Here is a 55,155-nt window from a genome sequence, read left to right on the forward strand (position 1 = left end):
TCGAGAAGACTCGAACTTCCACGGGTTGCCCCACAGCGACCTCAACGCTGCGCGTCTACCAATTCCGCCACGACCGCACTGTGTGGTAGAAACCGAATTGCTTCGGTGAAGGCGATGTAGCAAATCACTATTAGGGTGACAAGCCGCTTTATTCGTTTCGCTGCATTTTTTTAAAAGTAATTCACAGAAGGGTATTATTTCCTTGATAATCTGCGATTTTACAATGCCATCAATGAGATGAAGCTGTCGACTGGACATGCTCATAACTGAGGTGCTGCATAATAATGCTGTCATAAAAAGACAACATGTTGCAGTCTTTCGATGTTTTCCAGTTGTTTACGTGTTTCCTGATAGCCGATATCTATGGTTTCTGCTGCTCTGTGAAACTCAGTCAGGCCGATATGGCCGATGCTTGGCATCAGGGCAATATCCGGCGGATCACCGGCCATGCGGGCGCGTGAGATTCTGTCTTGTATAATATTAAAAGCGTCCATCATAACGCCGGTAATACCAAGACGTGATTCATGCGCGATAACTCCCGCATGGACGGGGCTGATTTCATCTTCATGACCTGCGCGGGCAGGGCTGGTATATTTAACCACGGCCGCACGGCCGAATTGGTCATAGTTCAGGTTCACCGCAAGCACGAGCGGTTGCTCATAGGCACGACATACCGAAACCGGTACAGGATTGACCAGTGCACCGTCGACCAGCAGGCGGTGATCATAGCGGATCGGCTCGAAAACACCCGGCAGTGCATAAGAGGCGCGCATCGCCATTATAAGGGAGCCGGTGGAAAGCCATATCTCATGACCTGTGCGTAACTCAGTAGCAACGGCAACATAGGGGCAGGGCAGGTCATCGATATTTAAGCCGTCCAGATGCTGATGAAGTTTTCGATCCAGCTTCATCCCACCGAACAAACCGCTGCCACGAAAAGTAATATCCATGAGGCTGAACATGCGCCGGCGTGTGAGGGAGCGTGCAAATTCCTCCAGCTCATCAAGCTTTCCGGCCAGATAACACCCGCCGACCAAAGCGCCGATAGAGGTGCCTGCAATCATCGAGATTTTGATATTGGCCTCAGTGAGGGCGCGAAGCACACCGATATGTGCCCAGCCCCGTGCCGAACCGCCGCCAAGGGCAAGTGCAATTGGTTGCGGAGTCTTTGAAATAGCTGGCGAGGCAATCTCAACAGGTATCGATGCTGCATTATTAAGCGGTGTTTTGCGGCGTGTTACCCATGGCAGCATGCAATATCTCCTGAATATACTCGTAAAAATGAATAATATGCAGTTTTTTTGATATATTCAGACTATGACTTTCATAGGTTTTTTTGCAAGTAAATTTGCCGTAATTATCGACGAGATTTCAAAATATTTCATATAAAACAGTTAATTAGTGGATTTCATACGTTTTGATAAAGTTAAGGACACCTTTTATAATTGTTTCGGCGTTTGTATTTCTTGGTTTTCTGTAATTTACATATTAGTAACCATAAATGTTTCCTCCATATCGTGTTGCAATATTGTTACAGCATTTTTGACTGGGTGGTGTAAAACAAGATCAACGAGTTTCTTTCTAAAAGGTCTGATAGACATGTTTAACAAAATTGCTCTCGCCGCTTCTGCAGCAGTTCTTTTCTCCGGCACAGCAATGGCTGCTGATGCTATCGTTTACAACGAACCAGCACCGGTTGCAGTTGCAAACACATTCAGCTGGGAAGGCGCTTATGCTGGTGTGAACGCTGGCTACGGCTTCGGTAAGATGAAAGAAGACGGCGTAAGCGTTAAGCCACGCGGCTTCGTTGGTGGTGTGCAGGCTGGTTACAACTGGCAGTTCGACCAGATCGTTGCTGGTATCGAAGCTGACTTCCAGGGTACTTCCATGAAGAAGTCCGTAACTTTCTACGATGAAACCGGCGCATACGAAGGTGACGTAAAAGCTAAGATTCAGTGGTTCGGCACTGTTCGTGGTCGTCTGGGTGCAGACATTGCTGAGCGTACAATGCTCTACGGTACAGCTGGTCTTGCTTACGGTAAAGTTAAAATTGAAGGCAATGATGTTGACTTCGGTCGTGATAGCGCATCCAAGACCCGCGCTGGCTGGACTGCCGGTGCTGGTATTGAGCATGCCTTCACAGACAACGTTACTCTGAAGACAGAATATCTCTATACAGACCTCGGCAAAGTTAAATTCCGTGACGAAGCTGATGTTTCTAAAGTTAAAACTAACTTCCACACTGTACGCGTTGGTGTGAACTACAAGTTCTAATCATCTGCTGAGAGGTGAAGGACGCCTCTTATGAAATAAGTTCTTCCGCCTTCAGTGAGGGCGAAAGAGCGGTCCTCCAGACAAAAAGCCCTGCGTAATTTTATATTACGCAGGGCTTTTCTGGTTTGTGCATTAAAAAATTAAATTAAGCTCTTAGTGTATTGTTTTATTTATGTAAAATAACATGATTGCCGTCGACGTTGACGACGCGGTAGAAGCAGGAATGACGGTCGGTATGGCAAGTTGGGCCATTGCCAGCAACTTTGACTTTAAGCCAAAGTGCATCCTGATCACAGTCAGTACGCATCTCAATAACAGTTTGCAGATTGCCGGACGTTTCGCCTTTTTTCCAAAGCGATTTGCGTGAACGAGACCAGTAATGGGCGATGCCGGTTTCCAGTGTCAGGCGCAGCGCTTCCGCATTCATATGCGCGACCATCAGCAGTTCATTATCATCCGCATTGCACACGACAGCTGTGATCAGGCCTGCATCGTCAAAGCGTGGTGCAAACACAGAACCTTCTTCGGTGCTGTGCTTGTCTGTCTGCGCTGGAAATTCTGGCGGCAGATGTGTCATGAACCACTCCGTAGCATTGTCATGAACCGTACCTGATTGGCGATATCTGTTTCAAAAGCATCGGTAAAGGTTGTGGTCAGTGTCGTTGAACCCTGTTTGCGAATACCACGCATAGCCATGCACATATGTTCCGCTTCAATTAGAACAGCGACACCAAGCGGCTTGAGAATATTCTGGATGCTGTGCGCGATCTGAGCCGTCATGCTTTCCTGCGTTTGCAGGCGATGTGCAAACATATCAACAACACGGGCAATCTTGGACAGGCCGACAACAGAACCATTTGGCAGATAGCCGACATGCGCCTTGCCGATAATCGGCACCATATGATGCTCACAATGGGAGAAGAAGCTGATATCTTTGATCAGCACCATATCCTTATAACCGGCAACCTCTTCAAAAACGGTGCCAAGTTCTTCTTCCGGCGACTGCTGGTAGCCTGAAAACAGTTCTTTATAGGCTTTGGCAACGCGTTTCGGCGTTTCAATCAGGCCTTCTCGGGATGTATCTTCACCCAGCCAGAGCAGGAGTGTTTTAACCGCAGCTTCGGCTTCAGCCTGCGTCGGACGGATCACATCATTGTTTTTTGTGTCGGCAATGTGCTTGTTCATATCGAGCTCCCGTAGTCTCCCTCAGTGGAGAGACGAGTTAAACGGACACTGTTACGAAGCTTGCTCAGGCAGTAAAATAATCTGTACCGCTGAAGGCTTGGCAGTTATGTCAGGGTAATTATCGGCATTTGCAGATTACAGCGCAAAAGCCGGATCTGCCTGTCTCCATCAGCCGCTCCGGACGAGCCGATAGCAGAAATGCCCATTCTATATAGAGTAAGCAGAAGATATTAAAAGGGCAAAGAGTGCCGATTTATGTCGTATTCAGGTTGTGCTATGGGCAATAGCAGCTTGAAATGAAATATTTATATCGCCATTTATAGAGCGTATTCAAAATAAGTGTTTTGAGTGTCAAAAAGGAGAATCCGGATGATCAATGATATGTATAATGCCCGGATTCTGGAATTCGCCGGTAATATCCCGCATATTGGCCGCCTTGAGGCGCCGGATGCTTCGGCAAAGGCGCATTCTAAGCTTTGCGGCTCGACTGTGCTGGTCGATTTGAAAGTGCAAGACGGCGTGGTGACGGATTTTGCTCATGAGGTAAAGGCTTGCGCTTTGGGGCAGGCTACATCTTCAGTGATGGCACGCCATATTATCGGCTCCACAGAAGCGGAATTACGCGCTTTACAGGCGCAAATGACCGCTATGCTGAAAGAAAACGGCACGCCGCCGGAAGGGCGCTTTGAGGATTTACGGTTTTTCGAGCCGGTACGGGACTATAAAGCTCGTCATGCTTCAACTTTACTGACCTTTGATGCGGTTGTTGACTGCCTTGACCAGATTGCAGCCAAAGCTGTAGCGCAATAATATGTGCCCGCAGCCTGAAACCCAGCCCCGTAAAAAATATAGCCGTAACTATCAGGGTGCATGGCGTAAAACACCGGATCGCTTGCTGGGCATCGGGCTTGTACGGCTTTATCAGCTGACTTTATCAGGCTTTATCGGTAATTCCTGCCGGCATATGCCGACGTGTTCTGAATATGCCTATGAGGCTATTGCCCGCTATGGTTTGTGGGCAGGCGGCTGGATGGGGCTGTTTCGGGTTATGCGCTGCGGGCCTTTCGGCACCTGCGGTATAGATCGCGTACCGGAAGTGCTGGAGCCGCGCTTTAAATGGTATTCTCCGTGGCGTTATTGGCACATTTCCGCAGCAAAACCCGATAATGACTAAGCTTTTCTTCTCCTAAGGTTTATTTCCCTTTTTAGATTGATTATAGAGAGATTGCCGGTCACATCTGCACTTCGTTTTGCAGGAGCCGGTCATTTTAAGTTTACTCTAAACACCCACCCGCAATCGTTGGCGGGACTGGATGAGGATGACAATGTCTGATCTTATTACTCTCGAATTTCCTGACGGCTCACAGCGCGAATATGATCCGGCCATGACTGGTCTGGCGCTTGCCGAATCCATCTCCAAATCACTGGCTAAAAAGTCTGTCGCCTATGCGGTTGACGGCACCGTACGTGATTTGTCCGAGCCGCTTGGCGCATCAGGCAAAGTCGAGATTCTCACCCGTGAAGATCCGCGTGCGCTGGAGCTGATCCGTCATGACTGCGCCCACGTTCTGGCTGAAGCTGTGCAGGAGCTTTTCCCTGGCACGCAGGTCACAATCGGACCGGTTATTGAAAACGGTTTCTATTATGACTTTGCCCGCAATGAGCCTTTCACACCCGATGACCTGCCGGTTATCGAAAAGAAAATGCGTGAAATCATTGCCCGCAACAAGTCGTTCACACGCGAAGTCTGGACACGCGAAAAAGCCAAACAGGTTTTCTCCGATAAGGGTGAATCCTATAAGGTTGAACTGATTGACGCGATCCCTGAAGGTCAGGATCTGAAGATCTACTATCAGGGCGACTGGTTCGATCTTTGCCGTGGTCCGCATATGGCCTCCACAGGTCAGATCGGCAATGCGTTCAAGCTGATGAAAGTTGCCGGTGCTTATTGGCGCGGCGACAGCAACAATCCGATGCTGACACGTATTTACGGTACAGCTTTCGCGAATGATGCTGATCTGCAGCAATATCTGACAATGCTGGAAGAAGCCGAAAAGCGCGACCATCGCCGTCTTGGCCGTGAAATGGACCTGTTCCATTTTCAGGAAGAAGGCCCGGGCGTTGTGTTCTGGCATTCCAAGGGCTGGCGCATGTTCCAGAGCCTTGTCAGCTATATGCGTCGTCGTCTCGACGATCATGGCTATCAGGAAGTCAACGCACCGCAGGTGCTGGATAAATCCCTTTGGGAAACATCCGGTCACTGGGGCTGGTATAAAGACAACATGTTCAAGGTCACCACCGCCGGTGATGACACTGAAGATGACCGCGTTTTCGCGCTGAAGCCGATGAACTGCCCGGGTCACGTGCAGATTTTCAAACATGGTTTGAAATCCTACCGCGATCTGCCGATCAAAATGGCAGAATTCGGTAACGTGCATCGTTATGAGCCATCCGGTGCGTTGCATGGTCTGATGCGCGTTCGCGGCTTTACGCAGGATGATGCGCATATCTTCTGTACTGACGAGCAGATGGCAGATGAATGCCTGCGCATTAACGACCTGATCCTCTCGACTTATGCCGATTTCGGCTTCGATCAGATTACTGTCAAACTCTCCACACGCCCTGAAAAGCGCGTAGGTGATGATGCTTTGTGGGATCGTGCGGAAAGCGTCATGGGCGAGGTACTCAAGACAATTGAAGCCAATTCCGGCGGCCGTATCAAAACCGGCATTCTGCCAGGTGAGGGTGCGTTCTACGGACCTAAGTTTGAATATACGCTGAAAGACGCGATCGGTCGTGAATGGCAGTGCGGTACAACGCAGGTTGACTTCAACCTGCCGGAACGCTTCGGTGCATTCTATATCGACAATAACTCCGAAAAGCAGCAGCCGGTTATGATCCACCGCGCTATCTGTGGTTCGATGGAGCGTTTCCTCGGCATTCTGATTGAGAACTTTGCCGGTCATATGCCGCTGTGGTTCGCTCCAATTCAGGTTGTTGTGGCAACGATCACTTCGGAAGCGGATGAATATGGTCAGGAAGTTGCTAACTTGTTCAAAAAAGCAGGTTTGCAGGTAACGACCGACTTCCGTAACGAGAAGATCAACTACAAAGTGCGTGAGCACTCGCTGCAGAAAGTACCGGTCATTCTGGTGCTTGGTAAGCGTGAAGCAGAAGAGCGCACTGTGAATGTGCGTCGCCTCGGCTCCCGTGACCAGACACCTATGTCGCTGGACGAGGCGCTGAATTCACTGCGCGAAGAGGCAACGCCACCGGATCTTCGTCGTGCATAACTGAAATAAGAAAAGGCCGGATCAATCCGGCCTTTTTGTTTATTATCAATATTTTAAATTAAAAACTTAATGCCTTAATTTAATTCAGCGGTGCGGCTTTGAAGTGATATTCGCCGTGGCTGTCGATGTCGAAGTAGTCACCGATCTGCGGATGGCGTAATGGCTCATCGCTTTCATCTTCTTCCAGATTTTGCTCTGAGACATAGGCCACGTAATCGGTTTCCTCATTTTCCGCCAGCACATGGTAGAATGGCTGCTCACGCTTCGGACGTGAGGCTTCGGGAATGGACATGTACCATTCCTCTGTATTGGCAAATTCCGGATCCACATCAAAAATGATACCGCGGAACGGTAACAGGCGGTGACGCACCACCTGTCCGATCTGGAAACGCGCATATTTTACTTCAAAGGCACTCATTGTGATCCGTCTTGATGTGGCGTGATCGCCGGTGTTGTCGCTTGTTTTTTGGCGGCAGAGAAAGATGGCAGCAGCGCTTTGAAGCCACCACCCGGACGCAGGCCCTCACGCATGAAGAAAGCACGCAGCGGCGGCACAACGCGCAGAATTTCCAGACCAGTGCCGCGAATAATCTGCGCAGGCAGGAAGTCTGACAATAATGTGCGGTTCAGCACATCAACAGAGCCGGTACGCGCCAGAATATCAGGGCGGCGGCCACTGTCATAGGCGCGGATAACGCGATCGGAACCGGCATCCTGCTTGTCTTTGCTCAGTGCTGTGATCAGTGTTTCCACGTCACGGGTGCCGAGATTAAGACCCTGCGCACCAATAGGCGGGAAGACGTGTGCGGCTTCACCGATCAGGATTGTGCGCTTGGCTGCAAATTTCAGCGGCACCAGACCGGAGAGCGGCCATGCCTGCTGTTTGCTATCAACCGTGATCTCACCTAGCATTGACTGCATTTTGGTTTCAATCTCACGGGCGAGCTGTTCTGTATCCAACGCCATCAGGTTTTTAGCGCGCAGCGGATTTGCGACCCAGACGAGACTGGAGCGGTTTCCGGGCAGTGGCACCTGCGTGAAAGGACCATCTTCGGTGTGGAATTCAGTCGAAATATTCTGATGCGGCACTTTATGGCTGAAAGAGCATACCACAGCGGTCTGCGGATAGTGCCAGCGGCGGGTTTTAATACCCGCAGCATCACGCGCTAAGCTGTTGCGGCCGTCAGCAGCCACAACCAACGGCGTGGTCACAACCTGTCCGTCGCTGAAAGTCACGCTGATGCTGTCTGCATTTTGCTGATAGGCTGTCGCATTGCTGAAATTACGGGCAATACGCGGATGCGCGGTAACTGCTTCATGCAGCGCCCGGTTCAGCACCAGATTGGGAATGTTGTAGCCAAATGCCTCAGTGCCGATTTCTGAAGCGCGGAATGTCACCGCAGGGCTGCGGATCAGTCTGCGGGTGCCGTCAACAATACGCATGGAGGCAAGTGCCGCCGTATCAGGGCGAATGGTTTCCCAAATGCCGAGACTGTCCAGATATTCGATAGCAGGCATCATTAGCGCCGTAGTGCGGCGGTCATCCTGATCACTGACAGGGCCTGCGAGCAAAACATCATAGCCTGCCTGCGCCATTGCCAATGCCGCGATCATTCCGGCTGGGCCGCTGCCGCTGACGAGAAGACGACCCGATTGCAGATTTGCATTGAAATCGGAATGATGACCGGAACCAGACATGATGCACCTCTTGTTTTCCGGCTTTTCAATCAGATAATTGAATTACCGGAATTAGTCTGCCAATTCTAAAAAACAAAATCAGATTAGCCAGCTCAATCTAATAGGCCATAATTAGCCGTTTCAACACCAAAAACATATGATTAAAACGGAGATAGTAGGGCTGATCCGGTAACTTCTTTGGATGAGCGACATTTTGTCTGTTTTTCAACTCTCCTTTTCTTGCACTTTTAGTGATTTTCGACAAAAGCTGTCAGGACTGGTAATCCATTAATCTTTTGTAATAGAATCGGCGAAGACCTTGAAAGCGAAACTGACAGAAAAACTGAAAGCAAAAAAAGTCACTGTGCCTCAGGTACGGGCTTTTTCTGTTCACCTGTTAACGGCTTCCGGCTCGTTTCTGGCTTTCCTGTCACTGGTTGCAGCCAGTGAAGAAAACTGGACGGCAATGTTTCTCTGGCTGGGGCTGGCGCTGTTCGTCGATGGTATTGACGGGCCAATTGCCCGTAAGCTTGAAGTGAAATATGTACTGCCAAACTGGTCGGGGGAGCTTCTCGATAATATTATCGACTATGTGACCTATGTGCTGATCCCCGCTTTTGCACTCTATCAGAGCGGCTTTATGGGGCATGGCCTGTCGTTTCTCTCCGGCGCGATCATCGTTATCAGCAGCGCGATCTACTATGCCGATACGGGTATGAAGACTAAAGAGAACTTCTTTAAAGGCTTCCCTGTGGTCTGGAATATGGTGGTATTCACGCTGTTTATCGTCGGACCCGGCGAGTGGACAGCTTTCGGTATCGTTGTCGTCTCCGCAATCCTGTCTTTCATGCCGCTGAACTTCCTGCATCCGGTGCGCGTTGCCCGTTTGCGCCCGCTCAACCTCACCATCTTTCTGGCATGGTGTGTGTTCGGTGTGGCCGGTATTTACTACCATATGGATGCGCCGCTCTGGGTGCGTATCGGCATCACAGCAACCGGTATTTATCTCTACTGCATTGGTATTGTGATGCAGTTCCTGCCTAATCTTGGTCTTAAAACAGCTGCGAAATAACAGGAAACACAGACTATGACGAACGCCATTCTGATCCGCGAAACCGGTGGTGCTGATGTTCTGAAATATGAACAGATTGAAGTTGGTCAGCCAAAAGCCGGTGAAGCCCGCATCCGCCATGAAGCGGTTGGTCTGAACTTCATCGATGTCTATTTCCGTACCGGTCTCTATAAAGCATCGCAAATGCCTTTCATTCCGGGTCAGGAAGGTGCGGGAACTGTTGTGGCAGTTGGCGAAGGTGTCACCAATGTTAAAATCGGTGATCGCGTTGCCTATACCGGTGTTATGGGCGCTTATGCTGATGAGCGTGTGATTGCTGCGGATCGTCTTGTAAAAGTGCCTGATAATATGGATCTGCGCCTTGCCGCATCGATGATGCTTAAAGGTATGACCGCTTATTACCTGACCAATCTTACCTATCAGATTCAAAAGGGCGACACAGTTCTGATCCATGCGGCTGCCGGCGGCGTGGGGCAGATTGCCGGACAGTGGGCAAAACATCTGGGCGCAACGGTTATCGGTACTGCGGGCTCGCAAGAGAAAATCGATCTTGCGCTGTCGCTCGGCTATGATCATGTGATCAATTACCGCGAAGATAATTTCGTCGAGAAGGTGAAGGAATTCACCGGCGGAAAAGGTCTGCCGGTGGTTTATGACAGTGTCGGCAAAGATACTTTCCCTGCATCGTTACAGGTTCTGCAACCACGCGGCTTGTTCGTGAGCTATGGCAATGCCTCGGGGCCAGTGCCGCCATTCGAACTGGCGCTGCTCAACCAATATGGCTCGCTGTATGTTACACGCCCGTCGCTTGGTGCTTATATTGCAACGCGCGAAGAGCTTGAGCGCGCTGCTGCAGCGCTGTTTGATGTGGTTGCCAGCGGTGCTGTCAAAATCAACGTCAATCAGACCTATGATCTGCGTGATGCTGCGCAGGCGCATCGCGATCTCGAAGACCGCAAGACCACCGGAACAACAGTGTTGATTCCGTAAAACCGGCGTTCTCTGCCGTTTAAAACCCTGTTGAACTCCGGTGAAAAGCAGTTTCACCGGAAGCGGTTTTGTTTTTCTTCTAAAAATTGTTCATAGAATTGTTATAAATTACATTTCGGCTTCCCTATTTTTTTCTCTGTGGCATAAGGTGGGCGGAAGCAATGTCTCGGGGACACATGACAGAACCTTCCGCACCATCTCAACAATTGCTGAATGTTCAGCGCCTGACAAAACAGTTTGGCGCGCTGAAAGCCTGCGATCAGATTGATCTGACCATTGAACGCGGTGAAATTCATGCGCTGCTGGGAGAGAATGGCGCCGGAAAGTCTACGCTTGTCAAAATGCTGTTCGGCTCATTACAGCCGCTTGAGGGTGAGGTTGTCTGGAAGGGCCGCAAGGTTCGTATGACCAGTCCCGCCTTTGCCCGTAAACTCGGCATTGGCATGGTGTTCCAGCATTTCTCATTATTTGACAGTCTCACGGCTGCGGAGAATATCGCACTATCGCTGGATGCTGGCCTGTCACTTACAGAGGTTGCCAAAAAAGCATCGAAGATCGGTGAGACCTATGGGCTTCCGGTTGATACAGACGCATTGGTCGGTGATTTATCCGTTGGTGAGCGTCAGCGGATTGAGATTATCCGTTGTCTGTTGCAGGAGCCAGAACTGATTATTCTGGACGAGCCGACAGCCGTTTTGACACCGCAGGAAGCAGATAAGCTATTTGTTACGCTGAACAGGCTTAAAAGCGAAGGCAAATCCATTCTCTATATCAGCCACCGGCTGGAAGAAGTGAAGCAGATTTGCGACCGCGCTACCGTGCTGCGCCACGGTAAAGTTGTATCCCATTGCACACCCTCTCGGGAAACAGCCGCTTCCCTTGCACGCATGATGGTGGGCGAGGATGTTGCCCTTGTTGAGCGCCCAAAGCTGGCTGCTCAGCCGCAAGGCCATGGTAATTTGCTCGAGATTAACGGGCTTTCACAGGCACCACGCGGGCCTTTCTCGACAGCATTGCGCGATATTTCCCTGTCTGTGCACGCCGGTGAGGTGGTTGGTATTGCCGGTGTCGCCGGTAACGGGCAGAGTGAGTTTTTTGAAGCCGTCTCCGGTGAGGTGCGTCAGGACAAAGCCGCAGCCATCCGCATTCGCGGACAGGAGGCCGGACTTTCCGGCATTACCCGCCGCCGTTTGCTGGGCGCGGGCTTTGTACCCGAAGAGCGCCTCGGACATGGAGCAGTACCGGAACTGCCCCTGACTGATAACTTGTTTTTGTCGCGTTATCGCACCGATGCGAAGGTCTTTCTTAAAGGCGGCTTTCTGAAGATTATCGCCCGTTCTGCGCTCTCATCGGCAGCCAGGCGCATTAATGCGATGATGGATGTGCGCAAAAATGCAGAGAACCCTGTGGCGGGGGCATTATCCGGCGGTAATTTGCAGAAATTCATTATCGGACGGGAACTGGATCGCAATCCGTCAGTGCTGGTTGTTAATCAGCCAACATGGGGTGTGGATGCCGGTGCCGCGATGCGTATTCGTCAGGCTTTGGTGGATTTGTCGCGGCAGGGTTCGGCCGTTCTTGTTATCAGTCAGGATCTTGATGAATTGTTTGAAATCTGTGACCGCATCGCAGTGATGCATCATGGGCAACTGTCTGAAGCATTGCCGCGCGATATTGTAACCGCCGAAAAAATCGGCCTGATGATGGGCGGGGCAATCTGATGCGTATTGAACTGATCAAGAGACCGCAACCCTCCCGTTGGTTTAGTGCTTTTTCACCGCTGATCGCCTTGGCGCTTGCAATGATTTGCGGCGCCATTTTGTTTGCGCTGATGGGTAAAGATCCGTTTGCTGCACTCCATGCGTTTTTTATTGAGCCGCTGCTCGATATCTGGTCGATCCATGAATTGCTGGTTAAAGCCGCACCGCTAATCCTGATCGCGGTCGGCCTGTCAGTTTGTTATTTGTCCAATAACTGGAATATCGGTGCCGAAGGTCAGTTAACCATGGGCGCGATTGCCGGTTCGATGATGCCGATTGTGTTTCCTGATGTGCAGGGCTGGTATGTGCTGCCGCTGATGCTGCTGATGGGGATGGCTGGCGGTGCACTTTATGCGGCTATTCCGGCACTGCTCAAAGTGCGTTTTAACGCCAATACAATTCTGACCAGCCTGATGCTGGTCTATGTAGCGCAGTTCTTTCTGGATTGGCTGGTGCGCGGCCCGTGGCGTAATCCTGCGGGGATGAATTTCCCTGAAAGCCGGCAGTTTCATGATTATGCCATTCTACCGGAAATCTGGTCTGCATCAGGTCGCGCGCATTGGGGCTTTGTATTTGCCATTGTTGCGGCTTTTGCGCTGTGGTTCATGTTGCGCAGTACGCTCAAAGGCTTTCAGATTAAAGTTGTCGGACAAAGCCCGCGTGCTGCCCGTTTTGCCGGTTTCAGTGCCGGTAAAATCACGTTCTTTGCCTTTCTGCTCTCCGGCGCATTGGCAGGACTGGCCGGCATCAGCGAAGTTTCCGGAGCCATCGGCCAACTGCGCACAACCATCACTCCTGGCTACGGTTTTACCGCGATTATCATTGCATTTCTTGGCCGTCTTAATCCGCTTGGCATTATTGCTGCCGGTCTTGTGCTGGCGCTTTCCTATCTTGGTGGTGAGGCCGCTCAGCTTTCTATCGGTATCTCCGAGAAAGCCGCGCGCGTGTTTCAGGGTATGATCCTGTTCTTTGTTCTCGCCTGTGACAGCTTCATTCATTATCGCATTCGTTTTGTCAGACGCAGTCAGCATGATCTGCGCGGGGAGGCCTGAGCCATGGATATGACACAGGCTATTCTGCTGACCATTGCCACTGCGGCAACACCTCTGCTGATTGCAGCGCTTGGAGAGCTGGTTGCAGAGCGCTCCGGCGTTCTCAATCTCGGTGTTGAAGGTATGATGGTCATGGGGGCTGTCACCGGCTTTGCCGTTGCGTATACAACCGGCAATGCGTGGCTCGGCATGTTCGCTGCAATTCTTGCAGGGGCAGCACTGGCTTTGCTGTTTGCATTCCTGACTCTGACATTGGTTGCCAATCAGGTGGCGACCGGACTGGCACTGACTATTCTTGGTCTTGGCGCATCAGCTGTTATCGGTGAGAGCTTTGTTGGCTTGCCTGGTGTCAAACTGCCGTCTTTGAACATTCCTTATCTCAGTGATGTGCCGCTGATCGGCAAATTATTGTTCGGACAAGACGTGATTTTCTATATCGCAATGGTGCTGGTTATCGGTGTCAGCTGGTTTCTGTTCCGCACAAGGGCAGGACTTCAGCTGCGCTCTATCGGTGACAATCATAGTTCTGCCCACGCTCTTGGCATTAATGTCGTGCGCACCCGTTATCTGGCCGTGATATTTGGCGGTGCCTGTGCCGGTCTTGCCGGTGCGCAGCTGTCGCTTGTTTACGTACCGCAATGGGTGGAGAATATGAGTGCAGGGCGCGGCTGGATCGCACTGGCTCTGGTGGTGTTCGCCTCGTGGCGGCCATGGCGCGTGCTGATCGGTGCCTATTTGTTTGGTGCGGTCACTATTGGCCAGCTGCACGCACAGGCCTTTGGTATTGGCTTGCCGTCACAATTCATGTCGGCACTGCCTTATCTGGCAACAATTGTGGTTCTGGTTGTTATTTCCCGCAACCGCCGCCTCACCATGATGAATACGCCGGCTTCACTCGGCAAATCTTTTGTACCGGATCGCTGACACAAATTTTGCGATCCTCTTATACCGGCATCGGATGTTAACAGGAGAACGGGCACCATGAAAAAAGCGCTTACGATCCTTGCTACAGCAGCAAGTATCACAATGGCGGGCAGCGCCTTTGCACAAGAGCCGCTCAAAGTCGGATTTATCTATATCGGACCTCCGGGAGATTTCGGCTGGACCTACCAGCACGATGAAGCCCGTAAAGCGATGGAAAAAGAGTTCGGCGATAAAATCGTCACCACTTATCTTGAAAGCGTGCCGGAAGGTGCCGATGCCGAGCGTTCGATCGAGCGTCTTGCCCGCGCCGGTAACAAGCTGATTTTCACAACGTCTTTCGGCTATATGGATCCGACAATCAAAGTTGCGAAGAAGTTTCCTGATGTGAAATTCGAACACGCAACCGGTTATAAAACAGCCGAAAACGTGTCCGCTTATAATGCGCGTTTCTATGAAGGCCGTTATGTGCAGGGGCAGATTGCTGCGAAGATGTCGAAAAACGGCACAGCCGGTTTCATCGGTTCTGTTCCGGTGCCGGAAGTTGTTCAGGCAATCAACTCCTTCATGCTCGGCGCACAGTCTGTTAATCCGGATTTCAAGATCAAAGTGATCTGGGCTAACTCCTGGTTTGATCCGGGTCGTGAAGCGGATGCGGCTAAGGCGCTGATCGATCAGGGCGTTGATGTTCTGGCTCAGCACACCAACTCCACTGCACCTGTACAGGTTGCAGCAGAACGCGGCATCAAGGCATTTGGTCAGGCTTCGGATATGATCAAGTTTGGTCCTGAAACCCAGCTGACAGCCACAGTTTATAACTGGTCGCCTTATTATGTCGAGCGCACCAAGGCTGTTCTGGATGGCACATGGAAAGAGAAAAACTCATTTGATGGTATGAATACCGGTCTGGTGACAATGGCACCAATGACCAACATGCCTGATGATGTGAAAGCCATGGCCGAAGAAACCATCAAGAAGCTCGCTTCCGGCGAACTGAAGCCGTTTACCGGCCCACTGAAAAAGCAGGATGGTTCTGAATGGCTCAAGGAAGGTGAAACTGCGGATGATGCAACCATCATCGGCATGAACTTTTATGTTCAGGGCATTGATGATCAGCTGCCGCAATAAGCAGTTTGTCGAAGTGATAAAGAAAAGGCTCCGCATGCGGAGCCTTTTTTGTCTTTATGCTCTGTCTATACGGCCGGAATAACAGCCGCGGGCAGCATTATGGGCATGGATATAGGCGGCGTTTTCATTACTGAAGAGGCGTTCAATCGCGCCTTCGACTTCTGTGCCCTGCACAACCTCTGCACCGATAATCATGCCCTTTTCATTATAAGCACGCAGCGACAGCAATCTGGAGCGCATAACGGCCGGCACTTCATTAATCCGGTCATAGACCTCTGTTGCATGCTCATGCACATAAATTGCATGCGTTGCATAATATGGAGATTCAACCGGCTGACAGACATGGTTGAGCAGCAGCAGGCTGTCACCAATTGCGACCTCACGCATCCCGATACGGTCAGGATAATTTACATCATCGGCAATCACGCGAATTGCACGATGCTTTGCCAATTCATGATCGGGCAGGCCGAATAAATGACGAAACGGTTCCGGTGAAAGTCCGGTAATGCGAAAATCCATTGATAGTCTCCTGTAAATTACAGGAGCATTAAAACGCACGAGCACATCAGAAACACTGCAATTCTGATTTTCAAATTTATTTTGGGCAAAGAATGTGCGTTTTCATAAATAAAAAAGGCCCCGCAAGCGGAGCCTTTCATCACAGACGGAAGCGCTGTTATTCTGCAGCGTCGGCAGGTGCAGCATTGAGCATGCCGTAGCGTTCTTCACCGATTTTTTCGAGAAGCTCGAGCTGGGTTTCGAGAAAGTCGATGTGACCTTCTTCATCCTTCAGCAGTTCATCAAACAGCTGACGGCTGACATAGTCACCGGCTTCGTCGCAAATCTCACGGGATTTCTTATAGGATGCACGGGCATCATATTCACCGGCCAGATCAGCTTCCAGAACTTCCTTAACAGTCTGACCAATGCGTAGCGGCGCAACAGTCTGCAGGTTCGGATGACCTTCAAGGAAAATGATCCGGTCGATCAGGCGATCTGCATGCTGCATTTCTTCAATGGATTCTTCGCGTTCTTTCTTAGCCAGACGTGTAAAGCCCCAGTCAGACAGAAGGCGGTAGTGCAGCCAGTACTGGTTTACAGCACCGAGTTCGAGGAAAAGTGCCTCATTAAGCCGCTCGATGACCTTTTTGTCGCCTTTCATTCCATTCGCTCCCGAATTGTTCACGTAACGCACGAACGCGATCAATATAGACAATGAACTCAGAATCATTGTGCTCGCGCCGAAGATGATATTCTTCGGTGACTCTTATGATCGTTTCAACGACATTTGGGAAGCAGCCGCAGCAACGCCCACGCTTTTTCATAGCATGGTAGACCTTGGCAGGAACAATTAATTGCCAGCAATCCTCATCCAGCATCTGGATGATAGTATTTTCGATTTCTTTGGCAGTAATAATATTGCAATGGCAGACTAACATGCTGCACCATGCATAGTTGAAACGGCTAAAGTGCCGTGTTTTGCGATAAATTTATTTGAATTAGATGCGATGGAAGTGAAAATCATATTGTGATTTTCTGCTAAATCGCCTGTTTTAATCGCATTCTGGGACGTAATGGAAAAATTATACTGATTCATTATTCCTCCAAATGGATGGGTCAAGGCCAAACATTTAAAGTTGCACTGTAACTGATTGATTTTCTAATGCTTCATGCTCGGAAAATTGTCAAACACCTCAGATTAAAACAGTTCTAAAAATCAACTATTTAGAATGATTTTAAACTTGAGTTAAATATCCATATTAATTGAGCTATTCATCGTGACGACAGCACTAAAAGCAGTGAAAATGGTAAAATAATACCTGTGCGGCGTGTTGACGCATATTGATGTATGGGGCGATTTCAACAGGTTTTATAAAACAACAGCGCGTCCTGTGAGACGCGCTGCCGGATTTTTGAAATTATACGAACTTAGAACTGGAACTGTGATGCAACAACAAAGGTCCGTCCCTGACCGGAGCCGTAAGTGCTGAGGGCAGGTGTGTATTGTTTATCGAAAAGGTTGGTGACCTTGAAAGACAGATCAACATTTTCATTGAATTTATAAGTCGCGAACAGATCTACCAAATCATATGATTTAGCGCGCGCTCCCGGAATGAGGTTAGCTCTATCATCAATTTTAGCTACAGGGCCGCTTGATACATAAGAATACTTCACACCTGTAGAAAGTTTTTTATCCAGAAAATACCCGCCAAGGGTTACCGCAACGGTATCTTCTGGTAAATATTGGCTGGCACCTAAACCGGGTGTTTGTGTTGGTAAATCTGATTTCGCATGGCTATACGAGATGCCACCAAACATATAGGCAGATTCATAATTACTTTCAATTTCAAAACCGCTGACACGTGACGTGCCTGCATTGTTGATAAATTGAGTTCTGTCGGCCGAAGACGTAATATAGTCTTCAATCTGTTGCGTGTAATAATTAGCCTTCAGGCGAATTTTATCTTCTGGGGTGAAGATATTGTCCTGTGCAATATTGAAACCAATTTCCCATCCACGCTGTTTTTCAGGGAGTAGATTTGGATTAGCCCTGTAACCTGTTGGACTGCTATTTCCGTGCCCTGTGCCTCCGAGCATTGTTTCTTGCAAAGTCGGTGCGCGCATGGAATGTGCGTAGGTAACATAAGGCTGAAGCCAGTCGGTTACATTGTAAGCAACAGTGACTTTCGGATTGAGGCGACCGTCACTATTTTTAATGTTTGCTTCTTCATTTTCAAGCTTGAAGTAATCATAGCGCACACCGGTCAAAACCTGCAGATCACCATAGCCCCATTCAGCTTGTGTAAAAATTGCTGCACGATCTGAAGTTGACTGGATAGGATTTGGTCCGACTTTGATACCACCAGTATTATCGTGATTATATTCAGCGCCATATTTCCAATCGAGATACAGATCGTTAAACGCAAAACGAGATGTATTGGCTACGGAGAGCCCGGTGCTCTCATTGGTAATTTCACGGCCTTGCGTTCCAGGGCCGCGAACTGTATCAGCGCTGCCTTTTTGATAGGTCAGTTTAGTAAAGTTGTGATAGGCGTTAACGGATAAATCGATCAAATCATTATCTGAAGGATTGTAGTTGTAGTTTGCTGTAAAGGTACGGTTTTGCAGCAAAATTTCACTTAGGATTACATTACCTGGGCCAAAACTACCGTAGGTACCATAAGTGTTATTATAGATGACGCCGCCAAGTGTTAGCTTATGTGCATCACTTTCCATCTCAGCTTTAAACAACCCTGACGTCAGTTCCTGACCCGTTTCAGGAACAATAAATCCATCGCCGTTTTTATAATCATTGGAATCGCGGCGGCTGAGCGCTGCAACAATACCGATTTCATTGATGCGTGCCGCACCGGCGAGCATTTCAGAGAACCCGACGCCATTGCTGCCCCATGATACACGGCCGAGAACACCTTTGTCCTTGCCGTCCATGATGACGTCATCAACACCAAGGGTTTTGAAATTTACGCTACCGGCAAGACCGCTACCGCCTTCAGTCGTAATGGCACCGCGTGTAATATCAACCGAGGACAACAGGTTCGGGTCGATATAGCTATAACCCTGTGCATCATGCGCTGTGGTGCGGAAGTTCTGTGGCGCGCCGTCAATCATCATATTGACTCGGCCGGAACCTTCAAAACCACGAATATTGACGGCTACACCTGGGTTTGAACCATTGATCGAGGTGAATACACCCGGTGTTGAGCGCAGAACGGTATCCAGTTTTTCACGACCATTCAGCTTGATTTCTGTTTTGGAAATCGTGCTGACCGGAGCAGGGCGCGAGGTGATTTCCTGCGGATTGACCGATTTAATATTGATTGTATTGAGCTGCACTTCGCCGGCATTTTCCGTAGCCGGTTTCGCTTGTTGAGCCTGTGCGGCGCTCGCCATCACAATGAGGCTGATTGCTGTGCTGCCAAGGCCGATTTTAAGAAATCTGGAAAGATTAGAAGACTGCTGCATTTATCATCTCCGCATCGTTGCCACAGGGCAAGCAAGCATTAAAATTTGCACTCTGAAACCACGCTTAGGTCTCCGGACGACAGAACGCAGCAATAATCAACATGAGGTCTATGCCGATATGCGCGTTCCAGATCAGGTTTCTGCTGGCTCAACTCCGGTCGATGCGGTCATCAGACTAATTCTGTTTTCCACACAACATTATGGACACTCACGATTTTTTTAATATGACCACGCATGTCCACTATTGCTTCCAATAATTAATATGATATTTTGTGTCAAGAAAGCTTCCTGAAAATAAACAGGAAGGTTGCTGAGATGCAACAGCCGCCGCAAGGCACTGATAAGTTGATTTGACGGCCATGGGGGCTGGTCAGGTTTGATGATGGCACTTAATAGATCGCACCCAAAGGCGCGGTCGGTATAGGCGTATAATAATGACTGCAACGCACTCTGTTTCCCGGACTCTGGCACCTCAAGATATTCTTCGCCTGCGCAGTGAAAATCCGAAATCCCGTGAGCGGGACTTTGCTCAGGCCAACGGTATCACTGAGGCTGATTATGTTGCTGCGCATGTCGGCACCACAGCGATCCGTCTGAATGTTGATATTGCTGCCATTTTGAATGGTGCAGAAACACTCGGCGAAGTCATGGCGCTGACCCGCAACGAGAGCGTTGTGCATGAAAAAATCGGACCTTATGAAAAGGTTTCCGTTGGCCCGCATGCTTCTATCGTACTTGGCAAACAGATTGATTTGCGTATTTTTCCGAAAGCATGGGCTTACGGCTTTGCAGTAGAAAAGACTGACAACGAAGGCAATATTCGCCGTTCCCTGCAGTTCTTTAACCGCGCCGGTGATGCTGTTCATAAAATCCATTTGCGTGATAACTCTGATCTGGCTGCCTATGATGCGCTTGTTGCTCAGCTGCGTTCAGAAGAGCAGAGCCAGACTGTTGAAACACGTCCTGCTAAACAGACTGAGCCAACAGATATCGCGACTGTTGATGTTGACGGTTTCCGTGAACGCTGGACAAATCTGACCGACGTACATCAGTTTGTTATGCTTCTGCGTGATTTCGCAGTCAGCCGCAAACAGGCCGTGGAACTCGCCGGTGAAGAATTCGCCTGGGAGCTGGAAGCCGGTACTGTTGAAAGCATGATGAATACAGCTTCTGAAACCGGTCAGCCAATCATGGTTTTTGTCGGTAATAATGGCTGCATTCAGATTCATACTGGCCCGGTTAAAGAGATCAAGATGATGGGCCCTTGGCTCAACGTGATGGATCCGACCTTCCACATGCACTTGCGCACCGATCACATTCACAGTGTTTGGGCTGTTCGCAAGCCAACCAAAGACGGTCATGTAACGTCTTTGGAAGCTTATGATGCACAGGGCGAAATGATCGCGCAGTTCTTTGGTGAGCGTCATGAAGGTGAAGCAGAGCGCACGGATTGGCGTGAACTGGTTGAAGCACTGCCGCGTCTGGCACGCTCAGTAGCTGCCTGAATAGTTGGATTATGATGCAGAGCGGTTTTGGCCGCTCTGCATCGCCTTTTACAGCGGTTCCAGTTAAGACTGAATCGTTGGAACCGCTGTAACTGTTTGTATTTACGCATTATCCGACGCAAAACCGCTTCGCACATTTGCTGGAAATGCTATAAAACGCCGGTTTATCTGGTCGTAAAATAAAATGCTTTGCGACTGAGACGGCATTGAGTTCATGAATGACGGTCATCTGTGGTTTTCGATGGCTGAAACAGCCTCGGATTATTTGAATGTTTATTGCTCGTAGCAACCATCTTTCATCACGTATTAAATCGTATCGTCTGGCAGCTGCTTTTGCCGGTGGACTGTTGGCGGCAACTGCAAGTCTTGCGCCGGTATCCGGTATTGTTGCGGTAGCGCAGGCCGAAGAGCTTAAAACATTCAAAGACAGCTCGCGTCTGGTGTCTGTTGGTGGCGCAGTAACCGAAATCATTTACGCTTTGGGTGAAGACAGCAAGTTGATCGCCCGCGACCGCACCAGTGTTTATCCTGAAACGGTAACCAAACTTCCGGATATCGGTTATATGCGCCAGCTCTCCTCTGAAGGCGTGTTGTCTGTTGCGCCGACGGCAATGCTGGTTATTGAAGGCAGCGGACCGGTTGAAACTATGGACGTGCTGAAACGCGCTTCCGTTCCGATGATCGTTGTGCCGGAAGTTTTCACTGCGCAAGGCATTATCGATAAAATTAAAGCTGTTGGTGAAGCGCTTGGCGCGCAAGAGAAAGCCGCTGCCTTGGCTGCAAAAGTTGAGGCCGATCTGAAGGCTGTTGAAGCCACGACGAGCACAATCAAAGAGAAAAAACGTGTTTTGTTTATTCTCTCGCGTCAGGGTGGTCGTTTTCAGGTTTCCGGGCAAGGCACTGCTGCAGATGGCATGATCAAGATGGCTGGCGGCCTGAATGCGATTGATGAATTTCAGGGCTATAAGCAGCTCACTGATGAAGCGCTGGATAAAGCTGCACCGGATTTGATCCTGCTAATGAATACCGGCGTTGATAAAGCGATGGATGATCATTCAGACCTGTTGAGCAATCCCGCCTTGGCAGCCACACCGGCAGGTCGCAACAAATCAATTGTAACGATGGATGGTCTTTACCTGCTGGGTTTTGGTCCGCGTTCGGCTGAGGCTGTACGTGAACTCTCTGAGAGCCTCTACGGTAAAGCAGCTCAGTAAATCTGTATATCGCTGATATGTCATCGGAGCGGCATGTTCCGGTGACTTCTTTTTGAATATTGAAGTTGCGCTTGGCAAAAAAATGTGAGGCGTGACGGCGCGCTACGGAAAGCAAATACATTGACTGATACTGTTGGCGATATGCCTGCGTCTCACTTTGCTAAACGCAACGGATCAACAGAGATGCTTGTTGTAAATGACAGCAAAGATGGCTCATCCGTTCTGCAAGGCGACCGTTCACGACAGGCTCGTTTCCTGATTGCCATGCTGGCTGTATTGCTTGTGGTTGTTGCACTGTTCAGTCTGACAGCAGGTGCTTCACAGGCGTCGAGCTGGTCGGTATTGAAATCGCTGTTTTCTTCTCAGGTTGATCCGAATGACATTGCTGCACAACGCGATCATATCATTATCTTTGATATCCGTTTGCCACGCATTGTACTGGGCATCCTGATCGGCGCATCTCTGGCCGTGTCCGGCGCGGTGATGCAGGGCTTATTTCGCAATCCGCTGGCCGATCCGGGGCTGGTTGGTGTTTCATCCGGTGCTAGCCTCGGTGCGATTATGATTATTGTGCTGGGCGGAACATTTCTCGCACCGGTACTCGGTGTGCTTGGCATGTATACACTGCCGCTGGCCGCATTTTTCGGTGGCCTTGCCACTACGCTGATCCTCTATCGTGTTGCAACCCGCAGAGGCCGCACATCAATCGCAACAATGCTTTTGGCCGGTATTGCGCTTGGGGCAATGACCGGCGCTTTCAGTGGTGTATTGGTTTATATCGCTGATGACCGCCAATTGCGTGATCTGACTTTCTGGGGTATGGGCTCGCTGGCTGGTGCCACATGGATCAAAATTCTGACTGCCGGTCCTATTATTGCTCTGACATTGGTTGCAGCACCATTTTTGGCGCGCGGCCTCAATGCACTGGCATTGGGCGAGGCGACAGCCAATCATCTGGGACTACCTATTCAGCGAATTAAGAATACGGCGATTGTGCTTGTTGCTGCGGCAACCGGTGCCTCTGTCGCCGTCAGTGGTGGTATCGGTTTTGTCGGGATTGTCGTACCGCATTTGTTGCGCCTTTCTATCGGCCCGGATCATCGTTATCTTTTGCCTGCCTCTGCGCTGTTAGGTGCCAGCATGTTGCTGCTGGCTGATGCCGTGAGCCGTACTGTGGTTGCACCGGCAGAGATCCCGATTGGTATTGTCACCGCATTTGTCGGCGCACCGTTCTTCCTCTGGATTTTGCTGCGCCGCCGTGGCTTGCTGGATTTATAATTATGATTGAAACAAAAAATCTGGCCGTTCAGCTCGGCGGCAAAACCATTCTGCAAAATGTCAATATCCGCGCCAAAGCGGGCGAGGTGACCGCGATTGTCGGGCCAAACGGCTCCGGTAAGACTACGCTAATCCGCGCACTCTCCGGTGATCTGCCTTATACGGGGCAGGCACTGCTCGATAATGCGGCTTTTAACAACTACAAACCATGGCAGATGGCTGAACGCAGAGCTGTCTTGCCGCAAGCCAGTGCGCTGTCTTTTCCGTTTACTGTGCGTGAGATCGTTAATCTCGGCCTGACTGGTGGCCGCTCCGGTTTAACACCTGAGCAGGAAAAGCATTTGCCTGATCAGGCGCTTGAACTTGTTGATCTTAGCGGCTTCGGAGGCCGTTATTATCAGGAGCTTTCCGGTGGCGAGCAACAGCGCGCGCAATTAGCCCGTGTGCTCTGTCAGGTCTGGAAGCCGGTACTAGATGGCAAGCCGCGCTACCTGTTGCTGGATGAGCCTGTTTCCAGTCTGGATATCCGCCATCAGATTATCGTTATGGATATTGCACGCAATTTTGCTGCAAAAGGCGGCGGTGTCATCACCATCCTGCACGATCTCAACCTGACAGCGCTTTATGCGGATCATGTTGTTATGGTGCATAATGGCGGCATTGATGCCAGCGGCACAATCACAGAGACTTTTACAAATGAACGTCTGCTGCGGGTTTATGAATGTCCGCTGCAGGTTGGTGTTGCGCCACTGGCAGGACAACCATTTATCTTGCCGCATTCAGTCTTCTGAGCGGAAATGAAAAAAGCCCTGAAACAGATGTTTCAGGGCTTTTTCAATAGAAAGTTGGGATTAATGAGCGGCTGCAACAGCGCGAGGCGCCAGCTCGTCAATACCGAGCAGCATACGTACATTCGGACGTGCATCAATCAGATCCTGAATGCTGTATTTTCCAAGTACAGCGAAGAAAGCATTGAGCGCTTCACGCAGTGCGGAATTCAATGCGCAGCTGTCGATCAGCGGGCATTCGCTGTCACTGTCGAAGCATTCTGCCATAGCAAAATTATCTTCTGTGACGCGTACAACGTCAAACAGAGAGATTTCCGCAGCCGGACGGGCAAGCTTTACGCCGCCATTACGCCCGCGCACGGTGGTCACAATGTTATTTTCGACAAGCGGCTGCAGAATTTTGAACAAAAACAATTCTGAGACCGTATAGGCCTTGGCGATTTCAGCAATACGGCTGAGATTACCTTCATTTGCCGCACAATACATCAGCATCCGAATAGCATAATTAGTCTGTCTGGTAAGACGCATTTCAGGTCCTTTCCCGCAGTGCGACGAAGCACTGCTAAAAACACGAGTGCAGTTTAGAACTATTCTGAATAAATATGAAGTCCTGATTTGCAATAAAAGTTACTAAAATTAATCATGTTTTAGTGATTTTGCACAGCCCCTTTATCGAGGGAAGGCTAAAAATCTGTCATATCAGGATAAAAACAATCATCCTGACGGTTCTCACCTGATAATAAAATCAAAATTAATCAGTATCTTATTGGCAGACGTCAACCCAGATGGCATTGGTCAGTTCAGCCAAACGATGCGGATTAATACGCACAGCGCTATTAACGGCACCGGCCGCAGGCAGCACTTCATCAAAAGCTCGCAGCGAAATATCGCAATAGATTTTCAGATGACCGGCAACACCAAACGGACAGACACCGCCGACAGGATGGCCGGTTGCCTCCAAAACAGAATCAAAATCCAGCATACGTGGCTTGTTCTGAAACTGATCTTTGAATTTGCGATTATCGAGACGCGCATCGCCGCGGGCAACAAGCAGGATCACATCATCGCCGAGTTTGAGAGAAAGCGTCTTCGCGATCTGTGCTGGCTCCACATTATGAGCATTGGCAGCCTCGATAACAGTGGCAGTACTGGTTTCCAGTTCAATAACCTGCACATCTGGGGCTTTCTCGGCGAAGAATGCTTTTACGGATTCAAGGCTCATAGGATTTCCTGCACTTTGGTGCCGTTCAGGGCACATCATTAAAGGGAGCACCTTCAAAACATAGTTGAGATAGCATGATGGTACAGAAAGGTGAGGGCTCTCAACAATTATTTGCAAACAAGCACAATAATTTACGTCAAAGTGATTGACGAAGCGCAGGGAGTGAATGTATGTAGCCTTCATTCGCCATCATAGTGCGCTTCGGGCTGATTTGCCTGCAAGGAGGGGTGGCCGAGTGGTTTAAGGCACCGGTCTTGAAAACCGGCGTGCGGGAGACCGTACCGTGGGTTCGAATCCCACCCCCTCCGCCACTTCAGTCCCTGAGTGGGCACTGAGTTTACACCACTTCCCGCCACAAGCGTCTGTAGCAGCCGGGACTTCGATCCCATGATGCGAACCTCGCCCTCCGCGACCTCGACACGCTGTGCAAGCGCGCGCAGGTGGTCGCGGCGATAGCCGCCACTTTCCAGCCGGATACGGTCGCGGGCGGTTGCGGCGAACTTCCGCAGCATCTGCGGCGTCACCGCCTTCTGTCCTGTGTTCTGGAGCATCGCCTGCGCACGCTCTGCGTCCGCCTTGGCCTGATCGCGGATGGCCTTGAGTCCCTCGATGCGGTCTTTCAGCGCCGGGTCGTCCAGATCGGCAATGCCCGCCTCGATGGCGTCGTAAAGCCGCTTGAGGCGCAATTCCGATTCGGCTGAGCGCTTGTTCAACTCGGCGATATGCTCGCGGCGGCGCTCGGCGTGTTCTTCCCTGCGGTCCAGCGCGGCGGCAAGGACGGTTTCCAGCCGCTCGGGTTGGAGAAGCTGGCCCTCAAGGTGGTCGGCGACCAGATCGTCCAGCTTGTCCATCGGCACGGCCATGCCGCTGCACGCGGTCGGCCCCTGCCGCGCCTTCATCGAACAAGCATAGTAGCGATAGCGCCCGCCCTTGCCGGTGCGGATGGTCATGGCCCCGCCGCACTTGGCGCAATGGATCAGGCCGGTCAGCATGGTCGGGCCGCTGATGACGCGGGCTGGCATGACCTTGGGATTGCGCGCCTTGAGCAGTTTCTGAACCGCGTCGAACGTCTCTTTGTCGATGATCGGCGGAACAGGGACGGTGACGATCTCGCTCGTCGGCTTCAATTCCTTGGTCTTGCTACGCTTGTTGAACTCATGCTCGCCCATATAGGTGCGGCGGGTGAGGATGCGGTGAACCTGACCGATGCCCCAACGCCCGCCGTCGCGGGTAAAGATGCGTCGGCTGTTGAGGTAAGAAACGATATTCTTGACGCCCATTTGGCCGGTCGTGCCGTCGCCTTCCAGCGCGAGGCGATAGATCAGGCGCACCGTGTCGGCGTGGAGCGGGTCGATTTCCAGCTTCTTCTTGACCTTGGCTCCGCGCTGCTCGGCGGCGACGGTGCGATAGCCGATAGGAGGAAGCGAGCCGTTCCAGAAGCCTTGCCGGGCATTCTCCTTCAAGGCTCGCATGACGTGCTTGGCGTTCTCCTTGGACTGGTATTCATCGAACAGCGCCATGATCTGCCGCATCATGACGTGCATGGGGTCATCCCCCATTTCCTGTGTTATCGAAACCAGCTTGACGCCATTCTTCGCCAGCTTGCGGACATGGAACTCAAGCTCGAAGTGATCGCGGAAGAACCGGCTGAACGAGTGGACTACAACAACATCAAATGGCGCGGGCTTCGACGTTCCGGCCTCGATCATGCGCTGAAACTCGGGGCGGCGGTCGTTGGTGGCCGATGCGCCGGGTTCGATGAAGGTTTCGACCAGTTGCAGCCCGCGTGACTCGCAATAGGCTTCACCCTGCCGCTTCTGGTCGGGAATCGACACGTCATGCTCGGCCTGCCGCGCCGTCGAAACACGCAGATAGAGGGCGGCGCGTAGCGGCACGGAAGAAGCGGTCATAATCAGTCCCCTTTCAAACCCGGTCGAACGAACGAGGCCGCTACTCAGCGGCCTCCCGGATCGTCCCGACGATCCATTCATTCAGGCTCTTGCCCGATGCTGCGGCGGCAATGACTGCGGCGGCATGGTCGTCAGGCGTGAGGCGGACATTGAACTTGCCGGAGAACTTCCGGCGCGGCTCAATCCCCTTTTCCCGGCACATTTCAAGATAGACGGCCAGCGACTTGCGGCCTTCCTCGATCAGATCGTGGACGCTTTCGGCATAGAAGTCGGCCCCGCCATTGAGGCCGACAAACTCGCCGCGCAGCATCTGAATCTCGGGATCGAAAGCGATAACCGCCTTCTCGCCATTGATTTCAACGACATTGTTCATGGCTTTACTCCGTGTTCGTCCAGCCATTTACGGATGCTGGCAACCGCACCTTTGTCCGTATCCGGTGACGGATGCGGGCGATGAAAGACGCGCACTTCGCCGAACAGGAACACGCCGACGCGCGAACCTTCCCGCTCACTGACTTCCGCCCCGAGGCTTAAAAACAGCGCCTCTATGTCGGCCCAGCGGATCGAACCGTTGACCGGGCGGGCGAAGATCAGTTCCAGCGTGGCTCTGTGACGCTTTTTCATGGAGCATCCAGTATCATTTTCTAGTACCGTTTTCAAGGTCGATTTCGGTCCCGGCGTCAGGCAAGGCAATGTCGGGGCCGAACAGTTCATCGAACAGGTCGCCGAACCATCGCTCGAACACCTCGATTTCGGCCTCCGTAACCGGAACGGGGTCGGGCCAGTCGTCGGTGACTGTCCATGTGCTGAGGTCGTGTTTGGGCGGCCTGCCGGGGAACGGCCACGGATAGCCCAGCAGTTCCTCAAGCTGTTCCGATGCCGTGGGCGGGCGTTCGGCGTGCCGGGAACGGGATGCTGTCTCGGGCTTGTCGTCGTTCCTGCGATCAATAGTCATCGAGGAAGTCGAACTCGTTGCGCGGACGCTGCCGCCACCCGGCGGGATCGGCAATCCATCGGTTGATGTCGGATTCCCGCCATCCCGCGCCGTTGGTGCTGATCTTGAGTTGGGCCGGGAACGTGCCCTCTGCGATCTTGCGGTAGATGGTGGACCGCGACAGGCCGGTGCGGGCGCGGACGGTGTTGAAGCGGATGATGCGGTCTGGTTGACGCATGGCTGCGCTGCCTCCTGCTGGCTGTTTCTGGCGATTACAGAGACCAGACAGAGCAACGATTTGTCGTTGTGCAAGAAGTATTTAGCCGTCGTAGTGCTGCGGCGTACAAAGGGCGGCAAAAAGGTAGGTTCTACGATCTACAAACCGATGCCCCGGCCCCTGCCGAGACCGTGACTGAGGGCGAGTTGCCGACCAAGCCTCATGCCTGAGTCGAAATCCATGCTGATGCCGAGTTGCTTCTTGCGGCCTTCGAGCAGGGATTCCATCTGCGGATCGCGTTCGAGGCTCATCGCCATGTTGCCCATCTCCGCCCGCGCGGCTCTGTGGCCGGAATAGTCGCCAGCCGCATATCTGTGTTCGCCCGCCTGCCCGAGTTCCTGAAAGCGCTCCACGAAACGATCCGCGCGCCAGTTCGGATCACGGGCCGGATCGGTGCGGATTTCTGTTTCGAGCTGGAGGGCGCGGATGGCGCGGTCGATCCTGCCGCCGCCCGCCTCGCGGGCAAGGCTGTTGTCCTTGCTGTAAGCCGCCTCCGCATCCTGCCAGCCGTGCGGGCGGACTTCCTCGAAGGCCCGCCGTGCCGCGCCCAACTCACGCCGCTGCTCGTCGGAAGGCGTGAGACCCTGTTGCTTGGCGTCAAGGATCGCATCGGAGGCGCGGGCATGGCGGACAAGCGCCTGCCTGCGGGCGCGGCGCAAGGCGGCTTCCGGGTCTTCCTCATCCTTCCTTTCCGGCTGCCTAACCGCGTCCGAAACGGCTGCACCGTCTGCGGCCAGGTGCAGGCCATCAAACATGCCGCGCACCTTTTCGGGAACCCGCTTGACGATCTTGACAACCCGCTCCATCCGCTCGCGGAAAGTGATGCCGCGCCGCTCGGCAAAGCTTTGGGCCGGGTCGGCGCGCTCGTAGTCCGACGCCATGTCCTTGGCCCGGTCGCGCGACAGGGTGCTGATGAGCTTGTCCTGACTGGCGAAGTCGTCGCGGCCATAATGCAGGTCCATGCCGTCACGGTGCCGAGACAGGGCGACATAGCTGCCGTGGGCGTCCATGCCGGGCGTTGCCAGCACATGCGTCCGGTCCACGGTCATGCCCTGCGCCTTGTGGATGGTCGCGGCATAGCCGTGGTCGATCCGGTCATAGTCCTTCAATTCGAACGAGACGTTGCGCCCGTCATCGGTGCGAACCGTCATGCTCTGGGTGCTGACTTGTTCGATTGTGCCGAGCGTGCCATTCTTCACGCCAAGCCCGCGTTCGTTTTGCAGGAACATCACGCGCTCGCCACTGGCGAAATTTCTGTCTCCGCGCTCGACCTTGACGCGCACATCCTCGCCCAGATCGCCAGCCTCCCGCATCCGGTCACGGGCGGCCTCGTTGAGTTCTCGCACCTCGGCATTGGTGTGGGTGAGGATGATGCGGCTTGCGTCGGGGTTAGCCTGCCGGTCGCGGTCCCAGCGGTCGATCAGATCGCCGCGTGCCTGTTCGCGGGTTTCAGCGGAATGCACCATGTCGTGACTATCATAAGCGTTGATCGCTTTGCCGGTCCTGTCGCTCGCCAGATCGCGGGTGGCGTCGCGCTGCCAATCCTCGCGCTGGCGGCGCACCTCGCCGATTTCCGCGCCGCCGTGGCGCTCATGGATCGACCGGAATGCCGCGCCTGCCTCAATGGATTGCAACTGCTGCGGATCGCCGACCAGCACCACCTTGGCCCCGGCTTCGGCCGCATAGGACAGGACGCGCTCCATCTGCCGCGTGCCGACCATGCCCGCCTCGTCGATCACCAGCACGTCGCGCGAAGTCAGCATGTCGCGACCGTTTTTCCAGCCGTGTTCCATGCTGGCGATGGTGCGGGACGCAATGCCAGAACCGCTTTCCAGATTCTCGGCGGCGATACCCGACAGGGCCACGCCGCGCACCTCGTAGCCTGCCGCCTCCCATGCCTCGCGCGCCACACCGAGCATGGCGCTCTTTCCCGTTCCGGCGTAGCCGACGACAATACCAAGGTCGCGCCCGTCCGTGACATGCGCCAGCGCGTCGGCCTGCTCGCCGGACAGGACAAGGCCGCGCTGTTCGGCGCGGACCAATGCGGCTTCGCGGTCCCGGTCGCTGACTTCGTGCAACTGCTTCTCGGCCATCATTTCCGCCGCGCGGTGCAGGCGCTGTTCGGCCTCGATCATGTCGCGCGTGGTGAACCGATCCTCGCCACGAGAATCCTTGCCGAGTTCGATCAGGTCAGGGGCGTTTCCCATCGCGCCCATGACCTCGTTGAACTGGTCCAACCCGTCGCTGTGGCGATGGGCGAACTTCGCCATGTCGCGCCGCGTGAAGGTTGATTGCTGCTGCGTGATCGCGTCCAGTGCAATGGAAGGATCGGCAATGATCCGCTCGCCATTGTTGCGGGCAATCTCGCGGTGCATGTCCGTGCGGTCGGCGGCTTCAACGCCTTCGCCCTCGATGCGCTGCGCCGGTGCGCCAATCTGGCTTTGCGGCTCAAGGCCGATGCCCTGTGCTTCTAGGCTGCGGTGATCGATGCGCGCGTCAATGTCGAGTTCGGCAAGCCGCTCGTTGACATGATCGGCCCAGCGTTCCCGCCAGCGCTCGACCATCTCCGTCCGGTTCCAGTCGCGCACCTTCTGGCCGAAACCGTTTTCATCCACGCTGCGCATGGTGAGCATCACATGGGCATGGGGCTTGGGGTTGCCGTCCTCGGCAAAATCCCAATGCACATTCAGATCGGCGATCATGCCCTGATCGACGAATTCCGACTGTGCGAAGTCGCGGGCAAGGGAAATCCCTTGTTCCTCGCTCATCTCGCGCGGAATGGCGAATTCGACCTCGCGCGCAAGCTGCGCATCCTTGCGCACCTCGAATGCCTCCACATCGTTCCAGAGGCGTTCGCGGTCGGACCAGACTTCGGGCGCACCGTCCGGCAATAGCACCTCGGAATGGACGACGCCGCGTTTGTTGGAAAAATCCTGCACGCGGTCGATGCGCTCGTCGCGCATTCGCGAGGCCGAGCGGTAGGCGGCGGAGGCCACCGCGCTGCTTCCGGCCTTACGGCCAATGACCTTGACGTGAAGATGATAGATCGCCATCGCGATCAAATCATCTACACCTCTGAGCGCACGTCGGAACGACGTATAAGCGCGCCCTCGAAATGAATTTCTCGGGACATCCCGCGCCGTTTCAGCTTGTCTCGGCAACCTTACAGCATTGCGGCAGACGCTCAACTATCATCGCTCCAGCAACAGCTTATGGAGATGGCGATGCGCAAGCCACGGGACTTCGATGCGGAACTGAAGTCGCTGGAAGACAAGGCGCGAGACCTGAAAGCCCGCAAAGTGCAACAGCTTGGCGAGCTGGTCATCTCGACTGGCGCCGACGCCCTCAGCGCCGAGGAACTGGCGGGCGCGCTGATCGTGCTGGCCGAAACCAAGGAAGCCGGAAAGAGGGAGGCGTGGGCGAAGCGCGGGGCCGCGTTTTTTCAGGGCCGATCGCGGCGATCTGCTCCGGCATCTGAGCGCGACAACGGCGGCGCTCCGGCGCAATCGGGCGGCGCGCAACCGCCATCAGGCGGCACGGGCGCGGCATGACATGCGAAGCTGGCAGGTCGAGCGCCGCAAGCGCACGCGGCATCTGATTGAGCTGGGTGGTCTCGTCGTCAAAGCCGGGATCGTGGACCTGACCGGCGACGATCGCGCCATGATCTACGGCGCGATGATCTGGATGGCGGACAAGTTGCAGAGCGAGGACAGCGAACGGGCGCGGGCGCTGTGGGCCGGAAAGGGGAAAGAGGCGTTCGAGGCGGAACGTGACGGCATGAATCTCACTTCGGTTGCGACCAGCACGACAGGGCGTGAGCGATAGCGGGCGGTGCGGAGACCCCACATATCGCAGCGCCGCCCGCTATCGCGCGGCTTGCCGCGCAAAATTGATGTGGATCAGGAAGTCGGAGTTTCGCATACCTCGCGTAAGGTCCGACTGAAGAGATGGTTGAAGATGCGATCGCGATCTTCCGCGTTGTCCCGGATCAGCGCCCTTGCGATTGAAGGCGATTGGCGTCGTCTCGGGCGCAGATGTGATAAGAGTCGTTGACCCAAGGCTATGCCTTTTGAGATTCGAATAGTGGGAAGCGGATTTCTACACGGGCTCCGCCTTCGGGACGGTTGCCTAGAACTATCGTCCCGCCTTGGGCTTCTACAAGGTTTCTAACCACAGCAAGGCCAAGCCCGGCCCCACCGGTTTTGCGGGCACGCGAGGGCTTCGCGCGAACAAACGGTTCCAAAAGAAGATCGATTTCGCCTTCAGCAATGCCCGGACCATTGTCTTCGACCAGGATGACCGCTGTGTTGTCGCGCTCCTTTAGCGTAACATTTGCGATCTGCCCATGCTTCATGGCGTTGTCGACGAGGTTCGCGAGGATTCGCCTGACTGCGAGGCGATCGACTATAACGAGTATCTCTCGATATTGTGGCGGGGATTTCAGGGCCACATTCCAGCCCGATGCCTTCAGATCGGCGGTCTCCTGCTCGACAAGGGCGACGAGATCCAGAAGCTCTTCATCGAGTGCGCCGACGCCGGCCCGGGCGGTCAGCAGAGCGTTGTCGAGAAGGTCAACCATATCGGCGATATCGCGGATCGCCTTCTCCCGCTCTGTCGGATCGCAGATGTGGTCGATTTTCAGCCGCAGACGCGTCGCAAAAGATCGCACGTCATGTTGAACGCCGCTGATGAGCGCGAACCGGCTGCTGATTATGGACTGAAGCCGGTTCTGCAGCCGCTCGAATGCCTTCACGAGAGCAACGGTTTCCGGCGTCCGGAAAGGGATTTTGGTCAACTGCACCGGCTCCACGGAGGGATCCATCCTGTCCACCGCGGCTGCAAGCTGGGTCAACGGTCGTATTTCCCGGTGAAGAAGAATGAAGGCAGCCAGCGCGAAAAGCGTTCCCACCAAGCCGGCACCCATGCCGGCCGGAAGACCGAACAGTGTGACGATAAACGGCGTCTTTGTTTGCAGCCGCGCGATGGCGCCATCGTTCAGCCGCACCCGGAACTCGATGGGGTCTATCGCTCCTGCCAACAAACGCGGCCGCCTGGCACCGGATTCGGCAGCGCCAAGTCTACTGATCGAAACAAGCCTCTCTCCCAGCGCATCGCGGTAGCCGGCAAACTCCGGCAGATCTTCCATATGCTCGCGCGTGACCGGTTCCGGCGCCGTCACGCCGGGCGGATCGATCTCCACGGTCAGGACGGACGAACCGATCGCCGCAGCAAGTTTTCTGCGCGCTTGCGGTCCGGCCTCCGACAATACATCTGCCACCATGAGAATCTGGGTGGTGGGGGGATAGGTGGAGATGCGACTGAGGCCGTTCGACCAGTAGTAAAACGCCACGAGCGCGATCCAGGCGGTCAAAAGGAACGTTACGCCTACGCCGAGGATCCGAGCGGACAGCCCAAGACGGAACATCATAGTACCTGCCGCACCGGCACCGTCAGCAGATAGCCGCCGTTGCGGACCGTACTGATCAGGGTGTTGCCGGGGCTGAGACTCTCCAGTTTCTTGCGCAGCCGCGACACCAGGATGTCGACCGTCCGGTCGAGCGGATCGGCATTGCGGCCATGCGTCCAGTCGAGAATCTGATCGCGAGAGAGAACGCGGCGAGGGCGCAGCACGAAGCACGTCAGAAGGTCGAATTCCGCGCTCGTCAGTGTTGCCGGTTCGCCGTCCTCGTCAGTCAATTGGCGAGCATCGAGATCGATGATGAAGCGATCGAAACCGTACCGCCGGCTCGCGGCCTGGAGAGGCTGGGACTGGCTGCGGCGAAGAAGGGCGCGCACGCGCGCAAGGAGTTCGCGCGGTCCGAACGGTTTCGAAACATAGTCGTCGGCACCGACCTCCAGTCCCACCACCCGATCCATTTCGTCGTTCTTGGCGGTCAGCATCAGTATGGGAAAAGCGCCCTCGGAGCGCATGCGACGACAGATCGAAAGCCCGTCCTCTCCCGGCAGCATCAGGTCGAGGATGATCAGATCCGGCCGAACCCTGCGCAGAACATCGTCCAGTTCCAGGCCGTTTTCGGCGGTTCGGACGTCGAAGCCTTCGCGTGACAGCAAGGCTGCGACGAGTCGCCTTATCTCCGGATCATCGTCCACGACGAGGATTGTGCGTACCAAGTCTTCCATGGCCGGAAAATGAACCGAAACCAGAGTGCGATCAAGAATGCGGAGGCCGCTGCTACAATTCTCTACACGTCAGCAACAAAACCGAACATCTCGACACAGGCTGTTTATCGGCGTGATACCGAAAGCGTCGAATCTTGTCCGTATGTCGAATGCACCCGGCTTTCGGCATTCCTGCAAAGTCTCATTCCTGCAAAGTCTGATGACAGAGAGGACAAGATCATGATGAAGACCATCACCGCCGCGGTTCTGGCCGGCACATTTGCATTGACGGCAGCCGCTGACGCAAATGCGTGGAGCCGCGATCGTTCGGTGAGCGGCGCCAACGGCACAGCCTCGATGCACGCAAGCGGCGGCTGCTCGGGCGGCTCCTGCTCGCGCGATGTGACCCGAAGCGGTCCGGACGGCCAGACCTATTCCCGGTCACGAACGGTAACCTGCCAGGAGGGTGGCTCCTGCAGCGGATCGGCGGCCACGACAGGCCCGAACGGCAATACCGTCACCCGTCAGGGGAGCGTCAACTGGTAGTCGACCATAGCCAGTCCGCACCGTGACGAGCCGGCGGCACGCCGAACCCCAGGAAGCCGCCGGCTTGCAATTTCATGATCATCTCGCGCGATATCGAGGCTCGGCCATGCAGTCCTTCGTCCCTTTGTATTGCCGCTGGCCTTTCTTGGCTTTCATCCGTTCGCCATCGTCGCGACGCTCGCGGCAAACCTTGCCTATCAGTTCTTCCTTCATACCGAGCTCTCACCCGGCTTCGGCTCGTTCGAATGGATATTCAACACGCCTTCCCATCATCGGGTGCACCATGCTTCGGACGCCGAGTACCTCGACAGGAACTTCGGCGGCATACTGATCGTCTTCGACCGGCTGTTCGGCACCTTTGCCGAAGCGCCGGACGGCAAGCCGCTGACCTACGGTCTGCGTGGCGGCTCGGCATCGCATCATCCGCTGCGCATCGCGTTTTCCGAATGGAGCGCAATGATACGAGATGTGCGCGCAGCTTCCACGCTCAAGCAAAAAATCGCCGTTCTCTTCGGCCCCGTCACGCGCAAAAAGGCGTCGGCAGCCAAACCTAAATCGCCCACAACCGGGCGAGCGAAGGCTGATGCTCCCCAACAGACAGATCAATGGAAGGAAATATTATGAGTGCCATCAATCGCCTGACCCCGACCCGTTGGCTGAGCATTGCGCTGCTCGCCGCTGCTTGCGCAGCGCCCGCAGCCGCTATGGCTCAAAGCCAGATGACCCCCGAAATGCAGGCGCTGGCGAGGAAAGTCGTCCAGGCTTGCAAGGCTGATCTCAAGCAGTATTGCCAGGGCATTCAGCCGGGTGGCGGCCGGATTGCCGCTTGCCTTCAGGCAAATCGGGCGAACCTCACGCCGAGCTGCCAGGCCGCGCTCGCTGAGGCTCTTCCGAAGTGACGGCTCATGGATCAGACGGTTGAAGATGCGCGCGCTCGGCAGAAGCGAACGGCCAAGGACAAGGACGCCGGCAGAAATGCCGGCGCCCCGCCGGACGGTTTCGCTTCCAATGATGCCAAGGTCATCGGTTCCCGGCCGCCCTCGCGCCCCGGCGGGCGGTTCAGACGTGTTAGCGCCGTCACCATGGCGCTCGCGGTCCTTTGCGTCGTATGGCTGGGCAACCGCTATCTGGTCTCGCACGCCGTCGACCAATTCACCGTGAAACCTGTCGACCTGACTATCGAATTGACCGGCCCCGGCACGCTGGACGCGACGCGCATAAGCGCGGTCAGCTCCCGACTGCAGGGGGTGATCGCGACGATGCGGGTCGATCGCAACGACCAGGTCAGCCAGGGGGATGTCATTGCCGAGATCGTCACCGACGATCTGAAGAGTGAGCTTGGCGCATCGCTGGCCTCGGTCGACGCCGCCCGCAAGGCCGTCGATCTGGCCAACGCCGACCGTGAGCACGCCGAAGCGGTACTCGCCAATGCCCAGCAGAATTTCGATCGCAAGAAAAGGCTACTCGAAAAAACCATCGCAAGCCAGGAATCCTATGATACCGCGGTGGCCACGCTCCGGCAGGCCGAAGCCGATCTCAAGCGGTCACGGGCGGCGATAGAGCAGGCCAAGGCTCAGGAAACCTCGGCCGCCGCGACTGCGGAGGCCCAGGGGGTTAAACTCGCTGAAGGAACCATTCGCGCACCCTTCGACGGCGTTGTCGTCTCACGCGATCACTATGTCGGCGACACGATCACACCCGGCGCCGAGATTGTCCGGCTCGTTGATCCGGCTTCGGTCATCCTGTCGGCGCGCTTCGACGAGAGCGCGATTTACCGCCTTTCGCCAGACCAAAAGGCCGTCATCCGGTTCAACGGCGCCGGCAAGGGACATTCGGTGACGGCGACCGTGCTGCGCGTCAGCCGGCAAGTCGACACCGAAACGCGCGAATTTTCCGTCGATATGCACCCTGGAACACTGCCGCCAAACTGGGCCTTGGGTCAGCGTGCGATGACGACGATCGAAGTCGGCACCAGGAAAGGTGTCCTTGCCGTGCCGGTCGGCGCGATCGAAAGGCGACAGGGAAAATCGGGCGTCTGGATCATCGAGAGCGGTCGGGCCTACTGGATCGTGGTGACGCTCGGAGACACCGGCGGGCCGTTCGTGGAGGTCGTGCATGGACTTCAACCGGACGATGTCATTCTGAGCGAGCCGCGCGATGCCTATTACGGCATGAAGATAGCCGAAGGTGGAACAAGGCGATGAATCTTGCCTTCAAGGACGTCAAATACAATTTCCTGCGCTTTCTGCTCACGACGGCAGGCGTCGGCTTCCTGATCATGGCCTCGACCGGAATGGTCGGTCTTTACCGGGGTATCGTCGGAGATGCGCTTCTCGTGGTGGATAAGATCGGCGCGGATCTCTGGGTGGTCCAAGGGGGCCGGGCCGGGCCCTTCTCCGAAAGCTCTGCCGTTTCAGCAAACATGGACCGGCGCGTCGAGGGTATCGCCGGCGTATCTGTGGTCCGGCGCTTTGTTCAGATCAGTCAGCAATTCAGCTTCGAAGGACGTGATTTGCGCGCCTCCATCACCGGCCTCGATTTTCCAAAGGATCGAGGAGAGTGGGTTGAGCTGCAGCGAGGACGGTATCTGACTGCCGGGCACTTCGAGGCGATCGCCGACGAAAGTATCGGGCTCTCGCTGGAGGACCGGGTGCGCCTGGGTCAGGATGACTACCTGATCGTCGGTCTGACGCGCGGCATGGTCGACGCCAGCGGCGATGGACTGATGTTCGTTACCGTCAACGACGCGATGGCGATCGCAAAGCGGCGCACCAGCGAAGAGGTCTTGCTGGCGCGCAACGCGGCGGGCAGGACGGGAGCTGCGGATGCCTCCGAAAGTTCCGTGCCGCAGGACAGCAAGATCGCCGCCGTTCTCGTCAGCCTCGACAAGGGGGCGAACGAGGATCGGGTCCGAGCCGATGTCCTTGCATGGGGCGATGCCAACATCCTGTCGCGTGCGGACCAGCGGGACCTTTTGCTGAACCAGCGCCTCTGGCGCCTCAGACTGCAGATTCTGGCTTTTACCGGCGTCCTGCTGGTGGTGATGGCGATCGTCATCTCCCTCATCATCTATATGCTGACGATGGAAAAGCTTCATCAGATCGCCATGCTGAAGCTCATCGGTGCGCGAAACAGCGTCATCGTCGCGATGATCGCCCAGCAGTCCTTCCTGATCGGCGCTGGTGCGCTTGTTCTCGGATTGGCGATGTCGAAACTGGTTTTCCCGTTCTTTCCGCGAAGGGTTGTCATCGATCCATGGGATTTCGCGGGTCTTGCGCTCGCCGTAGGAGCCGTTTGCGCCTTTGCGAGCCTGCTCGGGATCTGGAGGGCGCTGAAAGTCAGGGCGCAGGAGGTGCTGTCGTGACGGCCGAGCCGATCCTGTCGGTGCGCGATGCCACCCGGCATTACCGCAGCGGCGACAGCATCGTCAAGGCGCTCGACGGGGTCTCGCTGGATATCAATGCCGGCGAGCTGGTTGCGATCCTCGGACCGAGCGGATCGGGAAAAAGCACGCTGCTTCTGATCGCCGGCCTGCTGGAGCCGCCAACCGAAGGCGAGGTGAGAATTCGCGGCGCCCTCGTTTCGAAGGCAGGAGAAGAGCTCGACAGGCTGCGCGACTTCCGACGACGTAATATCGGTTTCGTGTTTCAAAAGGCCAACCTCATTCCCTTCCTGACGGCTTCGGAAAATGTGGCGCTGGCAATGGAAATCGATGACGTGCCTGCCCGCGATGCCCGCCGCCACGCCGAGCGGCTGCTGGCAGGGCTCGGTCTCGGACATCGCATCGGCAATCGCCCATCGCGGCTTTCCGGCGGCGAACAGCAACGCGTGGCGATTGCCCGCGCTCTCGCCAACGATCCCACCCTCATCCTGGCGGACGAGCCGACCGCAGCGCTCGACGGTGTTCGCGGGCGTCAGGTGATCGAACTCTTCCGTCAGATTGCCGACACGAGGGGAGCCGGGATCGTGGTTGTGACACATGATCCCCGGTCGCTCGATCTCTTTGACCGGACGATCGAGCTGACCGATGGTCGCGTCGTCGGCGAACGAGCGGGGCCGGACCGCCTGCAGGTTCTCTGAGTCCGGCCATGCAACAAAAAGCTACAAATTTCTACGTCCGCGAGATGGGCGAGCGATGTTCGGGGCCTAGCCTCGCGGTTGGAAGGCTCCGCAGTCTGCGCGGCGACGATTACGGTGGCCGGTTTAGCGACAACTATGATGGCCGGTAGGATCGGTTGTCTGGCCCGATCGTAGGAAGGGGCGTAGCCCCGACCGGAGAGCGGGTCAGACAACCGATGGCGATCTTTTCCCCTTCCTTTTTCGGGGTATGGGTCAGGGCTGCGGCGAGCGGTGGTATCGGAACACTCATCAAGCATAAGGGCGATGAGGTGCGATGCCGGGTTCCCACATTTCTGATCAACAGGTGTTTCTTTTCATGGTTGAACGTCGCAATCACACTCAGGCCGTCGCGGCCGCCAAGGCCGGTATCAGCGAGCGCAGCGCGCGCAGGATCGAGAAGGATCTTCGCTTACCCTCCCAGAAGAAGCGTAGGCGCCACTGGCGCACCCGTGCCGACCCTCTCGAACAGTTCTGGCCGCGCGTGGAAGAGTTGCTGCAGATCGAGGGCATTATCGCCGTCACCATCTTCGAGACGCTCCAGGACGAGTTTGGCGAAGAAGCCGTCCCCGACAAGGTAAGGCGCACCCTCGAACGCCGGATCGCCCGTTGGCGAGCCCTGAACGGAGCCGAGAAGGAGATTTTCTTCCCGCAACACCATGAGATCGGCCGGCAGGGTCTTTCAGACTTCACCGTATGCGACGGTCTCCGGGTCACCATTGCCGGTGACCCCTTCGACCATCGTCTCTATCATTTCCGTCTGGCCTGTAGTGGCTGGGAACACGCTGCGGTCGTGCTCGGAGGTGAGAGTTTCGCCGCTCTGTCTGAACATCTGCAGGATGCCCTGTGGAAGCTGGGCGGCGTGCCGGCGGAACACCGCAGCGATTCACTCTCGGCTGCCTACAAGAACCTCGACGTCGACGCCCAACGCGATTTCACCCGCAGCTACGAAGACTTGTGCGCCCATTACGGCATGCTCGCCACCCGCAACAACCGCGGCGTAGCCCACGAGAATGGCTCGATCGAAGGTCCCCATGCTCACCTCAAGCGCCGGCTCGACCAGGCTTTGCGCCGCCGAGGCAGCCGCGATTTCATCAGCATCGAGGCCTGGCGTGAGTTCGTCGAGGCTGAGGTCGCCAAGCAGAACCGGCGCCGCGCGGCGCTCATCGATCAGGAGCGACGTGTGCTGCGATCATTACCCGCGCGCCGGACAACGGATTTCGCCATGCTCAGCGTCGATGTCACCCGCAATGGCACCGTCAGCATCGAGCGGGTCCTCTATTCGGTTCCCTCCAGACTCGTCGGCCAGCGTCTCCATGCTCATCTCTACGACGACCGCATCGAGCTCTTCCTCGGGCCGGACAGGGTGATGACCACGCCCAGGGTGCGGGTGAAGTTTCCGGCCCGCGCTCACCACATCGATTTCCGACATGTGGTCGCAAACCTGCGGCGTAAACCCGGCGCTTTGCGGCATCTGGTTTACCGTGACGCCCTGTTCCCCAACCACGCCTATCGGCGGGCATGGCAAGCTTTCGATGCCCAACTCGACGCACGGCAGGCCTGTCGCGACGCCGTCGCCCTGCTCGACATCGCCGCCAGGGGCAACTGCATCGATGCACTGGCCCGGCGGATCGACGCCGCACTCGATGCCGGCCAACTCCCCGATGTTACCGCGTTGAAGGACGAGTTCCTGCCGACCACCAGGACGCAACGCGATGTTACCATCCCGCCACCGGATTTGTGCGCCTACAACAGCCTGCTCGCCAGCGTGGAGGTTCACTGATGACCCGGACCAAAGATCAGGCCGCTGCCGTGCTGCCCACACTGCTCAAGGCGTTGCGCCTGCCAAGCATCAACCGCAACTGGAAACGGCTGACCGACACCGCCGATCGCGATGGCTGGCCCGCGGCCAACCTTCTCGCTTCGCTGCTTGAGATCGAGATGGCAGAACGCACGTCCCGGCGCATCCAGCGTCATCGCGACCAGTCCGGCCTGCCGGCGGGCAAGACCTTCGCCACCTTCGACTTCGATGCCGCACCTGGCATCCGCAAGCCACATCTGCTCTCGCTCGCAAGCGGCCAGGACTGGATCGCCAGTGGCGGCAACCTGCTCGTGTTCGGGCAGTCCGGCACTGGTAAGACGCACGCCGTCTCAGCCATCGGCCATGCCCTCATCGATGCCGGGTGCCGGGTCCTGTTCTGCTCCACCACCGATATGGTCCAGAAGCTCCAGGCCGCACGGCGCGATCTCAGCCTGCCATCCATGCTCGACAAGCTCGACAAATACGATCTCATCGTGCTCGATGACCTGTCCTACGTGCGAAAGGACCAGGTCGAGACCAGCGCCCTGTTCGAGCTCATCGCCCATCGCTACGAGCGTCACTCGATCGCCATCACCGCCAATCAGCCTTTTTCCGCTTGGGATAACGTTTTTCCAGACCCCGCGATGACGGTCGCCGCTATCGACCGCCTCGTACACCATTCCACCATCATCGAGATGAACGGCGAGAGCTACCGCAAACGTTCCGCCATCGCCCGCAGAGAACCCAGGCAGGACATTGCCGAGCCGCAGGTCACGCCGAGCGACAATTACCCGCTCGACCACACCGACGACCGGCCATCGTAATTGTCGCTGACTTCGCTCTCGCGAGCAGCAGGCATGCGGCAACGCAAAAGCCAGGGTAATTGTCGCCAGCGTCAATTACCCGTGCCGCCCTCGTGACCGCATCCACCCCAAAACCATGATCGTCAGCGACAACTAAAACAGCCCGTAATTGTCGCTGGCCGTTGCCTCCGACCCAGACTCATGATAGCCAAAATCTACCACTCGGCGCTGCCGTCTACCGGCCATCGTAATCGCCGCCGACCGGACTCCATAATTGTCGCGCTGCACCGCAGTCGCGGTCCATCATAAGGGATAGGGATATGATCAAGAGATTATGCATCGCGATCGTCATGGTATTTGCCATGGCATCCATGGCTGCGGCGGCGACCGTTGCAGTTGCCACCGGCAACGTCAATCTAAGGGCCGGACCCTCGACGGGATATCCTGTCGTTGTCGTCGTTCCGGTCGGCGCACGCATCGTCACCCATGGCTGTCTGCCGGGCTACACCTGGTGCGATATCGGTTTCGGCAGCTACCGGGGCTGGGTGTCGGCACGCTATGTTCAGGTGGTCTACAATGGTGCCCCGGTCGTCCTGTCGCCGGCCGTTGCCGCAAGTGTCGGGGTCGCCGTTGTTGCCTTCAACAAGGCCTATTGGGACAACCACTACGCCAGCTATCCCTGGTACTATCGCGGCCCCGCCTATTACGGCCAGGCGGCTCGCAGCTGCGGACCAAACGGCTGCTCCGGCACGGTAACAGGCCCCTATGGCGGCACCGCCTCCGGAGCCCGTGGATGCGGTCCCCGCGGCTGTGCTGGCGCTGGCACAATCATCGGCCCCAATGGGGGTAGTGTCCAGGGCGCCCGTAGATGCGGTCCCTATGGTTGTGTCGGCGGCTATCGCGCCGTCGGTCCGAATGGCGGCACGCGAAGCGGCGCAGGGCATTTCCGTTGGTAAAGGAGACTGCCCATGTCGTCTCACCGCGTGCGATGGACGCTGCTTTTATTGACGTTGTTTCTGGCTGGTGCTGGTCCGTTTGAACTGGCACTTGCCGGAATGGACGGCAGCGAATTCGAGGAAGAGCCGTTGGAATTTTTTTGCATCACGCCGGATGGCGGTCGGGGAGAGGTATGCGTGAGTCTCTATCTTGACGAGGATGGATACCAGGTCTGCCTTTCCGACGAGGCTGCCGAAACGGAACGCTGCGTGAGCTACTATAGTCAACCGGACTATCCGGGCGATGACTACGATTCTCTAGCGACCTCAACCGTCCGCCTGATCGATTGCTAACCCTCGGTACGGTTCTTATTCGTAAGCGCTGTTGTCAGGCCACGGCCCTGAACTCGGGAGCCTGAATGTAGGCCCAGGGGAGGAGATCGTCGATCTGGCTGTTGGGGTGGCCGTTGACGATCCTGGTGAGCACGTCGGCGAGGTAGCCGAGCGGCTCGACGCCGTTGAGCTTGCAGGTTTCGATCAGCGAAGCGACGACGGCCCAGTGCTCGGCGCCGCCATCCGATCCAGCGAAGAGTGCATTCTTGCGGTTCAGCGCGATCGGGCGGATCGAGCGTTCGACGGTGTTGCTGTCGATCTCGATGCGACCGTCGTCGAGGAAGCGCGAGAGGCCATCCCGGCGCGAGAGCGTGTAGCGGATCGCCTCGGCGAGCTTTGTCTTCTGGCTGATCAGCTCGAGCTTCTCGCGCAGCCAGGGTACGAGATCGGCGACGATCGGGAGGCTCTTTTCCTGGCGCACGGCACGACGCTGCTCCGCCGATCGTCCACGAATGTCATCTTCGATTCTGTAGAGCTCCGCGATCCGCCGGAGCGCCTCGCTGGCGATCGGCGCGGGACCGGCTGCGGCAAGTTCGTAGAAGCGGCGGCGCACATGTGCCCAGCAGAAGGCGAGCGTGGCACCGCTCTTGTCGGCGAGCACGCGATAGCCACCATAGCCGTCGACCTGCAGGATGCCAGTAAAGCCCGCCAGATGAGTGATCGGACGTTCGGCCTTTCGGTCCGGCGCATAGACATAGGCGACGCCCGGCGGGTCGGCTCCTTGCCACGGCCGATCATCGCGGGCATAGGCCCAGAGTTGCCCGGTCCTGGTCTTGCCACGGCCGGGATCGAGCACCGGCGCCGTCGTCTCGTCGGCGAACAGTTTTGGCGAAGCCTTCAACTTCGCCAGCAGTCGCTCGTGCACCGGACGCAGGTGCCAGGCGGCGCGGCCGACCCAGTCGGCGAGCGTCGAGCGGTCGAGATTGATGCCCTGCCGGGCGTAGATCTGCGCCTGGCGATAGAGCGGCAGGTGATCGGCGTATTTGGAGACCAGCACCTGGGCGACGGTCGCATCGGTCGGCAGGCCGCCTTCGATCAGCCGGCCGGGAGCCGGAGCCTGAACGACCACATCGTCGCAGGCGCGGCAGGCGTATTTGGGCCGGCGCACCACGATCACGCGCAGCTGCGCCGGAACGATGTCGAGCCGCTCGCTCACATCCTCGCCGATCCGGTGCAGGCCATTGCGACAGCACGGACAGACGTGATTGTCGATGTCGACGATCGTTTCGATGCGAGGCAGATGCGCCGGCAGCGCGCCACGGTTGGCTCGCCGCTTTGTGGCGCGCTCATTGCGTTCGCGCGGGTCGACACGTTCGGCCTCTTCCTCGCCGGCGGCCTCGATCTGCTCGGCCTCTTCGAGGCCCAGCAGCAACTGGTCTTCCGGCAGCGTCTCGGCGCGCCGGCCGAAGCGGTGACGCTGCAGTTCCCTGATGATCTGGATCAGCCGCGCATTCTCGACGTCGCGCGCCAGGACCATCGCCTTCAGCGCATCCGGATCGTCGGGAAGCTGGTCCGCCGTCATCGCCATGAGCGGATCAGACCATATTCGCCGGCACCGGGCGACCGTGGAATCCGGGCTGATTCACTTGGTCGCGGATCAACCCGCCTGCGCCGGAACGCGCGTCGGGCGGGCTTCATGGACCCGTCGCCAGTCGAGACCTTCGAGCAGCGCCGACAGCTGCGCGGCGGTCAGCCGCATGATCCCGTCCTGCACCTTCGGCCAGCGGAACTCGCCATCCTCCAGCCGCTTCGCATAGAGGCAGACGCCGGTGCCGTCCCAGAAGATCAGCTTGATCCGGTCCGTGCGCTTGGCACGGAAGACATAGACCGCACCGCTGAACGGATCGGCGCCCATCGTCTCGCGCACCAGCGCGGCCAGCCCCTCCGCGCCTTTGCGGAAGTCCACCGGCTTTGTCGCCACCATGACCTTGACGGCGCCAGTCGGCCCGATCACGACGTTGCCTTCAACGCACGGATCACCGTCGCAACCGTCCTGGCGTCGGCGCCACGGCCGACCCGCATCGCAACGCCGTCGATCTCCAGCTCGATCACGCCGGCGTCTGGCGCGGCCTTCCGCTTCCGCGTCGATCTCGCGCGCTTCCCCGACGGTTCAGGCTCCGGCGCCGCAATCACCGCCGGAACAAACAATGGCTCCGGTGCCGGCGCTCCCGCCAATGGCTGACGCGCGGCCCGACGCCAGGCGAACAACTGCTGCGGGGACAATGCATATCGCCGGGCCACTGCGCTCACGGTCTCGCCGGCATCGTAGCTTTCCGCCACGATCCGAGCCTTCTCCTCCGGCAACCATTCGCGCCTCCGGCCGGAACCCGTGAAAACCTCGAACCGCCGCGCGGGCTCAGGATCGCTGGATTTAAGCGTAAACTCTGAAATCGTCATGTGTCGAAGCCCTCAAAGGCTCCGAACATCGTCGCTCACGACCACGCGCGAAAGGTGCCGCCGGAACAGCGCTTACGCTCAAACCACTTTCAGGCGTCATTTTGTAGGGCTATAGCGTAAGCGTAGTGATCATCACTATCGGTCGCGGCCCGCCATACTTTTCTGAAAATTCAAAGTTCCTGTAATAGTTTTTCTGCTGCAGAATATGTTGTTGAGGTGTTTTCCAAAGCTGGGTTATTGATGCATCAAGTTCAAATAGAATATCTATTGGGAATAGTTCTTAGGGACAGGGCATTGCTGTGATAATCAAATCGACTGAGGATCACTTCAATGCTCGGCGTGACGATTGACAAGATCGGCTTATCAATAAAAGCGGGAAACGTATTTCAGATGCTTAAATGCACTTCATAACGCAGCCATGAGCTATACAATAGAAAGCTCGAAAGAGTTTGCGCTTTAGAAGGCCCGATGCCAATTATTTGGCTCGTCAGAAGTATCTAGATTTTGCCAAGCTATTGCAGCTACAAATGCCGCCCACGAAAAAAATGAGAGAGACAGCTTTCCAAGACTTAATAAGGTCAATGCAGGAAGATCTTAGACTATAAGAATCTTTAGATATGTCGTTGAGCATTCCTCAGGGAGGGAGCTTGCTATACATTGGGTGGTCTTTTGGCGGAGATCGGCACAGGCTGTCGTGAAGCGGCCAATAATTCGGTAACCGGCTTCTCCTTCAGAAAAATGTTATGCGAAAATTTATTATTGCTTTGAATATCGGACGTTTTTTAATAACTCCCATACAGAGGATGCACTATTAAGGTCACTTTGCCTCGCAAATTGCATTGCATGGTGCGTTGTACATTTCTTTGAGGAAGTTCATAAAGTCTTTTTGAACGTCAGGTTGAACACGTGCTTTTCTGCGCAACACGGACACTAGATTTTTACGCTCCTCATTGCCAAATGTGGCCCCCAACAAAGTGGCATTATCAGTGAGCGCTTGCATAATCTGATTGCGGTTTCCTTTGCTTAAATGAGGCTCGCTAAGATACATTTGAGTGCGACCAAGCATCATTAATATTTTGGTACGCACAGTTTTCAGTTCTGTTGTCGGCACCGCAGCGGCAAAAACTTCGGCAGTTTCTAAAAACATCATCTGAGTTTTTATGAAGAGAAGAAAATTTAAAATCACTTCGTCTTGAAATTTTACAAGGTTCAATCTTTGAGCTTCATGATCAAGCGTCAACCTGCTTTCAGAGTGTTGCATGTACAATTGATCTATTTCCGCTGTCATTCGGTTCAATGTGGCTAATTCTTGGGGTGTTAATCCATTGGGCCCCCAAATACTGTTATCAGTCCACAGCTTTAAAAGTTTTGGTTTCTGATCTGGTTCAGACAATCGTGGTGGAGTGGGTTGTGCCACAAACCATTCAAGGATTTCATTCATACGAACAATGTTGGCGGACGGAGCTTCTGCGCTTGCAGGAGAGATGCTGCCAAGCCAGAGCGCGCTGATAGCTAGAATAGTGCTTAAAAATTTGGTTATTGTCATTTACGCTGTCTCTGATTCTAAAAAATACACTTCTCAAACTCTCTGGAGGGGGGAGGTTTACCGCTGGAATTGAATTACAGGCCGTTTTCGTATCTGATACAAGTCGTTTTACAAAGCAAATATTGGTGCAGTTATACTGCCTGACTACGCTGTTATAGCATTAATTGCAGGCGGTAAAAATTTACGTATGCTAATATTCTTTGACATTCATACTCCTAATTTAAGTATGTATATTTATGAGTACTAGATAGATGCTACCCTGAAAATGTGCAGGCGAACGGCTGAATATCAGGAGCGGATGCCCGATCAATGTTCATTTCATATCTGAATTTTTATTAACTATTGAAAATCTGAAACGCTGTCGTAAGTACATCTAAATGTGCAGTGCAAACATTCAGATGATAAAGACATGAAGGCCTGCGCTGAGAAATGAGACGCGATAGAGCAGTTCAAAGAGGTCTGCAGATACACAAAAATTGAGGAAACTATCATGCTCACCAGCCCCCCACTAAAGTATGAGGCGACAGAAGTCAGCTCTACTGAACTGAACACTATGCTCCGTGAGAACGAGACCGCTATTCTCGTTTATGTGTGGGCGCCATGGTGCCCGCCTTGCAAATCTATGACACCCGCTCTGGATGATGTTGCAGCCGAAATCGGTCAAAATGTGCGCGTGGTCAAACTCAACGCTGTTAGTGAATCGCAAACATTGACTGCTCTTGGCATCGCATCTGTTCCGACATTGTTACTTTTTTCAGCAGAAGGGCGCGAGTTGGCACGGTTCCTGGGGGCATTGAACAGCTCAGCTATTCTCGACTGGATCAGTAAAAACAATACTTTATCGTGCAATGACTGAGCATTATCTTTGTTCATAGCTGAGAGAGCAGGGCGACCGGATGGTAATGCTTTACATATATAAAGCACAAAGCACCTGCTCTCATTATCTTAGCCCAAACAGGATTTATGATGCGGTCGCTTGCCTGTGATCGCGCTTCGCCTGAGCAACACCGGCAGCTTTTTTCTGTCGCCCACGTTCCATCGGGTTGATAAGACTGTTGGCTTGTTTATTGGGAATGTTACGCATTCCTTCATGAGCATGACGCGTATTAAACGGAATTTTGTTTGCTTCAGCATGCTGCTTTAATTCCAGAGCATGCTGTGCATTTTCCACGAGTTCCTGCTTGGCCGCCATCTGACGGCGACGTACAACTTCAGCATTGGTACGACGCATTGCCATCGCCAGAACACTGAGCTTCGTTTTTGAGCCGTCATCCGCTTTTGATGCAGCATTGCCTTTCGGGGCTGCCTTACCTCTGATTTCACGCCGTCTTTGATGTGCCTGAGTTTTGGCTTTTTCGCGTCGCTCTCTGAGAAGCTTTACCAATGAGTTTAAATCAGCATCAGGTAGGGATTGAAGTGCCGGATGGCGTGTTTTGTCAACGAGTGCAAGCTCATCTGCATTCAATGCACGCTCTTCTTCTTTACGGGTGATTGCCACGTTTTTTACCTCCATACAGACATAAATATTTAAACCAACGTGACAGACACAGAATGGTTCCATATCGTCATGCAGTTGCATATTGCCGGTATAAAAGAGGAGATATGCGATTTAGGCCATGAAATTGGGGTCAAAAGACTTAATTGAAATCTTTAAGAACGGTGCTTTCACCTGTGTCCCACGATAATAATCTCCCGCCAATACAGGTATAAAGATAGCTGGAATCGTAAGAACCAACTTCGATAGCTGTTTCCTGATTGGTGTCCTCAAATCTCAGATAATATTCTGAGCGCTCCGATTTGGGTACAAGGGCACTCACAATATGCTCGTAGCAGGCAGCATCTTCTCCGGATAATATCCGCTGCAAATAGCTCTCTATATCAAGGTCTATTTTATCGACAGCAAGTGTATCTGCACTCGCATTTGATACTCCGATAGCGGCTAAACAGGCGAGCGCTATTAAAAGACGTTTCATTCCATGCTCCGAGGTGAATCATTGAGCGCAAGATGCATTTCCTCTGAAGTTAAGTCGAGTTTAAAACGGCTTTGAAAATGACTGATTACCGCATTAAAAAATGAAAATCTTTGATGCTATATGATTGTTTCGAGAAGGTTGAAACTCTATGCTAATAGACCGGAAATTTCAGCGGCTTGCTCAAATGCTAATCGTGCACTTTGTGTGCTTACACTATCATGCGAGCATGTAAGGCAGGCTGTAATGGCTTTTCCCATACTATCCAGATCAAACCGCTCCCACTGAGAGAGCATGAAATTTTCTGCATCAGCAATATTACCAATCGAATGCGTGATACCGTCTGCAATATTAATAATTACAGCTTCATCCCAATAAATTAAATTCATAAGTTAATACCTTCAGTTAAAGGAACGCAGAGATGTCCATAGAGTTCCTGAGAAAATCACCGGATAGATTAAAACTCGATCAAATCGGTTGGCACTAAACAGCAGAAACGAATGCGATGCAGCCGTCATATTTGTGATGAAACCGGAGTTCCCGTTTAATAAGCAGCTTGTATCTAGAAGGGTTGCATTAAGATCGCTACGATTGCAGTGATAGTTATTATGGCGATAAATGCTAAAGATGTATCACTCATGATTACCTCCGGTTTTTACACTTAATGAGGCACGAGAGCTTACAAAAGACCAAGCTGTGATCCTTACCAGTTATGTTTATGAAATAATGTCCGTTCAGACATGAGTATTGCCAGTTAATTTGACAACTTCCAATAATGCAGCATCTTTCACGTTGTGCAGAGAAACTGTGATGATATGCAGAAGAATTGTCTTACTTTTTTGAAAGTTTAAATCATATGCCAGCCAGATCCCGTGTCTGATAAAAGGTGCGCTTTGTTAAAGAACTACATTCTTTTGGCTGCCGCCATTGTGGCAGAAGTCATAGCAACAACGGCTTTGGCGCGCTCGGAAAGCTTTACCAGACTGGTTCCGAGCCTGATTGTGGTTGTCGGTTATGTGGCAGCCTTCGGCCTTTTGTCATTCCCTATGCGGGTTATGCCAGCCGGCATTGTCTATGCCATATGGTCTGGCATGGGCATTGTTTTAATTACTGCGATATCGTGGATTTGGTATCAGCAAAAACTCGACTTTGCCGCTTTGGTCGGGTTGGGTTGCATTATTGCCGGTGTTCTGATTATCAATATATTTTCACGATCCGTGAGCAGTTAAAACCGGAGACTTGGTTTAAAGTTCGCAATTTTATTTTGATTGTATGAAACCCTTACAAGGCAGTTTATTGCGCCTTGTCTAAACACATGAAAGCGCTATTTTGTGTATGTCTAAAGTGTAATTTAGGCATTTCATTGCAATCATTAAGATAAAATTGAAGTTGAAAAATGCAGGAACAAACAGCAGAATTTATTGCAGGCACGAATGCCCTTGCGCTTCAAATATCCAATCTCGTTTTAAGCTATTCCTTATCCACGATCGGCGCGATCATTATCCTGTGTGTCGGCTGGGTTATCGCCGGTACATTGTCAAAATGGACCCGTCAATCACTGTCGAAGCTGAAAGGTTTTGACCATACGCTGATCGGCTTTCTGAGCGCTTCTGTTCGCTATGGTGTTCTGATCGTTGTGCTGGTTATGGTACTGGGGCAGTTCGGCATTCAGACCGCGTCTATTCTGGCTGCATTGGGTGCCGTAGGTCTGGCCATTGGTCTGGCGCTGCAGGGCACACTGCAAAATATTGCGGCAGGCATTATGCTGCTTGTGCTGCGCCCGTTCAAAGTTGGTGAATTTGTCAATGCAGGTGCTATTTCCGGTACTGTCACTGAAATCGGACTATTTTCGACAGAACTAAAAACCTATGACGGGCTTTTCGTTATGGCGCCGAATTCACTGCTCTGGAACACGCCGGTCACCAATTACAGCCGCCATAAAGTGCGTATGCACGATTTTAAGGTTGGCATTGGTTATGAAGATGATGTTCAGAAAGCTTTTGGCATTATCAAAACAATTATCTCAGACCAGAAGGGCGTTCTGAAAACTCCCGAGCCGGTATATTTCGTATCGCAGCTGGCCGATAGTTCCGTTGTGATCAGCTGCCGTTACTGGATTGAATCCGCTCATTATTTCACTGTCAGCAATACAACAACAGAACAGGTGAAAGCTGCTTTCGAGCATGGAGATATTAATATCCCATATCCGCAGGTGACCTATCACCGGTCGGGCAGCTCTAGCTGATTTTCTGCTATCCAAGTTATCCGGTGATGTGTTTATGGCGAGCACATCACCGCATTGCATTTCGGTCATTAGGGAAGCAATTCAGGCTCAAAGGTTGACTTGTCAGAAACGGATGCTTATTTCTCCCTTTCGCAGATAGGAAAACCGCGATCTGCTGATTTTTCTCATTTATATTAGTGCCGGGGCGTGCCGGCTCGTAAGTTAGATTTGCTAGCTGAGGAGCTGACGATGTTCGTTCTATCGCCGTTAAAGCGGCGCATTATCTATGTTACCATTTTTGAAATTATCGCGATTGTTGCATCAACCTTGCTGCTCATGCTGTTGAGTGGCGGTGACGCGCAGGGTTCTTTGCCCATTGCTGTCGTAATCTCCCTGATCGCAGTGACGTGGAACTACACCTATAACCTGATGTTTGAAAAATGGGAGGCGAGGCGACAGGTGGCCGGTCGTAGCGTTGCTGTCCGTGCAGGTCACGCTTTTGGTTTCGAATTCGGTCTCTGTGTGATTATCATTCCGATCTATATGGTTTGGTATTCTGTTGGCTTCTGGAAAGCATTTCAGATGGAAGCAGTTTTGCTGCTGTTTTTCCTGATCTATACATTTGTCTTTACATATATTTTTGATCTGATTTTCGCCCTGCCAAATCATGTAGTTGTCGCAGGCGAATAACCGGCAAACGGCTGTCCTCTGCAATAAAGAGGGCAGCCACAAGGCTTTACAGCGCAGATTATGCTGCTTTGAATAGGGTCCGTAAAAGCCACATCCGGCTTGCCTTAAGACGTCTCTGAACATACCAATGTCTTAATCGCCATGCATTTTAAAGAAGTTGATTAAATTTTTTGAATGTGAGGAAAACTGATGAGATATTCCGCGCATATATTGTCTGCTCTTTGTATTTCAACTTTATTCGCTTTTCCCGCGGCGGCAAAAAATGCCGTTATGATGACACTACCGGATAAACGGGTCGCGGTAATTTCCGAAGGCGATCTGGAGCCAGCATCAATAGGTAGCTATACAGTTGCACTTTATAAAGATGACGGGTTGATTGACTATCTCGGCGGCGGGATTTTTCCCCGTGACGGCTCGGTTTTTGATGACAGCGGCAAACCGCGGATCAGCTTTGCGGACATCACCGGAGACGGTAATCCTGAAATGATAGTGGCCAAGCTGACTGCAGGCTCCGGAAATTATCTGGATGTCGATGTATTGAAGCTCAATGATACTGCGGTTGAACGCGTACTCAATTTTTCCAGCGATACTAAAAAGGATCTGTTCATAGAGGCTAAGCGTGCCTTCACTCAGGAGAACGAGCAGATTAACAAGGGCACACCTTAATCAAGATGAAGCGCCTGTCTTATCAGCGTTACATTTGTAATCTCAGGAAAAAGAAAATTATACTAATGTAAAATAAACAGTTCTCAGATATGAAGCTGATCTCCGGCAAATATCTGAGCTGTATTTTTCCTATGCCTACTCTCGATTACCACACTTTATTCATCATCCTGATCATGAATTCCGCGATTGTAGCGGTAATCTGGGGTGGTGTTGCGCTTGCTTATCGTGATTTCCATGCTGCCAGGCATTGGATGGCAGGATCGCTGCTAACATGCTTCGGAGCATTATTGCTTCTTTTGCAGTATAGCATTGGAGGCGCTTTTCCGGCTGTTGCGGGCAATTTTTTGATTATTGCAGGCTTTTGGCTGTTTTATACCGGACTGCTGGCTTTTTACGGGATCAAAATCTACAGCATTTTGCGTCAGCTCGTTGTAATAATGTCGATCAGTCTGTTTGCAGCTCTTGCTGAATACAGCAACTGGTTATGGCTCGCGGCAGTTCATGGCCTGACCTATCTTGCCGCACTCGTTTGCATGTTTATTTTTCTGGCTGCTCGTCGCCACAAAAGTCCGGGTGCCTATGTTTGTTTAGTTGCAGTTTTGCTGGGGATTGCCTGTCAGGCTTACAATCTTTATTTAACCCTACGCATATCGGCAAAAGATATCGACGTTTCGTACTTCCTCATTCTCTATGCCTATAATTTTCTGGTGATGCAGTTCAGCGCCGGTCTGCTGACATTCGGCTTTTTCATCCTCACGATTGATGCTTTGCGTAAGGAAGTGGAACGTCTTGCCGGTATGGATGATCTGACCGGTTTGCCAACCCGCAAGCGTTTTAATGATGTTCTGAGCCTTGCCGATCAGCAGTTCAAAGATAATGAAACGCCTTATGCCCTGCTGCTGATTGACGTAGATCATTTCAAGAGTTTCAATGACGATATGGGGCATCGCGCAGGTGATGTGATCCTGAAGCATTTTGGCAAGACTGTTTCATCCTTGCTTAAAGTCCGGCAAATTATGAGCCGTCATGGCGGTGATGAATTTTGTATTCTTTTGCCCGCCAGCACTAAAGAACAGGCTGAAACCTTAGCGAAGCGTATCAAAGAGAAGCTATCAGCGGTGCCGATTACGGTGAATACCAAGCCGGTGTTCATAACGGTGAGCATTGGTATTGCGCTGCGCAATTCCGAAAATGCAGACACTGAAGAAACAGATATCTTCGATGAAGCTGACAAGGCTTTATATCAGGTGAAGCGCAACGGGCGTGACGGCTATGCGTTTTATCACGCGGGTGTCAGTGCATAGTGCCAATAAAAAACCCTGCCATGAAGGCAGGGTTCTGAGTGTTGTATAATGTGTCTTATATTACTGTGTGATTTCGAATTTCACAGTAACATTCACATTGTAGCTGTTTTCACCTGCGGAAAGCGGCACGGAGTCACTGGCAGGTTCTGCTGCCATTGCAATCATCTTGGTGCGCGCCATTGGCATCGGACGGCCATTGTTTACATATTCGGTAATTTCAAGCACGCGGCCAACTTTTGCACCCGCAGTTTCGGTCAGAATTTTAGCCTTTTCCATGGCGTTTTCCATCGCCTTTTTACGGGCATCCATCAGAGCTTTTGACGGATCATCATTTACAAAACGCAGGCCGCCGCTCTGGTTTACGCCGAGATCAATGGATTTATCCAGCAGATCGCCAACCTTATTGAGGTCACGTACGCGAACGGTCAGGCCGTTGGTCACGTTATAACCGATGATTTTAGGAGCTTTCAGGCCGTTTTTATCATTCGGATAGGTATAAGTCGGCTGAATATTGACGCCGGAAGTCTGCAGATCACGGTCTTCAATACCGGCTTCCTTCATCGCGCCGAGTACTTTCGACATTGCTTTGTTGTTATCTGTCAAAGCTTCACGTGCAGTTTTTGCTTCACGCAGAACGCTCAGATCAAGAATAGCCATATCCGGTGCGGCCTGAACTTCACCTTCACCGGTGACGACAACGAATGTCTGCTGTTTTTCTGACACATTTTTCTCCTGAGCAAAGGCTGGCTGTGAAAGCGCTCCGGCCATAGAAACCGCAATAAATGCAGAAGCGAGAAGGGCGGCTGTTTTACGATGTGTCATAGTTTCTCCTGATAATGAAATCGGTTTAACTGCTATATTTCAATAGATTACGGAAGTTTTAGGGCTAAAAGCAGGCAATCTGTTTATTGTTTTGTGACAGGCATAAATTCCTTACACAGTGGCAGTAAATAATTTTCTGTGAGTGGTGCCAGTGGCAAATCTACTTTTTGCAGCGGATCAACCCAGACAATTTCCTCAATTTCCGCCGCTTTTGCGACCGGCTGATTGAGGGCAATGCGGAATATTTCAGCTTCAACTGTAAAGCCCGGTTCATTGGCTGCGGGGGCAGAGAAGGCGCCCACATAATGCGCCTGATCTTCAGCAATTGTCAGACCCAATTCTTCCCGCAACTCGCGCT

At 53.7% G+C, this 55,155-nt stretch carries 60 protein-coding genes, 1 tRNA gene and 2 pseudogenes (1 of these 63 running past the window's edge); 34 read left to right on the forward strand and 29 right to left on the reverse strand.

Features of this window, described 5'->3' with window-relative positions; genetic code table 11:
- Together DFR47_RS21970 and DFR47_RS03995 are read right to left on the reverse strand one after the other, a co-directional pair.
- On the reverse strand, window positions 1–264 hold a 264-nt coding region (locus DFR47_RS21970), incomplete at its 3' end, for a hypothetical protein (protein WP_210207262.1).
- 329 nt (window positions 265–593) lie between these two features.
- Window positions 594–1,253, reverse strand: a pseudogene (locus DFR47_RS03995) (patatin-like phospholipase family protein); the annotation flags it as partial.
- Between the two features lie 346 nt (window positions 1,254–1,599).
- Here DFR47_RS03995 and DFR47_RS04000 point away from each other — a divergent pair.
- Window positions 1,600–2,274, forward strand: coding sequence for an outer membrane protein (locus DFR47_RS04000; protein WP_245416430.1), 675 nt, complete (start codon window positions 1,600–1,602; stop codon window positions 2,272–2,274).
- 166 nt (window positions 2,275–2,440) lie between these two features.
- Here DFR47_RS04000 and hisI read toward each other — a convergent pair whose 3' ends face one another.
- Together hisI and folE are read right to left on the reverse strand one after the other, a co-directional pair.
- Window positions 2,441–2,851, reverse strand: a complete 411-nt coding sequence (gene hisI, locus DFR47_RS04005; protein ID WP_113943043.1) for a phosphoribosyl-AMP cyclohydrolase — start codon at window positions 2,849–2,851, stop codon at window positions 2,441–2,443.
- Window positions 2,848–3,459, reverse strand: a complete 612-nt coding sequence (gene folE, locus DFR47_RS04010) for a GTP cyclohydrolase I FolE (RefSeq protein ID WP_113943044.1) — start codon at window positions 3,457–3,459, stop codon at window positions 2,848–2,850. Before folE ends, hisI begins: the two co-directional genes overlap by 4 nt.
- A gap of 369 nt (window positions 3,460–3,828) precedes the next feature.
- On the opposite strand from folE, the gene DFR47_RS04015 reads away from it, so the two are divergent.
- The 3 genes from DFR47_RS04015 (at window position 3,829) to thrS (ending at window position 6,752) form a co-directional block, all read left to right on the forward strand.
- Window positions 3,829–4,269, forward strand: coding sequence for an iron-sulfur cluster assembly scaffold protein (locus DFR47_RS04015; RefSeq protein WP_113943045.1), 441 nt, complete (start codon window positions 3,829–3,831; stop codon window positions 4,267–4,269).
- A gap of 1 nt (window position 4,270) precedes the next feature.
- Window positions 4,271–4,633, forward strand: coding sequence for a membrane protein insertion efficiency factor YidD (gene yidD / locus DFR47_RS04020; protein ID WP_113943046.1), 363 nt, complete (start codon window positions 4,271–4,273; stop codon window positions 4,631–4,633).
- A gap of 151 nt (window positions 4,634–4,784) precedes the next feature.
- Window positions 4,785–6,752, forward strand: a complete 1,968-nt coding sequence (gene thrS, locus DFR47_RS04025) for a threonine--tRNA ligase (protein ID WP_113943047.1) — start codon at window positions 4,785–4,787, stop codon at window positions 6,750–6,752.
- Window positions 6,753–6,831: 79 nt separating this feature from the next.
- Here thrS and hspQ read toward each other — a convergent pair whose 3' ends face one another.
- Both hspQ and DFR47_RS04035 read right to left on the reverse strand, forming a co-directional pair.
- Entirely contained in the window at window positions 6,832–7,170 is a 339-nt protein-coding gene (gene hspQ / locus DFR47_RS04030) for a heat shock protein HspQ (RefSeq protein ID WP_113943048.1), read from the reverse strand.
- On the reverse strand, window positions 7,167–8,450 hold the full coding sequence (locus DFR47_RS04035; protein WP_113943049.1) for a UbiH/UbiF family hydroxylase: 1,284 nt from the start codon (window positions 8,448–8,450) through the stop codon (window positions 7,167–7,169). The genes hspQ and DFR47_RS04035 overlap by 4 nt, the downstream gene beginning before the upstream one ends.
- A 298-nt stretch (window positions 8,451–8,748) precedes the next feature.
- Here DFR47_RS04035 and pcsA point away from each other — a divergent pair, with 298 nt between their 5' ends.
- From pcsA to DFR47_RS04065, 6 genes are all read left to right on the forward strand, one after another.
- Window positions 8,749–9,501, forward strand: coding sequence for a phosphatidylcholine synthase (gene pcsA / locus DFR47_RS04040; RefSeq protein WP_113943050.1), 753 nt, complete (start codon window positions 8,749–8,751; stop codon window positions 9,499–9,501).
- Window positions 9,502–9,516: 15 nt separating this feature from the next.
- Window positions 9,517–10,491, forward strand: a complete 975-nt coding sequence (locus tag DFR47_RS04045) for a quinone oxidoreductase family protein (protein WP_113943051.1) — start codon at window positions 9,517–9,519, stop codon at window positions 10,489–10,491.
- Window positions 10,492–10,667: 176 nt separating this feature from the next.
- On the forward strand, window positions 10,668–12,212 hold the full coding sequence (locus DFR47_RS04050) for an ABC transporter ATP-binding protein (protein WP_113943052.1): 1,545 nt from the start codon (window positions 10,668–10,670) through the stop codon (window positions 12,210–12,212).
- Window positions 12,212–13,303 carry an ABC transporter permease gene (locus DFR47_RS04055; RefSeq protein WP_113943053.1) on the forward strand — a complete coding sequence of 364 codons (1,092 nt, stop codon included), beginning with the start codon at window positions 12,212–12,214 and terminating at the stop codon, window positions 13,301–13,303. The genes DFR47_RS04050 and DFR47_RS04055 overlap by 1 nt, the downstream gene beginning before the upstream one ends.
- A 3-nt stretch (window positions 13,304–13,306) precedes the next feature.
- Entirely contained in the window at window positions 13,307–14,227 is a 921-nt protein-coding gene (locus DFR47_RS04060; RefSeq protein WP_113943054.1) for an ABC transporter permease, read from the forward strand.
- A 57-nt stretch (window positions 14,228–14,284) separates the two neighbouring features.
- Window positions 14,285–15,352, forward strand: coding sequence for a BMP family ABC transporter substrate-binding protein (locus tag DFR47_RS04065; protein WP_113943055.1), 1,068 nt, complete (start codon window positions 14,285–14,287; stop codon window positions 15,350–15,352).
- Between the two features lie 54 nt (window positions 15,353–15,406).
- Here the strand turns inward: DFR47_RS04065 and DFR47_RS04070 are convergent, their stop codons facing one another.
- The 4 genes from DFR47_RS04070 to DFR47_RS04085 all read right to left on the reverse strand — a co-directional run bounded on the left by DFR47_RS04070 (window position 15,407) and on the right by DFR47_RS04085 (window position 19,336).
- The gene (locus DFR47_RS04070) at window positions 15,407–15,871 is read right to left on the reverse strand and encodes a DUF1203 domain-containing protein (RefSeq protein ID WP_113943056.1); all 465 of its coding nucleotides are present in this window, start codon (window positions 15,869–15,871) and stop codon (window positions 15,407–15,409) included.
- A gap of 157 nt (window positions 15,872–16,028) precedes the next feature.
- Complete coding sequence (bfr, locus tag DFR47_RS04075) at window positions 16,029–16,514, reverse strand: bacterioferritin (RefSeq protein WP_113943057.1); 486 nt, start codon at window positions 16,512–16,514, stop codon at window positions 16,029–16,031.
- Window positions 16,480–16,791: a (2Fe-2S)-binding protein gene (locus tag DFR47_RS04080; protein ID WP_113943058.1), complete on the reverse strand. Its 312-nt coding sequence runs from the start codon at window positions 16,789–16,791 to the stop codon at window positions 16,480–16,482. Before DFR47_RS04080 ends, bfr begins: the two co-directional genes overlap by 35 nt.
- Before the next feature lie 490 nt (window positions 16,792–17,281).
- Window positions 17,282–19,336, reverse strand: coding sequence for a TonB-dependent receptor domain-containing protein (locus DFR47_RS04085; protein ID WP_113943059.1), 2,055 nt, complete (start codon window positions 19,334–19,336; stop codon window positions 17,282–17,284).
- Window positions 19,337–19,770: 434 nt separating this feature from the next.
- Between DFR47_RS04085 and DFR47_RS04090 the strand changes: the two genes are divergently transcribed.
- From DFR47_RS04090 to DFR47_RS04105, 4 genes are all read left to right on the forward strand, one after another.
- A complete protein-coding gene (locus DFR47_RS04090) occupies window positions 19,771–20,841 on the forward strand; it encodes a hemin-degrading factor (RefSeq protein WP_113943060.1) in 1,071 nt (356 codons plus the stop codon).
- Between the two features lie 269 nt (window positions 20,842–21,110).
- Entirely contained in the window at window positions 21,111–22,055 is a 945-nt protein-coding gene (locus tag DFR47_RS04095; protein ID WP_113943061.1) for a heme/hemin ABC transporter substrate-binding protein, read from the forward strand.
- 183 nt (window positions 22,056–22,238) lie between these two features.
- Entirely contained in the window at window positions 22,239–23,333 is a 1,095-nt protein-coding gene (locus DFR47_RS04100; RefSeq protein ID WP_210207260.1) for a FecCD family ABC transporter permease, read from the forward strand.
- Window positions 23,334–23,335: 2 nt separating this feature from the next.
- The gene (locus tag DFR47_RS04105) at window positions 23,336–24,124 is read left to right on the forward strand and encodes a heme ABC transporter ATP-binding protein (protein ID WP_113943062.1); all 789 of its coding nucleotides are present in this window, start codon (window positions 23,336–23,338) and stop codon (window positions 24,122–24,124) included.
- Between the two features lie 60 nt (window positions 24,125–24,184).
- Here DFR47_RS04105 and rirA read toward each other — a convergent pair whose 3' ends face one another.
- Together rirA and DFR47_RS04115 are read right to left on the reverse strand one after the other, a co-directional pair.
- On the reverse strand, window positions 24,185–24,649 hold the full coding sequence (gene rirA, locus DFR47_RS04110) for an iron-responsive transcriptional regulator RirA (RefSeq protein ID WP_113943063.1): 465 nt from the start codon (window positions 24,647–24,649) through the stop codon (window positions 24,185–24,187).
- 235 nt (window positions 24,650–24,884) lie between these two features.
- Entirely contained in the window at window positions 24,885–25,343 is a 459-nt protein-coding gene (locus tag DFR47_RS04115; protein WP_113943064.1) for a YbaK/EbsC family protein, read from the reverse strand.
- A gap of 221 nt (window positions 25,344–25,564) precedes the next feature.
- Between DFR47_RS04115 and DFR47_RS04120 the strand changes: the two genes are divergently transcribed.
- Both DFR47_RS04120 and DFR47_RS04125 read left to right on the forward strand, forming a co-directional pair.
- A tRNA-Ser gene (locus DFR47_RS04120) sits at window positions 25,565–25,654 on the forward strand.
- 129 nt (window positions 25,655–25,783) lie between these two features.
- Complete coding sequence (locus tag DFR47_RS04125) at window positions 25,784–26,044, forward strand: hypothetical protein (protein WP_050742847.1); 261 nt, start codon at window positions 25,784–25,786, stop codon at window positions 26,042–26,044.
- A gap of 174 nt (window positions 26,045–26,218) precedes the next feature.
- On the opposite strand, the pseudogene DFR47_RS22325 reads toward DFR47_RS04125, so the two are convergent.
- The 6 genes and pseudogenes from DFR47_RS22325 to traA all read right to left on the reverse strand — a co-directional run.
- Window positions 26,219–27,334, reverse strand: a pseudogene (locus DFR47_RS22325) (recombinase family protein); the annotation flags it as partial.
- Complete coding sequence (locus DFR47_RS22065; protein ID WP_012090880.1) at window positions 27,294–27,626, reverse strand: type II toxin-antitoxin system HicB family antitoxin; 333 nt, start codon at window positions 27,624–27,626, stop codon at window positions 27,294–27,296. The pseudogene DFR47_RS22325 and the gene DFR47_RS22065, both read right to left, overlap by 41 nt.
- On the reverse strand, window positions 27,623–27,877 hold the full coding sequence (locus tag DFR47_RS04145; RefSeq protein WP_050742845.1) for a type II toxin-antitoxin system HicA family toxin: 255 nt from the start codon (window positions 27,875–27,877) through the stop codon (window positions 27,623–27,625). The genes DFR47_RS22065 and DFR47_RS04145 overlap by 4 nt, the downstream gene beginning before the upstream one ends.
- 13 nt (window positions 27,878–27,890) lie before the next feature.
- Window positions 27,891–28,208 (reverse strand): hypothetical protein, encoded by a 318-nt coding sequence (locus DFR47_RS04150; RefSeq protein ID WP_050742844.1) that lies wholly within the window; start codon window positions 28,206–28,208, stop codon window positions 27,891–27,893.
- The gene (locus DFR47_RS04155; protein ID WP_050742843.1) at window positions 28,198–28,425 is read right to left on the reverse strand and encodes a helix-turn-helix transcriptional regulator; all 228 of its coding nucleotides are present in this window, start codon (window positions 28,423–28,425) and stop codon (window positions 28,198–28,200) included. Before DFR47_RS04155 ends, DFR47_RS04150 begins: the two co-directional genes overlap by 11 nt.
- A gap of 137 nt (window positions 28,426–28,562) precedes the next feature.
- The gene (gene traA / locus DFR47_RS04160; RefSeq protein ID WP_050743145.1) at window positions 28,563–31,517 is read right to left on the reverse strand and encodes a Ti-type conjugative transfer relaxase TraA; all 2,955 of its coding nucleotides are present in this window, start codon (window positions 31,515–31,517) and stop codon (window positions 28,563–28,565) included.
- A gap of 171 nt (window positions 31,518–31,688) precedes the next feature.
- On the opposite strand from traA, the gene DFR47_RS04165 reads away from it, so the two are divergent.
- Entirely contained in the window at window positions 31,689–32,015 is a 327-nt protein-coding gene (locus DFR47_RS04165) for a conjugal transfer protein TraD (protein WP_197283953.1), read from the forward strand.
- Window position 32,016: 1 nt separating this feature from the next.
- Window positions 32,017–32,289 carry a conjugal transfer protein TraD gene (locus DFR47_RS04170; protein ID WP_050742841.1) on the forward strand — a complete coding sequence of 91 codons (273 nt, stop codon included), beginning with the start codon at window positions 32,017–32,019 and terminating at the stop codon, window positions 32,287–32,289.
- 235 nt (window positions 32,290–32,524) lie between these two features.
- Here DFR47_RS04170 and DFR47_RS04175 read toward each other — a convergent pair whose 3' ends face one another.
- Together DFR47_RS04175 and DFR47_RS04180 are read right to left on the reverse strand one after the other, a co-directional pair.
- On the reverse strand, window positions 32,525–33,892 hold the full coding sequence (locus tag DFR47_RS04175) for a sensor histidine kinase (protein ID WP_245416432.1): 1,368 nt from the start codon (window positions 33,890–33,892) through the stop codon (window positions 32,525–32,527).
- Window positions 33,889–34,605 carry a response regulator gene (locus tag DFR47_RS04180; RefSeq protein WP_050742840.1) on the reverse strand — a complete coding sequence of 239 codons (717 nt, stop codon included), beginning with the start codon at window positions 34,603–34,605 and terminating at the stop codon, window positions 33,889–33,891. Before DFR47_RS04180 ends, DFR47_RS04175 begins: the two co-directional genes overlap by 4 nt.
- 9 nt (window positions 34,606–34,614) lie before the next feature.
- On the opposite strand from DFR47_RS04180, the gene DFR47_RS21980 reads away from it, so the two are divergent.
- The 10 genes from DFR47_RS21980 to DFR47_RS21710 all read left to right on the forward strand — a co-directional run bounded on the left by DFR47_RS21980 (window position 34,615) and on the right by DFR47_RS21710 (window position 43,139).
- On the forward strand, window positions 34,615–35,130 hold the full coding sequence (locus DFR47_RS21980) for a hypothetical protein (RefSeq protein WP_197283952.1): 516 nt from the start codon (window positions 34,615–34,617) through the stop codon (window positions 35,128–35,130).
- A gap of 129 nt (window positions 35,131–35,259) precedes the next feature.
- Window positions 35,260–35,754, forward strand: a complete 495-nt coding sequence (locus DFR47_RS04190; RefSeq protein WP_245290094.1) for a sterol desaturase family protein — start codon at window positions 35,260–35,262, stop codon at window positions 35,752–35,754.
- Entirely contained in the window at window positions 35,751–36,029 is a 279-nt protein-coding gene (locus DFR47_RS04195; RefSeq protein ID WP_245290093.1) for a cysteine rich repeat-containing protein, read from the forward strand. Before DFR47_RS04190 ends, DFR47_RS04195 begins: the two co-directional genes overlap by 4 nt.
- 6 nt (window positions 36,030–36,035) lie before the next feature.
- Complete coding sequence (locus DFR47_RS04200) at window positions 36,036–37,334, forward strand: efflux RND transporter periplasmic adaptor subunit (protein WP_050742837.1); 1,299 nt, start codon at window positions 36,036–36,038, stop codon at window positions 37,332–37,334.
- Window positions 37,331–38,494, forward strand: a complete 1,164-nt coding sequence (locus tag DFR47_RS04205; protein ID WP_050742836.1) for an ABC transporter permease — start codon at window positions 37,331–37,333, stop codon at window positions 38,492–38,494. Before DFR47_RS04200 ends, DFR47_RS04205 begins: the two co-directional genes overlap by 4 nt.
- Window positions 38,491–39,210 carry an ABC transporter ATP-binding protein gene (locus DFR47_RS04210; RefSeq protein WP_050742835.1) on the forward strand — a complete coding sequence of 240 codons (720 nt, stop codon included), beginning with the start codon at window positions 38,491–38,493 and terminating at the stop codon, window positions 39,208–39,210. Before DFR47_RS04205 ends, DFR47_RS04210 begins: the two co-directional genes overlap by 4 nt.
- A 313-nt stretch (window positions 39,211–39,523) precedes the next feature.
- Entirely contained in the window at window positions 39,524–41,029 is a 1,506-nt protein-coding gene (gene istA, locus DFR47_RS04215; protein WP_113943065.1) for an IS21 family transposase, read from the forward strand.
- Window positions 41,029–41,871 carry an IS21-like element helper ATPase IstB gene (gene istB / locus DFR47_RS04220; protein ID WP_210207252.1) on the forward strand — a complete coding sequence of 281 codons (843 nt, stop codon included), beginning with the start codon at window positions 41,029–41,031 and terminating at the stop codon, window positions 41,869–41,871. The genes istA and istB overlap by 1 nt, the downstream gene beginning before the upstream one ends.
- 299 nt (window positions 41,872–42,170) lie before the next feature.
- Window positions 42,171–42,806, forward strand: coding sequence for an SH3 domain-containing protein (locus DFR47_RS04225; RefSeq protein ID WP_078706666.1), 636 nt, complete (start codon window positions 42,171–42,173; stop codon window positions 42,804–42,806).
- 12 nt (window positions 42,807–42,818) lie between these two features.
- Window positions 42,819–43,139 (forward strand): hypothetical protein, encoded by a 321-nt coding sequence (locus DFR47_RS21710; protein WP_050742834.1) that lies wholly within the window; start codon window positions 42,819–42,821, stop codon window positions 43,137–43,139.
- Window positions 43,140–43,173: 34 nt separating this feature from the next.
- Here the strand turns inward: DFR47_RS21710 and tnpC are convergent, their stop codons facing one another.
- The 4 genes from tnpC to DFR47_RS04250 form a co-directional block, all read right to left on the reverse strand.
- Window positions 43,174–44,706, reverse strand: coding sequence for an IS66 family transposase (gene tnpC / locus DFR47_RS04235; protein WP_050742833.1), 1,533 nt, complete (start codon window positions 44,704–44,706; stop codon window positions 43,174–43,176).
- A gap of 69 nt (window positions 44,707–44,775) precedes the next feature.
- A complete protein-coding gene (gene tnpB / locus DFR47_RS04240) occupies window positions 44,776–45,132 on the reverse strand; it encodes an IS66 family insertion sequence element accessory protein TnpB (protein WP_113943066.1) in 357 nt (118 codons plus the stop codon).
- Complete coding sequence (gene tnpA / locus DFR47_RS04245; RefSeq protein WP_050746558.1) at window positions 45,129–45,575, reverse strand: IS66-like element accessory protein TnpA; 447 nt, start codon at window positions 45,573–45,575, stop codon at window positions 45,129–45,131. The genes tnpB and tnpA overlap by 4 nt, the downstream gene beginning before the upstream one ends.
- Before the next feature lie 817 nt (window positions 45,576–46,392).
- A complete protein-coding gene (locus tag DFR47_RS04250) occupies window positions 46,393–47,121 on the reverse strand; it encodes a hypothetical protein (protein WP_113943067.1) in 729 nt (242 codons plus the stop codon).
- Window positions 47,122–47,611: 490 nt separating this feature from the next.
- Here DFR47_RS04250 and DFR47_RS04255 point away from each other — a divergent pair, with 490 nt between their 5' ends.
- Complete coding sequence (locus DFR47_RS04255; protein WP_113943068.1) at window positions 47,612–47,977, forward strand: thioredoxin family protein; 366 nt, start codon at window positions 47,612–47,614, stop codon at window positions 47,975–47,977.
- 105 nt (window positions 47,978–48,082) lie between these two features.
- On the opposite strand, the gene DFR47_RS04260 is transcribed toward DFR47_RS04255, so the two are convergent.
- From DFR47_RS04260 to DFR47_RS04270, 3 genes are all read right to left on the reverse strand, one after another.
- On the reverse strand, window positions 48,083–48,619 hold the full coding sequence (locus DFR47_RS04260) for a hypothetical protein (RefSeq protein WP_113943253.1): 537 nt from the start codon (window positions 48,617–48,619) through the stop codon (window positions 48,083–48,085).
- Between the two features lie 139 nt (window positions 48,620–48,758).
- Window positions 48,759–49,094 (reverse strand): hypothetical protein, encoded by a 336-nt coding sequence (locus DFR47_RS04265; RefSeq protein ID WP_113943069.1) that lies wholly within the window; start codon window positions 49,092–49,094, stop codon window positions 48,759–48,761.
- Between the two features lie 146 nt (window positions 49,095–49,240).
- On the reverse strand, window positions 49,241–49,480 hold the full coding sequence (locus DFR47_RS04270; RefSeq protein WP_113943070.1) for a DUF982 domain-containing protein: 240 nt from the start codon (window positions 49,478–49,480) through the stop codon (window positions 49,241–49,243).
- Window positions 49,481–49,984: 504 nt separating this feature from the next.
- Between DFR47_RS04270 and DFR47_RS04275 the strand changes: the two genes are divergently transcribed.
- The 5 genes from DFR47_RS04275 (at window position 49,985) to DFR47_RS04295 (ending at window position 53,975) form a co-directional block, all read left to right on the forward strand.
- Window positions 49,985–50,320 (forward strand): DMT family transporter, encoded by a 336-nt coding sequence (locus DFR47_RS04275; RefSeq protein WP_113943071.1) that lies wholly within the window; start codon window positions 49,985–49,987, stop codon window positions 50,318–50,320.
- A gap of 167 nt (window positions 50,321–50,487) precedes the next feature.
- The gene (locus DFR47_RS04280; protein ID WP_113943072.1) at window positions 50,488–51,336 is read left to right on the forward strand and encodes a mechanosensitive ion channel family protein; all 849 of its coding nucleotides are present in this window, start codon (window positions 50,488–50,490) and stop codon (window positions 51,334–51,336) included.
- Window positions 51,337–51,564: 228 nt separating this feature from the next.
- The gene (locus DFR47_RS04285) at window positions 51,565–52,005 is read left to right on the forward strand and encodes a PACE efflux transporter (RefSeq protein ID WP_113943073.1); all 441 of its coding nucleotides are present in this window, start codon (window positions 51,565–51,567) and stop codon (window positions 52,003–52,005) included.
- 270 nt (window positions 52,006–52,275) lie between these two features.
- A complete protein-coding gene (locus tag DFR47_RS04290) occupies window positions 52,276–52,671 on the forward strand; it encodes a PliI family lysozyme inhibitor of I-type lysozyme (protein ID WP_170137435.1) in 396 nt (131 codons plus the stop codon).
- Between the two features lie 89 nt (window positions 52,672–52,760).
- Window positions 52,761–53,975, forward strand: coding sequence for a GGDEF domain-containing protein (locus tag DFR47_RS04295; RefSeq protein WP_113943075.1), 1,215 nt, complete (start codon window positions 52,761–52,763; stop codon window positions 53,973–53,975).
- Between the two features lie 60 nt (window positions 53,976–54,035).
- Here DFR47_RS04295 and DFR47_RS04300 read toward each other — a convergent pair whose 3' ends face one another.
- Window positions 54,036–54,797, reverse strand: coding sequence for an SIMPL domain-containing protein (locus tag DFR47_RS04300; RefSeq protein ID WP_113943076.1), 762 nt, complete (start codon window positions 54,795–54,797; stop codon window positions 54,036–54,038).
- Window positions 54,798–54,880: 83 nt separating this feature from the next.
- Window positions 54,881–55,155, reverse strand: partial view of an NUDIX hydrolase gene (locus tag DFR47_RS04305; RefSeq protein WP_113943077.1) — the 3' portion only. It continues 166 nt past the right edge of the window; the window shows 275 of its 441 coding nt (coding positions 167–441); its start codon lies off the right edge, out of view — the gene reads right to left on this strand; it ends in the stop codon at window positions 54,881–54,883.

The sequence above is a fragment of the Pseudochrobactrum asaccharolyticum genome (genome assembly GCF_003314995.1).
Lineage (GTDB): Bacteria > Pseudomonadota > Alphaproteobacteria > Rhizobiales > Rhizobiaceae > Pseudochrobactrum > Pseudochrobactrum asaccharolyticum.

What these genes read in the sequence shown, in the direction of transcription:
- DFR47_RS04000 (WP_245416430.1), top strand. Translation starts at nt 1,600, where the DNA reads ATGTTTAACAAAATTGCTCTCGCCGCTTCTGCAGCAGTTCTTTTCTCC.
- hisI (WP_113943043.1), bottom strand. Translation starts at nt 2,851, where the DNA reads ATGACACATCTGCCGCCAGAATTTCCAGCGCAGACAGACAAGCACAGC.
- folE (WP_113943044.1), bottom strand. Translation starts at nt 3,459, where the DNA reads ATGAACAAGCACATTGCCGACACAAAAAACAATGATGTGATCCGTCCG.
- DFR47_RS04015 (WP_113943045.1), top strand. Translation starts at nt 3,829, where the DNA reads ATGATCAATGATATGTATAATGCCCGGATTCTGGAATTCGCCGGTAAT.
- yidD (WP_113943046.1), top strand. Translation starts at nt 4,271, where the DNA reads ATGTGCCCGCAGCCTGAAACCCAGCCCCGTAAAAAATATAGCCGTAAC.
- thrS (WP_113943047.1), top strand. Translation starts at nt 4,785, where the DNA reads ATGTCTGATCTTATTACTCTCGAATTTCCTGACGGCTCACAGCGCGAA.
- hspQ (WP_113943048.1), bottom strand. Translation starts at nt 7,170, where the DNA reads ATGAGTGCCTTTGAAGTAAAATATGCGCGTTTCCAGATCGGACAGGTG.
- DFR47_RS04035 (WP_113943049.1), bottom strand. Translation starts at nt 8,450, where the DNA reads ATGTCTGGTTCCGGTCATCATTCCGATTTCAATGCAAATCTGCAATCG.
- DFR47_RS04045 (WP_113943051.1), top strand. Translation starts at nt 9,517, where the DNA reads ATGACGAACGCCATTCTGATCCGCGAAACCGGTGGTGCTGATGTTCTG.
- DFR47_RS04050 (WP_113943052.1), top strand. Translation starts at nt 10,668, where the DNA reads ATGACAGAACCTTCCGCACCATCTCAACAATTGCTGAATGTTCAGCGC.
- DFR47_RS04055 (WP_113943053.1), top strand. Translation starts at nt 12,212, where the DNA reads ATGCGTATTGAACTGATCAAGAGACCGCAACCCTCCCGTTGGTTTAGT.
- DFR47_RS04060 (WP_113943054.1), top strand. Translation starts at nt 13,307, where the DNA reads ATGGATATGACACAGGCTATTCTGCTGACCATTGCCACTGCGGCAACA.
- DFR47_RS04065 (WP_113943055.1), top strand. Translation starts at nt 14,285, where the DNA reads ATGAAAAAAGCGCTTACGATCCTTGCTACAGCAGCAAGTATCACAATG.
- DFR47_RS04070 (WP_113943056.1), bottom strand. Translation starts at nt 15,871, where the DNA reads ATGGATTTTCGCATTACCGGACTTTCACCGGAACCGTTTCGTCATTTA.
- bfr (WP_113943057.1), bottom strand. Translation starts at nt 16,514, where the DNA reads ATGAAAGGCGACAAAAAGGTCATCGAGCGGCTTAATGAGGCACTTTTC.
- DFR47_RS04080 (WP_113943058.1), bottom strand. Translation starts at nt 16,791, where the DNA reads ATGTTAGTCTGCCATTGCAATATTATTACTGCCAAAGAAATCGAAAAT.
- DFR47_RS04085 (WP_113943059.1), bottom strand. Translation starts at nt 19,336, where the DNA reads ATGCAGCAGTCTTCTAATCTTTCCAGATTTCTTAAAATCGGCCTTGGC.
- DFR47_RS04090 (WP_113943060.1), top strand. Translation starts at nt 19,771, where the DNA reads ATGACTGCAACGCACTCTGTTTCCCGGACTCTGGCACCTCAAGATATT.
- DFR47_RS04095 (WP_113943061.1), top strand. Translation starts at nt 21,111, where the DNA reads ATGTTTATTGCTCGTAGCAACCATCTTTCATCACGTATTAAATCGTAT.
- DFR47_RS04100 (WP_210207260.1), top strand. Translation starts at nt 22,239, where the DNA reads ATGCTTGTTGTAAATGACAGCAAAGATGGCTCATCCGTTCTGCAAGGC.
- DFR47_RS04105 (WP_113943062.1), top strand. Translation starts at nt 23,336, where the DNA reads ATGATTGAAACAAAAAATCTGGCCGTTCAGCTCGGCGGCAAAACCATT.
- rirA (WP_113943063.1), bottom strand. Translation starts at nt 24,649, where the DNA reads ATGCGTCTTACCAGACAGACTAATTATGCTATTCGGATGCTGATGTAT.
- DFR47_RS04115 (WP_113943064.1), bottom strand. Translation starts at nt 25,343, where the DNA reads ATGAGCCTTGAATCCGTAAAAGCATTCTTCGCCGAGAAAGCCCCAGAT.
- DFR47_RS22065 (WP_012090880.1), bottom strand. Translation starts at nt 27,626, where the DNA reads ATGAACAATGTCGTTGAAATCAATGGCGAGAAGGCGGTTATCGCTTTC.
- DFR47_RS04145 (WP_050742845.1), bottom strand. Translation starts at nt 27,877, where the DNA reads ATGAAAAAGCGTCACAGAGCCACGCTGGAACTGATCTTCGCCCGCCCG.
- DFR47_RS04150 (WP_050742844.1), bottom strand. Translation starts at nt 28,208, where the DNA reads ATGACTATTGATCGCAGGAACGACGACAAGCCCGAGACAGCATCCCGT.
- DFR47_RS04155 (WP_050742843.1), bottom strand. Translation starts at nt 28,425, where the DNA reads ATGCGTCAACCAGACCGCATCATCCGCTTCAACACCGTCCGCGCCCGC.
- traA (WP_050743145.1), bottom strand. Translation starts at nt 31,517, where the DNA reads ATGGCGATCTATCATCTTCACGTCAAGGTCATTGGCCGTAAGGCCGGA.
- DFR47_RS04165 (WP_197283953.1), top strand. Translation starts at nt 31,689, where the DNA reads ATGCGCAAGCCACGGGACTTCGATGCGGAACTGAAGTCGCTGGAAGAC.
- DFR47_RS04170 (WP_050742841.1), top strand. Translation starts at nt 32,017, where the DNA reads ATGCGAAGCTGGCAGGTCGAGCGCCGCAAGCGCACGCGGCATCTGATT.
- DFR47_RS04175 (WP_245416432.1), bottom strand. Translation starts at nt 33,892, where the DNA reads ATGATGTTCCGTCTTGGGCTGTCCGCTCGGATCCTCGGCGTAGGCGTA.
- DFR47_RS04180 (WP_050742840.1), bottom strand. Translation starts at nt 34,605, where the DNA reads ATGGAAGACTTGGTACGCACAATCCTCGTCGTGGACGATGATCCGGAG.
- DFR47_RS21980 (WP_197283952.1), top strand. Translation starts at nt 34,615, where the DNA reads ATGAACCGAAACCAGAGTGCGATCAAGAATGCGGAGGCCGCTGCTACA.
- DFR47_RS04195 (WP_245290093.1), top strand. Translation starts at nt 35,751, where the DNA reads ATGAGTGCCATCAATCGCCTGACCCCGACCCGTTGGCTGAGCATTGCG.
- DFR47_RS04200 (WP_050742837.1), top strand. Translation starts at nt 36,036, where the DNA reads ATGGATCAGACGGTTGAAGATGCGCGCGCTCGGCAGAAGCGAACGGCC.
- DFR47_RS04205 (WP_050742836.1), top strand. Translation starts at nt 37,331, where the DNA reads ATGAATCTTGCCTTCAAGGACGTCAAATACAATTTCCTGCGCTTTCTG.
- istA (WP_113943065.1), top strand. Translation starts at nt 39,524, where the DNA reads ATGCCGGGTTCCCACATTTCTGATCAACAGGTGTTTCTTTTCATGGTT.
- istB (WP_210207252.1), top strand. Translation starts at nt 41,029, where the DNA reads ATGACCCGGACCAAAGATCAGGCCGCTGCCGTGCTGCCCACACTGCTC.
- DFR47_RS04225 (WP_078706666.1), top strand. Translation starts at nt 42,171, where the DNA reads ATGATCAAGAGATTATGCATCGCGATCGTCATGGTATTTGCCATGGCA.
- DFR47_RS21710 (WP_050742834.1), top strand. Translation starts at nt 42,819, where the DNA reads ATGTCGTCTCACCGCGTGCGATGGACGCTGCTTTTATTGACGTTGTTT.
- tnpC (WP_050742833.1), bottom strand. Translation starts at nt 44,706, where the DNA reads ATGGCGATGACGGCGGACCAGCTTCCCGACGATCCGGATGCGCTGAAG.
- tnpA (WP_050746558.1), bottom strand. Translation starts at nt 45,575, where the DNA reads ATGACGATTTCAGAGTTTACGCTTAAATCCAGCGATCCTGAGCCCGCG.
- DFR47_RS04250 (WP_113943067.1), bottom strand. Translation starts at nt 47,121, where the DNA reads ATGACAATAACCAAATTTTTAAGCACTATTCTAGCTATCAGCGCGCTC.
- DFR47_RS04255 (WP_113943068.1), top strand. Translation starts at nt 47,612, where the DNA reads ATGCTCACCAGCCCCCCACTAAAGTATGAGGCGACAGAAGTCAGCTCT.
- DFR47_RS04265 (WP_113943069.1), bottom strand. Translation starts at nt 49,094, where the DNA reads ATGAAACGTCTTTTAATAGCGCTCGCCTGTTTAGCCGCTATCGGAGTA.
- DFR47_RS04270 (WP_113943070.1), bottom strand. Translation starts at nt 49,480, where the DNA reads ATGAATTTAATTTATTGGGATGAAGCTGTAATTATTAATATTGCAGAC.
- DFR47_RS04280 (WP_113943072.1), top strand. Translation starts at nt 50,488, where the DNA reads ATGCAGGAACAAACAGCAGAATTTATTGCAGGCACGAATGCCCTTGCG.
- DFR47_RS04285 (WP_113943073.1), top strand. Translation starts at nt 51,565, where the DNA reads ATGTTCGTTCTATCGCCGTTAAAGCGGCGCATTATCTATGTTACCATT.
- DFR47_RS04290 (WP_170137435.1), top strand. Translation starts at nt 52,276, where the DNA reads ATGATGACACTACCGGATAAACGGGTCGCGGTAATTTCCGAAGGCGAT.
- DFR47_RS04295 (WP_113943075.1), top strand. Translation starts at nt 52,761, where the DNA reads ATGAAGCTGATCTCCGGCAAATATCTGAGCTGTATTTTTCCTATGCCT.
- DFR47_RS04300 (WP_113943076.1), bottom strand. Translation starts at nt 54,797, where the DNA reads ATGACACATCGTAAAACAGCCGCCCTTCTCGCTTCTGCATTTATTGCG.